The sequence below is a fragment of the Prevotella sp. AM42-24 genome, from assembly GCF_003461825.1.
Lineage (GTDB): Bacteria > Bacteroidota > Bacteroidia > Bacteroidales > Bacteroidaceae > Prevotella > Prevotella hominis.
On the sequence record NZ_QTXV01000027.1, the window covers coordinates 1 to 45,583 of the forward strand.

Annotated in this window: 48 protein-coding genes; 44 read left to right on the plus strand and 4 right to left on the minus strand. The window is 44.3% G+C overall.

Annotation, left to right across the window (positions count from 1 at the left end; all coding sequences use genetic code 11):
- Nucleotides 1–672: 672 nt before the first annotated feature.
- Nucleotides 673–1,338, plus strand: coding sequence for a hypothetical protein (locus tag DW917_RS09320; RefSeq protein ID WP_118118085.1), 666 nt, complete (start codon nucleotides 673–675; stop codon nucleotides 1,336–1,338).
- 10 nt (nucleotides 1,339–1,348) lie between these two features.
- On the opposite strand, the gene DW917_RS09325 is transcribed toward DW917_RS09320, so the two are convergent.
- A complete protein-coding gene (locus DW917_RS09325; protein WP_118118087.1) occupies nucleotides 1,349–2,686 on the minus strand; it encodes a deoxyguanosinetriphosphate triphosphohydrolase in 1,338 nt (445 codons plus the stop codon).
- Between the two features lie 179 nt (nucleotides 2,687–2,865).
- Here DW917_RS09325 and dut point away from each other — a divergent pair, with 179 nt between their 5' ends.
- From dut to DW917_RS09355, 6 genes are all read left to right on the plus strand, one after another.
- Nucleotides 2,866–3,303: a dUTP diphosphatase gene (dut, locus tag DW917_RS09330; RefSeq protein ID WP_118118089.1), complete on the plus strand. Its 438-nt coding sequence runs from the start codon at nucleotides 2,866–2,868 to the stop codon at nucleotides 3,301–3,303.
- A gap of 54 nt (nucleotides 3,304–3,357) precedes the next feature.
- Nucleotides 3,358–5,238, plus strand: coding sequence for a tetratricopeptide repeat protein (locus DW917_RS09335; protein ID WP_233524690.1), 1,881 nt, complete (start codon nucleotides 3,358–3,360; stop codon nucleotides 5,236–5,238).
- Nucleotides 5,222–6,133 (plus strand): DUF4292 domain-containing protein, encoded by a 912-nt coding sequence (locus DW917_RS09340; protein ID WP_118118090.1) that lies wholly within the window; start codon nucleotides 5,222–5,224, stop codon nucleotides 6,131–6,133. The genes DW917_RS09335 and DW917_RS09340 overlap by 17 nt, the downstream gene beginning before the upstream one ends.
- Nucleotides 6,133–7,905 (plus strand): murein hydrolase activator EnvC, encoded by a 1,773-nt coding sequence (locus tag DW917_RS09345; RefSeq protein WP_118118092.1) that lies wholly within the window; start codon nucleotides 6,133–6,135, stop codon nucleotides 7,903–7,905. Before DW917_RS09340 ends, DW917_RS09345 begins: the two co-directional genes overlap by 1 nt.
- Before the next feature lie 291 nt (nucleotides 7,906–8,196).
- Nucleotides 8,197–8,967, plus strand: a complete 771-nt coding sequence (locus DW917_RS09350) for a starch-binding protein (protein ID WP_158570106.1) — start codon at nucleotides 8,197–8,199, stop codon at nucleotides 8,965–8,967.
- Nucleotides 8,968–8,979: 12 nt separating this feature from the next.
- Entirely contained in the window at nucleotides 8,980–11,181 is a 2,202-nt protein-coding gene (locus DW917_RS09355) for an alpha-amylase family glycosyl hydrolase (RefSeq protein WP_118118096.1), read from the plus strand.
- 43 nt (nucleotides 11,182–11,224) lie between these two features.
- On the opposite strand, the gene DW917_RS09360 is transcribed toward DW917_RS09355, so the two are convergent.
- A complete protein-coding gene (locus DW917_RS09360) occupies nucleotides 11,225–12,289 on the minus strand; it encodes a M20 family metallo-hydrolase (protein WP_118118097.1) in 1,065 nt (354 codons plus the stop codon).
- Between the two features lie 132 nt (nucleotides 12,290–12,421).
- On the opposite strand from DW917_RS09360, the gene DW917_RS09365 reads away from it, so the two are divergent.
- The 6 genes from DW917_RS09365 to DW917_RS09385 all read left to right on the plus strand — a co-directional run bounded on the left by DW917_RS09365 (nucleotide 12,422) and on the right by DW917_RS09385 (nucleotide 19,108).
- Entirely contained in the window at nucleotides 12,422–14,230 is a 1,809-nt protein-coding gene (locus DW917_RS09365) for a long-chain fatty acid--CoA ligase (RefSeq protein ID WP_118118099.1), read from the plus strand.
- 60 nt (nucleotides 14,231–14,290) lie between these two features.
- A complete protein-coding gene (gene prfB, locus DW917_RS09370) occupies nucleotides 14,291–15,412 on the plus strand; it encodes a peptide chain release factor 2 (RefSeq protein WP_022110146.1) in 1,122 nt (373 codons plus the stop codon).
- A 26-nt stretch (nucleotides 15,413–15,438) separates the two neighbouring features.
- Nucleotides 15,439–15,588 (plus strand): hypothetical protein, encoded by a 150-nt coding sequence (locus DW917_RS17530; protein ID WP_167639464.1) that lies wholly within the window; start codon nucleotides 15,439–15,441, stop codon nucleotides 15,586–15,588.
- 62 nt (nucleotides 15,589–15,650) lie between these two features.
- Nucleotides 15,651–16,151 carry a CYTH domain-containing protein gene (locus DW917_RS09375; protein ID WP_118118169.1) on the plus strand — a complete coding sequence of 167 codons (501 nt, stop codon included), beginning with the start codon at nucleotides 15,651–15,653 and terminating at the stop codon, nucleotides 16,149–16,151.
- A 166-nt stretch (nucleotides 16,152–16,317) separates the two neighbouring features.
- Nucleotides 16,318–17,691 (plus strand): sodium-dependent transporter, encoded by a 1,374-nt coding sequence (locus DW917_RS09380; protein ID WP_118118101.1) that lies wholly within the window; start codon nucleotides 16,318–16,320, stop codon nucleotides 17,689–17,691.
- Between the two features lie 61 nt (nucleotides 17,692–17,752).
- Complete coding sequence (locus tag DW917_RS09385; RefSeq protein ID WP_118118103.1) at nucleotides 17,753–19,108, plus strand: sodium-dependent transporter; 1,356 nt, start codon at nucleotides 17,753–17,755, stop codon at nucleotides 19,106–19,108.
- A gap of 46 nt (nucleotides 19,109–19,154) precedes the next feature.
- On the opposite strand, the gene DW917_RS09390 is transcribed toward DW917_RS09385, so the two are convergent.
- Nucleotides 19,155–20,183, minus strand: coding sequence for a helix-hairpin-helix domain-containing protein (locus DW917_RS09390; RefSeq protein WP_118118105.1), 1,029 nt, complete (start codon nucleotides 20,181–20,183; stop codon nucleotides 19,155–19,157).
- A 241-nt stretch (nucleotides 20,184–20,424) separates the two neighbouring features.
- Entirely contained in the window at nucleotides 20,425–20,817 is a 393-nt protein-coding gene (locus DW917_RS09395; protein ID WP_118118107.1) for a hypothetical protein, read from the minus strand.
- A 329-nt stretch (nucleotides 20,818–21,146) separates the two neighbouring features.
- Between DW917_RS09395 and DW917_RS09405 the strand changes: the two genes are divergently transcribed.
- From DW917_RS09405 to DW917_RS09555, 31 genes are all read left to right on the plus strand, one after another.
- Entirely contained in the window at nucleotides 21,147–21,698 is a 552-nt protein-coding gene (locus tag DW917_RS09405; RefSeq protein WP_118118111.1) for a helix-turn-helix transcriptional regulator, read from the plus strand.
- 524 nt (nucleotides 21,699–22,222) lie between these two features.
- Nucleotides 22,223–25,522 (plus strand): DNA primase, encoded by a 3,300-nt coding sequence (locus tag DW917_RS09415; RefSeq protein ID WP_118118115.1) that lies wholly within the window; start codon nucleotides 22,223–22,225, stop codon nucleotides 25,520–25,522.
- Between the two features lie 464 nt (nucleotides 25,523–25,986).
- The gene (locus DW917_RS09420; RefSeq protein WP_118118117.1) at nucleotides 25,987–26,466 is read left to right on the plus strand and encodes a hypothetical protein; all 480 of its coding nucleotides are present in this window, start codon (nucleotides 25,987–25,989) and stop codon (nucleotides 26,464–26,466) included.
- A gap of 94 nt (nucleotides 26,467–26,560) precedes the next feature.
- A complete protein-coding gene (locus tag DW917_RS09425) occupies nucleotides 26,561–26,971 on the plus strand; it encodes a hypothetical protein (protein ID WP_118118119.1) in 411 nt (136 codons plus the stop codon).
- A gap of 57 nt (nucleotides 26,972–27,028) precedes the next feature.
- The gene (locus DW917_RS09430) at nucleotides 27,029–28,099 is read left to right on the plus strand and encodes an ATP-dependent Clp protease proteolytic subunit (RefSeq protein ID WP_118118121.1); all 1,071 of its coding nucleotides are present in this window, start codon (nucleotides 27,029–27,031) and stop codon (nucleotides 28,097–28,099) included.
- 1 nt (nucleotide 28,100) lies between these two features.
- A complete protein-coding gene (locus DW917_RS09435) occupies nucleotides 28,101–29,081 on the plus strand; it encodes a hypothetical protein (protein ID WP_118118123.1) in 981 nt (326 codons plus the stop codon).
- A 40-nt stretch (nucleotides 29,082–29,121) separates the two neighbouring features.
- On the plus strand, nucleotides 29,122–29,742 hold the full coding sequence (locus DW917_RS09440; protein ID WP_118118125.1) for a hypothetical protein: 621 nt from the start codon (nucleotides 29,122–29,124) through the stop codon (nucleotides 29,740–29,742).
- 86 nt (nucleotides 29,743–29,828) lie between these two features.
- Complete coding sequence (locus DW917_RS09445; RefSeq protein ID WP_118118127.1) at nucleotides 29,829–30,782, plus strand: hypothetical protein; 954 nt, start codon at nucleotides 29,829–29,831, stop codon at nucleotides 30,780–30,782.
- Nucleotides 30,733–31,254, plus strand: a complete 522-nt coding sequence (locus DW917_RS09450; protein ID WP_118118129.1) for a C4-dicarboxylate ABC transporter — start codon at nucleotides 30,733–30,735, stop codon at nucleotides 31,252–31,254. Before DW917_RS09445 ends, DW917_RS09450 begins: the two co-directional genes overlap by 50 nt.
- The gene (locus tag DW917_RS09455; protein ID WP_147344155.1) at nucleotides 31,193–31,504 is read left to right on the plus strand and encodes a hypothetical protein; all 312 of its coding nucleotides are present in this window, start codon (nucleotides 31,193–31,195) and stop codon (nucleotides 31,502–31,504) included. Before DW917_RS09450 ends, DW917_RS09455 begins: the two co-directional genes overlap by 62 nt.
- Nucleotides 31,505–31,506: 2 nt before the next feature.
- A complete protein-coding gene (locus tag DW917_RS09460; protein WP_118118132.1) occupies nucleotides 31,507–32,091 on the plus strand; it encodes a hypothetical protein in 585 nt (194 codons plus the stop codon).
- Nucleotides 32,075–33,703 carry a hypothetical protein gene (locus tag DW917_RS09465; protein WP_118118134.1) on the plus strand — a complete coding sequence of 543 codons (1,629 nt, stop codon included), beginning with the start codon at nucleotides 32,075–32,077 and terminating at the stop codon, nucleotides 33,701–33,703. The genes DW917_RS09460 and DW917_RS09465 overlap by 17 nt, the downstream gene beginning before the upstream one ends.
- A 504-nt stretch (nucleotides 33,704–34,207) precedes the next feature.
- Nucleotides 34,208–34,861, plus strand: coding sequence for a phosphoribosyltransferase (locus DW917_RS09470; RefSeq protein ID WP_118118137.1), 654 nt, complete (start codon nucleotides 34,208–34,210; stop codon nucleotides 34,859–34,861).
- Nucleotides 34,862–34,865: 4 nt separating this feature from the next.
- On the plus strand, nucleotides 34,866–35,546 hold the full coding sequence (gene radC / locus DW917_RS09475) for a DNA repair protein RadC (protein WP_118118139.1): 681 nt from the start codon (nucleotides 34,866–34,868) through the stop codon (nucleotides 35,544–35,546).
- 489 nt (nucleotides 35,547–36,035) lie between these two features.
- Entirely contained in the window at nucleotides 36,036–36,194 is a 159-nt protein-coding gene (locus tag DW917_RS09480) for an ArsR family transcriptional regulator (protein WP_117727633.1), read from the plus strand.
- A gap of 44 nt (nucleotides 36,195–36,238) precedes the next feature.
- On the plus strand, nucleotides 36,239–36,499 hold the full coding sequence (locus DW917_RS09485; protein ID WP_118118141.1) for a DUF5053 domain-containing protein: 261 nt from the start codon (nucleotides 36,239–36,241) through the stop codon (nucleotides 36,497–36,499).
- A 219-nt stretch (nucleotides 36,500–36,718) separates the two neighbouring features.
- On the plus strand, nucleotides 36,719–36,871 hold the full coding sequence (locus DW917_RS17535) for a hypothetical protein (protein ID WP_194253077.1): 153 nt from the start codon (nucleotides 36,719–36,721) through the stop codon (nucleotides 36,869–36,871).
- Between the two features lie 51 nt (nucleotides 36,872–36,922).
- Nucleotides 36,923–37,327 (plus strand): DUF5053 domain-containing protein, encoded by a 405-nt coding sequence (locus DW917_RS09490; RefSeq protein WP_228113169.1) that lies wholly within the window; start codon nucleotides 36,923–36,925, stop codon nucleotides 37,325–37,327.
- A gap of 64 nt (nucleotides 37,328–37,391) precedes the next feature.
- Nucleotides 37,392–37,838, plus strand: coding sequence for a hypothetical protein (locus tag DW917_RS09495; protein ID WP_118118143.1), 447 nt, complete (start codon nucleotides 37,392–37,394; stop codon nucleotides 37,836–37,838).
- A 428-nt stretch (nucleotides 37,839–38,266) separates the two neighbouring features.
- A complete protein-coding gene (locus DW917_RS09500; RefSeq protein ID WP_118118145.1) occupies nucleotides 38,267–38,509 on the plus strand; it encodes a hypothetical protein in 243 nt (80 codons plus the stop codon).
- Nucleotides 38,506–38,799: a hypothetical protein gene (locus tag DW917_RS09505; RefSeq protein WP_147344156.1), complete on the plus strand. Its 294-nt coding sequence runs from the start codon at nucleotides 38,506–38,508 to the stop codon at nucleotides 38,797–38,799. Before DW917_RS09500 ends, DW917_RS09505 begins: the two co-directional genes overlap by 4 nt.
- On the plus strand, nucleotides 38,796–39,173 hold the full coding sequence (locus DW917_RS09510; protein WP_118118150.1) for a hypothetical protein: 378 nt from the start codon (nucleotides 38,796–38,798) through the stop codon (nucleotides 39,171–39,173). The genes DW917_RS09505 and DW917_RS09510 overlap by 4 nt, the downstream gene beginning before the upstream one ends.
- 2 nt (nucleotides 39,174–39,175) lie before the next feature.
- Nucleotides 39,176–39,445, plus strand: coding sequence for a hypothetical protein (locus DW917_RS09515; RefSeq protein ID WP_118118152.1), 270 nt, complete (start codon nucleotides 39,176–39,178; stop codon nucleotides 39,443–39,445).
- 153 nt (nucleotides 39,446–39,598) lie between these two features.
- A complete protein-coding gene (locus DW917_RS09520; protein ID WP_118118154.1) occupies nucleotides 39,599–40,660 on the plus strand; it encodes a hypothetical protein in 1,062 nt (353 codons plus the stop codon).
- Nucleotides 40,660–40,908 (plus strand): maintenance system killer protein, encoded by a 249-nt coding sequence (locus DW917_RS09525; RefSeq protein WP_118118156.1) that lies wholly within the window; start codon nucleotides 40,660–40,662, stop codon nucleotides 40,906–40,908. The genes DW917_RS09520 and DW917_RS09525 overlap by 1 nt, the downstream gene beginning before the upstream one ends.
- Nucleotides 40,905–42,368: a hypothetical protein gene (locus DW917_RS09530; protein ID WP_118118158.1), complete on the plus strand. Its 1,464-nt coding sequence runs from the start codon at nucleotides 40,905–40,907 to the stop codon at nucleotides 42,366–42,368. Before DW917_RS09525 ends, DW917_RS09530 begins: the two co-directional genes overlap by 4 nt.
- Nucleotides 42,349–43,188 carry a DUF6712 family protein gene (locus tag DW917_RS09535; RefSeq protein ID WP_118118159.1) on the plus strand — a complete coding sequence of 280 codons (840 nt, stop codon included), beginning with the start codon at nucleotides 42,349–42,351 and terminating at the stop codon, nucleotides 43,186–43,188. The genes DW917_RS09530 and DW917_RS09535 overlap by 20 nt, the downstream gene beginning before the upstream one ends.
- Entirely contained in the window at nucleotides 43,145–43,957 is an 813-nt protein-coding gene (locus DW917_RS09540; protein ID WP_147344157.1) for a hypothetical protein, read from the plus strand. Before DW917_RS09535 ends, DW917_RS09540 begins: the two co-directional genes overlap by 44 nt.
- Nucleotides 43,954–44,460, plus strand: coding sequence for a hypothetical protein (locus DW917_RS09545; protein ID WP_118118163.1), 507 nt, complete (start codon nucleotides 43,954–43,956; stop codon nucleotides 44,458–44,460). The genes DW917_RS09540 and DW917_RS09545 overlap by 4 nt, the downstream gene beginning before the upstream one ends.
- Nucleotides 44,445–44,981, plus strand: a complete 537-nt coding sequence (locus tag DW917_RS09550; protein ID WP_118118165.1) for a hypothetical protein — start codon at nucleotides 44,445–44,447, stop codon at nucleotides 44,979–44,981. The genes DW917_RS09545 and DW917_RS09550 overlap by 16 nt, the downstream gene beginning before the upstream one ends.
- A 53-nt stretch (nucleotides 44,982–45,034) precedes the next feature.
- On the plus strand, nucleotides 45,035–45,583 hold a 549-nt coding region (locus DW917_RS09555), incomplete at its 3' end, for a hypothetical protein (RefSeq protein WP_370453526.1).

Genomic DNA, 45,583 nt, shown 5'->3' on the forward strand with positions numbered 1-45,583 from the left:
ACGAGAAAGCTACAATGGTATAAACGCGGAGCCGCTTACTTTTTTGTCGTTTTTTGCCCTTTTTTAGCTTGAATTGACGGGTTCTTCGTTTTATTTGAAATATGCTAATAGTGAAAAATGAAGACATTTAATTTTTGAATTTAGCCTCCTCTTATGAGTCTGTTCTGTCGTCTATTAAGACCGGAGTTTGCCTTAATAGACGACCACTCTTGGTCTTAATAAACGACTAACTTTAGCCTTCATAGAAGGTTTTTAGGCTAAATGCATTTTTTAGATTGAGATGAAGGGTGGTGAAGGGTGATTTTAAGTTATTTTCCTTGTAACCGCTTGGGTGTCCGGTGCTTATAATGCGCTGGTGAAGGGTGATGGGTTTCTCTCGTTTCGCTCTTCAAATTTTCGATTATTTTCCCTCAATCCGCAATCTATAGGGTTTAGTGGAATTTTGCTTGCAAAGCGACATTTCTTTTTGTACATATTTCTTAAAGAACAGAGTGCGTGAAATCGCACTATATTGATTACCAAACAATGTGCATCTCTATCCCAAGATGAAATCTATTGTTGATTGGAGCTAAAAGAGCATCAAAATGCACAATAATCGAAAAAAAAACAAAAAGTATAGAGTTTTTCAGATTTTATTTGTACTTTTGTCTTTGCAGAAAATAATAAGAGTAGATGAAACGTGTGTATTTGATTTTCTTGGTGCTTATGGTTATTATTAGTGCCAAGGCAGAGGAAATTTATAAAAATGAAGTTGGTGTCTCTGTAGGATTGGATACTAACGATGCTTATGAGTTGGAGGCTTCTTATCGTTACTTCTTGACACAGAATGTTGCGATAGGAGCAGGTGTTGGTTTCTATCAGCAATATTTTTGTGATGAGGTGCCGTCGGGGGATTTGAATGATGGTAAATGGACGAGTTGGCGAATGGCGGATGATGATGTTAAGATAAAGAAATTTTTCTTGGAACCAACTGTTACGTTGAGAACTCCTGCTTTATTGATCATTGGAAAGGCAAGGTTATGCTTGGAGGGAGAGGCAGGATTGAAAATGCAAATCCCTACGGATATGGTAAGTGTAGATTACTATAATTCTCAAACAAATGATGCAAAAAGTTCTGTGAAGTTTACTGGAAGAGGAAGATGGTGTTTTTGGGAAACTAAAGCACTGTTTAGGCTTGGCTTCCCAAAAATCTCGCTTTCTTTGGGGTACGCTTTTTCCAATTTAGATATTTATACGAATTATAGACGAATGACAGTGGAGCATGTCTCTTTCGCCTCTTTTTATCCAAAGAAGAAACAAACCCAAACTTTTTTCCTGAAACTTTCGTTCCCGATGTGATGAAAACGGATTACACAATCGGCAAACTGATACCATTGATTTTCTGATAGATGTCTAATGCGTAGATATCTGTCATGCCGCTGATGTAATCTATCACGGCCATGATGCGCTCTTCCAAATCGGGATTGTTGATGTCGTATTGGCTGCTTACACGGCGGATGAGTTGCTGGGAATAGAAACGGGTCGGGTTGATGGCGGCATCAATAAACACCTCCATCAGCGTAGCCATAATTTTATAACCAGACAGTTCTATGTCAAGTACTGGTTTGCTGTGGTAAATCTTGGCAAAGGAAATCTTTTCGCATTGCTTGTAGGCATTGCGTTGTTGCTCTGCAATATGGTCGATGAGGCTCCCCTGGAAAGTACCGGCAAGTATTTCGTCCTCATGCTCAATGAAGGTCTTGACGCATTCGTTCTCCAGTCTGCCGATAACGCTGGCTCGCATATAAACCACCTTTTCGTTTTCATCAGTTACCCCTTCGTCGATTATGCGCTGTCGAATCCTGCGCTGGGTGTCCTCATCAAAGAAAGCTAAAAGCAACTCTTCTGTTTCCTTGAATGATAGGATTTTCAACTTGTGGGAATCCTCAATATCCATGATTTCGTAGCAGATGTCGTCTGCAGCCTCTACCATATATACTAAGGGATGACGGGCATACTTGAGTGGTTCGCCAGGTTGGGAAAAACAGGTAATGCCCAATTCTTCCGCGATTCTCTGATACGATTCTGTCTCGGAAGTGAAAAAACCGAACTTGCCGTGACTTCCAGCCAGACTGCTGGCAAATGGATATTTCACGATGGAAGCAAGCATGGAATAGGTCATCACAAAACCGCCCTGACGTCTTCCCTTAAAACAATGAGTAAGGATGCGGAAGGCGTTGGCATTTCCCTCAAAATGGGTAATGTCGTCCCAAAACTTCTTGCTAACCTTGTCTTTAACAGCAAGTCCTGCTCCTTCAGTAAAAAAGGTCTGGATGGCTTTCTCGCCTGAATGGCCGAATGGAGGATTGCCTAAGTCGTGGGCAAGACAGGCTGCACTCACAATGGTGCCGATTTCTTCGAAAAGAGTGTCTTTTAATTCAGGACGTTTCTCTATGATGCGGCGGGAAATATCGTTGCCAAGCGACATTCCGACACTCGCCACTTCCAGACTATGGGTGAGGCGGTTATGCACGAAGATGCTACCTGGTAGAGGGAATACCTGGGTTTTGTTTTGCAAGCGACGGAAAGCTGAGGAGAAAATAAGGCGATCGTAATCGCGCTTGAATTCAGAGCGATCGTCATGGCGCTCGGCATGCTTATGCTCTTGTCCGAAACGCTTGTTTGATATGAGTTTTTTCCATTCCATGACGCAAAAATACACCTTTATTTGCATAATGCAAAATAAAAAGCACTTATTTTTGTTTAAAATCTTGCATTTTTCTTTCAAAAATTCCTTATTGTGCTCAAAAAGCAGTATTTTTGCACAATCTATGCTGTGCTTTACTTTAAAAAGCCAAGCAACTTGAAATATTTAAAAGTGTAATTATGATTAAAATCCAGATTATCAACAAGGGGCGCCAGCCTCTGCCAACATACGCCACACCTCAGAGTGCGGGCATGGACTTGCGTGCTAACTTTGACGAGCCTATCGTACTCCATCCCATGGAGAGAAGACTTGTGCCTACAGGACTTTATATGGCTTTGCCTGCAGGATTGGAGGCGCAGATTCGCCCTCGCAGCGGTCTTGCTCTGAAGCATGGCATTACCGTGCTCAATACTCCTGGAACAATCGATGCAGACTATCGTGGTGAAATCATGGTATTGCTCATCAATTTCTCTCAGGAAGATTTCGTTATAAATGAGGGGGAGCGTATTGCACAAATGGTTATTGCCAAGCACGAACAAGGGGAATTCGTTGAGGTGGAAAGTCTTGATGAAACTGAACGTGGCGAAGGCGGATATGGACATACTGGAGTCAAATAAGAATATAAGGTATTCTGGTGTTAAATCAATATTTTTTAAGAGGAAACGATTAACGTGAAGATTAGTGCTAAATATATAGCTTTGGGAATGGTGGCTCTGTTGCTCGGAACTGCCACTTTGCCATCTTTGGCGCGTAAGAAAAAGCAAATTAAAGCTGTTGCTGCTGAACAGGATACAATTCCTGCAAATGATAAGAAACGCTTTGATTACTTCTTCCTGGAGGCCATTCGCCAACAAGGTGCAGGCAACTATAGTGCTGCCTTCGACTTGTTGGAGCATGCCCGTGCCATCAATCCCCATGCGGCTGAGGTGTATTATTTCCAGTCGGTGTATTACTCACAAATGAAAAAGGACTCCATCGCTTTAGCCTGTCTGGAAAAGGCTGTTAGTCTTAATCCTGAAAACCAGACCTATCCGGAGCGACTGGCGCAGTACTATATTGGCAATCAACAGTATGACAAAGCGATAGATTCGTATGAGCTGATTTATGCGCATAATCATGATAATACGGATGCTTTGCGCATTCTTCTCCAGCTTTATCAGCAGAAGAATGATTTCCAAAAAATGCTTTCTACGATTGCCCGATTAGAAAAGGAAGAGGGCGAGAGTGAGCAGTTTACCCTGTCTAAAATGCGTGTCTATGAAATGATGGGGGATAGCAAAGCTGCTTATCGGGAATTGGAAAGCCTTTCTGATAAGCACCCTCTTGATATGGTCTATAAGACGATGTTGGGTAACTGGCTGATGCAGCACGACAGACAAAAGGAAGCATATAAGCTCTTTACGGATGTTCTCAAGGAGGAACCTGACAATGCCTATGCGGAGTCTTCGCTATATGATTATTACAATGCTACTGGTCAGAAAGAACAGGCACGACAGATGCTGGACCGTATCTTGCTGGGAAAAAATACGGAATTGGAAACAAAAATCGTGATGATTCGTTCTTTTATTCAGGAGAATGAACGTAATGGCGGTGATTCGACTGAGGTCTTGAATCTCTTCACGAAGATACTCAATGTGCCTAAACCTTCTGGTGAATTGGCAGAACTGAGAGCTGCTTATATGGACTTGAAGAAGATGCCGCAGGATTCTGTAGATGCTGCTTTCCAGAAAGTTCTGACGATTGCTCCCGATCATGCGAGTGCCCGTTTGCAACTGGTACAAAGTCTATGGGAACAAAAGAAATATGATGAGGTTATTGACATGACCAACCAGGCTCAGGCATACAATCCTGATGAGATGGTATTCTATTATTTTGGAGGAATGGCGCATTATATGAAAGGGGATGATGATGCTACTCTCGTGACTTTCCGAAAGGGATTGGCACAGATAAATGAAAAGAGTTCACCTGCCTTGGTATCTGACCTGTATATGATTATGGGAGATATCTTGAACAAGAAAGGCTTGGAAGATGAGTCGTTTGCTGCCTATGATTCCTGTTTGCAATGGAAGGATGATAATGTGGCTGCGCTCAATAACTATGCTTATTATATCAGCTTGAAGGGAAAAGAGTTGCACAAGGCGGAGCAGATGAGTTTTAAGACCATCAAGGCGGAACCGAAAAATGGTACTTATCTGGATACCTATGCCTGGATTCTCTTCATGGAAGAGCGTTATCATGAGGCAAAAATCTATATCGACCAGGCTATTGCCAATCTGGATTCGACTCAGAACAACAATACCGTCATCGAGCATGCTGGGGATATTTATGCTATGAATGGACTAACAGAAGAAGCTCTGAAGTTTTGGAAACAGTCGTATGATGCTGGCAATAAATCGGAAGGTATCATGACGAAAATTAAGAATAAAAGATACATCACGGAGGAAGAAATCAAGAGAATGACAGGTGGTTCGACTGTAACTCCTGATCGCAAATCTCAAAGTCGAAGTGGTGCGAAAAAGAATAATAAATTGAGAAATGGAAAGAAAAAATAAAAACTTCGTCAAAGTGATAGCTCTTTGTCTGCCGCTTTTACTGGGTGCATGTGGTACCAAGAAGGTTGTAGAAGGGAATGGTTCGACTTCTACTTCCCAGTCCCAGAATGCAAATTCCAGTCGCGGACATCAGAGTGAAGCGTTAAAGAAATTGGCCTTCGTGCAGAAAGTTTCTGACAACCAGGTCTATTCTAAGAATATTGTTGGCAATATGTCGTTCAGTCTTCAGATGGGCAGCAAGGACATTTCTGTGCCAGGGGCTCTTCGCATGAGAAAGGACCAGGTGATTCGTATCCAACTTTTTATTCCTATCTTAGGTACAGAGGTTGGCAGACTGGAATTCACTCCAGACTATGTGCTGATTATCGACCGTTTGCACAAGGAATATATCAAGGCGGATTACAATCAAGTGGATTTCCTGAAGAAACAGGGAGTTAATTTCTATTCCTTGCAAGCCTTGTTCTGGAATCAACTCTTGTTGCCTGGTAACCAGAGAGTTTCTGAATCAGACTTGAAGAAATTTGATGCCGACTTGGATGCTGCCGGCGATGTGGTGCCAGTTACTTTCAAACAGGGGAACATGACCTACGCCTGGGGTGCTGACCGTAATACAGGTCGTATCTTACAGTCTGATGTGAAGTATAAGACAGCCAACAGCAATTCGGTGCTTCATATAGACTATAGCAATTTTAAGAATGTAGGAGTAAAACAATTCCCAGCCTCTCTGAAACTGAAGTTTATGACCGATTTGGCGAAATCTGACAAAGAAATGCAGATTTACATTGATATGAATGCGGTAAAGACAGATAGTAATTGGGAGGCAGAGACTAAGGTGTCAGATAAATATAAAAAGGTATCTCCTGAGGATGTCCTCAGTAAAATCATGAATATGTAATGAGACGTATATTATTATTCATATTAGCACTTTCTTTTACGCTTTCTCCTTTTGCGCAACATAAAACTACGAGGAAGAAAGCGACCGTAACTGCTCACAAAAAGGCAGATCGTAAGACTCCTCAAAAGAAAGTTGTAAGAAGAAAGCCGGTTGCCAGGAAAACAACTCATGCTACCCCTTCTCAAGCAGAGAGAAAGGCTGCTACTTATAGCAATGCTTCTATCAGAGGATTGCAGGGGCAGCGTGCCAATATCCAAAAGAAAATCAGGGAGCAGGAACTGGCTCTTCGTAGGAATAAGGAGGATGTGAAGAAACGCTTGCAAGACCTGATGGCTATCAATGGTGAGATAGATCAGCGACAGAAGAATATTGAAGGCATCCAGAAGGATATTCAGCATATTGAGGGCAATATCGGTATTTTGAATGCCCAGCTCAAGACCTTGGAACAGCAGTTGCAGGACCGTAAAAACAAGTATATCCGCTCGATGAGATATATGAGCCGTCATCATTCGGTACAGGAGAAGCTGATGTTTATTTTTAGTGCCAAGAGTTTGTCTCAGATGTATCGCCGCCTGTCTTTCATCCGTCAATATTCTGCTTTCCAAAAAGCTCAGGGTGAAGCTGTTAAGGCGAAACAAAACCAGGTGAATGACAAGCACAGACAACTACAGACGGTCAAGGGTCATAAGAATAATCTGTTGTATAAAGGAAAACAGGAGAAGACTGTACTGGAAGGAAAACAGCAGGAACAGAAAGTGGTAGTTCAGGGACTTCAAAAGCAACAGAAGACTATTCAGGCTGTTATTGCAGACCAGCGCAAGAAGGATGCTGCCATCAATGCTCAGATTGATCGGTTGATAGCACAGGAAGTTGCAAAAGCCCGTGCCCGTGCTGCAGCTGAGGCTAAACGCAAGGCTGCTGCAGCTGCTGCAGCCAAAAAACGAGCTGCAGAATTGGCTCGTAAAAAAGCTGCTGCAGAAGCTGCTGCTCGTGAAAATGCCCGACGAATTGCTGAGGCAAAAGCACGCGAAGCTGCTGCTGAGGCTGCAAGACGTAAGGCTGCTGAAGAAGCAAGATTGGCACAGGAGGCTGCAAAGAAAGCTCAAGAGGAAGCTGCCCGACAAGCTGAGGCTAAAGCAAAGGCAAAGGCTCAGGCTGCTGCTCGTGCTGCTGCAGAAGCTGCTGCCAGAGCTGCTGCCGAACAGGCTGCCAAACAAGCTGCTGCTGAACAGGCTGCCCGTGAGGCTGAGGCTAATCGTAAGGCTGCCGAGTTGAAGGCTAAAGCTGATGCTGAGCGCAGTAAGAAGGAAATTGCTGAGGCTAAACAGGATGCGCAGGAAGCGGCTACCCTGAGTACGGTTGACCGTATGTTGAGTGGTGGTTTCGAGTCTAATCGTGGTCGCTTGCCGATGCCGATTAGCGGCAGTTATCGCATTGTGAGTCATTTCGGACAATATAATGTAGAAGGCTTAAAGGGCGTCACACTGGATAATAAGGGTATCAATATCTTAGGTAAACCTGGTTGTGTGGCTCGTAGCATTTATGATGGTGAGGTTAGTGCTGTCTTCGGATATGGAGGAATGTGGAATGTCCTTGTTCGTCATGGTGCTTATATCTCTGTCTATTGTAACTTGAAATCTGTCAGCGTTCATAAGGGACAGCGAGTTTCGGCTCGTCAGGCTTTAGGTGCTGTAGGATCTGATCATATTCTCCAATTCCAGTTGCGTAAGGAAACGGCAAAACTGAATCCTGAAGCTTGGCTTGGAAGATAGAAAATATAGGGTGGCGGCTAACGAATTGCATAATTTGTTGGCCGCCATCTTTTGTTGTTATATATAAGGATTTTTTTTTGTAAGAAACACTTTCTTGAAAACCTGTTCAAAAGTTCAGATATTTGTGCAAACGTTTGCTCACGAAAAACTTGGGAATTTCTTAATATCTTGCTAATAGTTAGGGAATTTATGGATATTTTTGCAAACGGAATAAATTCGCAACTAAATATCTTAAACTTAATTATGCAAAAGAATTACTTATTATTTAACTTGCTTGTCTTGCTTTTTGGCATGACATTTAATGGCTTAGTTGTTCAGCCTTCTTCGGCTGCCGTAATGGCAAACGACTATACGCCAGCGGTTACTGAAGATGAGGTCTCTGTGTTTTTGGAGACAAGTTATGACAATGCCAAGATTTGGGCCTGGAATGACAAGGTTAAACAGTTTACTACTGCTGCTTGGCCTGGAGATGCCATGACCTTGATGGGAACTAAAGATGGCAAGAATGTCTTTAAATGGACATATACAGCTGGTACTGAAATTCCTACTGGTGTGATTTTTACTCATGATGGTGGGCAGAAGCTGAATGGCGGTGATCAGGAATTCAAGAATCATGGTTATTACGTAGAAGGTAAATATACCAAGACGATTGAAGGTCCTGCTGGCAAGGTGATGGTTTTCTTCGACAATAGTACAGCCAATCTTAAGGATGTTTACTGCTACATTTACAATGGTACTACTGCAGCGCAGGAATGGCCAGGTATGAAAATGTCACTTGACAACGAAACTGAGTATAATGGCAAAAAAGGTTATTATACAGTAGAAGTTCCTCAGGCATTCTTTACTGGTTATTTCGTTATTAATAATGGAGCAGCAGCTTCTAATCTTGCAGGTGAAACCGTTTATGTGAATGGTACTGTAACGGCTATCGAGACTACAACTATGACAGATGTCAAGAAGACAACAAATGATGCTTGGTACACCATCTCTGGTATCCGCATCAAGAAGCCTACTCAGGCTGGTCTCTATATTCACAATGGTAAAAAAGTAATCATCAGATAATAATAGCAGATTATGAAAAAGACAATCAATTATGGTCTTCTGATGTTGGTGATGCTGTTCACCATGGCATCCAACATCTTCGCAGACAACAAATATGGTCTTAAAGACAATATTCAGGATGGTGTCATCCTTCATTGTTTCGACTGGACGTTGGCAGATATCCAGGAAGAAATTCCTAATATCGCCAAGGCAGGCTTTACTGCAGTTCAGACTTCTCCTGTTCACGAAAGAGCAGGTAAAGGATCCGTCTGGTATGATGTTTATCGTCCATACGACTTTAAGATAGGTAATGGTCTTGGTACTGAAGCTGACCTGAAGGCTCTCTGTGCTAAGGCTCATGAGTATGGTGTTAAGGTGATTGTGGATGTTGTTGCCAACCATACCGACCATCCTAACGTGGCTGAACGCTTGAAGGACGAGAGCCTTTATCATGAACGATTTGGTGTGGGTAACTGGAATGACCGCCATCAGGTTACATTTGGTATGATTGGAATGTGGGACCTCGATACCAACAATCCTACTGTGCAAGCCATCATCAGTCAGTACATCCAGGACTTGAAAGCCTGTGGCGTGGATGGTATCCGTTGGGATGCTATCAAGCACATCGGTTTGCCTTCTGAAGGCGATTCTTTTATGAAGAATGTGGTGGATCAGACCATGTACAACTATGGTGAGATCCTTGATGGTACTGGTGGTAATGATAATGTCCTTTTCCCAGAGTATCAGACATACATGAGTATTACTGATAATGGTTATGGTAACGGATTTGCCAATTCCTTTGCCGGTGGTTCTATCAACGAGTCTGAAGGTAATTTCAATCAGAGAAAGGCAAAGACTGAAAAGTTGGTTTATTGGGGTGAAAGCCATGATACTTATGCCAACGATGGTGGTGAGTCAAAGAATAAGAGTCAGAATGTTATCGACCGTGCGTATGCAGTCGTAGCTGGTAATAATGGTGCTACCGCTCTTTATTTCTCCCGTCCTGCTCAGAAGGCAAAGAATGATATCAAATTTGGTGATAAGGGAAGTGTTCACTTCAAAGATGCCGAAGTGGCTCAGGTAAACCACATGCACAATGTTTGTGCCGGCGAGCCTAACTATTATGTAAAAGGTAATGGCGTTTGTGCTCAGGTTCGTAAGAGTGGCGCTATTATCGTATTGGGAAGTGGTTCTGACCGTGACGTGACTGTAGCCAATGGTGCTGGCGACGGCAAGTGGCTCAAGTCTGGTACTTATAAGGATATGGTAGGCGGTGGTGCTTTCACCGTCAATGCTTCTACAATCTCTGGTCATGTTGGCGAGTCAGGTATTGCTGTCATCTATAATGCTGGTCCTATCGTGCTGACTCCTGAGGTTGTTTTCAATCCAGCTGATGGTACAGCCTTCTCTGATGAGTCTCTCACTGTGACTGCTACTCCTTTGAATGCTGTTTCTGCCTGGATTCAGGTGAATGATGGTGCTAAGCAGACTTTTACTGCTGCCAAGCAGTTTACTGTAGGTGCTGATGTTGCTTATGGTAAGAATGTTACTATCACTTGGGGTGCAACCGACAAGGATGGCAAGACCGAAACAGGTTCGGTCACTTACAAGAAGGTGAAGGCTTACGTTCCAGAATTGGGCAAGGCTGATGAAATCTCCTGTTTCTTGGAGACATCTAATGCGGCAGCAGCCGTATATGTATGGAATGACAAGGTTAGTCCTGTAATTGAGCATGCTGGTAAATGGAATGATGCTATCAATAAAAAGTTGCCTCTTGTAGGTAAGAGCGTTTCTGGAAAGAATGTCTTCAAGTGGACTTATGATGGCACCGAGACAAGTGCTCCTACTCAAATCATTTTCTTGGATGGTAATGGAAATAAGATAACTGCTGACGTGGAGTTTGTCAACCACGGCTACTATGTTGACGGAACATACAGCACTACTGTGACCAAGGTACATGAAGATGAGATCGTTGATCCAGAGTATGTTTACTTCGATAACGCTTCCAACTGGGAGAATGTTTATTGCTACTTCTATAATGGTAAAACATCTTCTACCGCATGGCCAGGTGTAAAGATGACTTACGATGCTTCTGCTTCTCATAATGGTAAGACAGGATGGTATAAGGCAATGATTCCTACAGCATACCTCAATGCTAAGTTCTTTATCAACGATGGTACTCCTGGTACTGCTATCAATGGCAAGAATGCCTCTACTGAACAGGTAGTGAAGTAATTCTGCAGGTAAACATATAATATAGATGAATCGAGCAGAGCTCTTAGATGGCAGCGCCATCTAAGAGCTCTTTGTATTTGGCGATAGCTTCAGCTATTTCGCTTATCTTGATAAACTCATCAGCAGAATGGGAGCGGGAAGACTCTCCTGGTCCCAACTTGAAGGAAGGAAATGGCATCAGAGCCTGGTCGCTAAGGGTAGGACTGCCGAAAGGCTTCATCCCCATGGCTATACATTTCTTAATAAGAGGATGCTCAGGATCAATACGGGATGATTTCAAACGGAAACTGTGAGCCTTTACTTCGCTCTTCAAGTGCTGGCAGATAAAATGATAGACCTCCTCATTGTCATAAAATTCATTGGTGCGGATATCTACCAGCATCGTACACTTGTCTGGAATCACATTGTGCTGAGTACCTGCATTCACTACCGTTAATGTCATTTTGGTAGGACCTAAGAACTCGCTTACTTTCTCAAACTTGTAATCACGAATCCAGCGCATATCATCCAGTGCCTCATAGATAGCGTTTACTCCTTCGTTACGGGCAGCATGGCCGCTCTTGCCATGAGCGATGACATCTAAGACCATTAACCCCTTTTCTGCTACAGCTGGATTCATGCCAGTTGGCTCACCAACGATGGCGAGGTCTATCTTAGGCAATAGCGGTAGAGCACGGCTGATACCATCTTTGCCCGATACTTCCTCTTCAGCAGAAGCCAGATAAATAAGGTTATAGCTCTGTGGCTTCTCTGTAAGCATTCTGAATATCTGTAGTAGTGAGCATAGTCCGCCTCCGCAGTCGTTGCTGCCCAAACCATAAAGAAGGTCGCCTTCTATGGTAGGAACATAGGGGTGGCGCTGCCATGAGTCTACAGGTTTTACCGTGTCAATATGTGCATTGAGCAGCAAAGTAGGTTTGCTTTCATCAAAGTGCGGGTCAATCACCCAAATATTGTTGGCTTCCCTCTGAGGTTCAAAACCATAACTGCGGATCGTCTGTTCCATGATATCTGCAGCATCCTTTTCATTACGGCTTACAGATGGGGTGGCGATGAGCTTCTTCAGCAGCTCAACGGCATCATTGGTGAATTGTTCTTGTGTCATCATAATCTCCCTCGTTTTTGAATTCTGTGGCAAAGTTACGAAAAAAAGAGCAGACAAAATGGAAAAAATGCCATTTTTATTTTGTTTTGTCCTCTATTTGCCGTATCTTTGCACCCATATAAATAACAATAGCTTATGCAAATCAATAGTCATCTTTCAGTACTGATTCACGACTTGGCTAAAAAGTACGGTGATAAACCTGCGCTTACTTTTAAGAAGTTTGGCGGTGAACAATGGCAAACTGTTTCGTGGAATCAGTTCTCTCTGAGAGTGAAACAAGTTAGCAACGCATTGCTCAACCTGAACTTGAAGCCTCAGGACAAGATTGCCGTGTTCTCACAGAACTGTGTACATTATCTATATACTGATTTTGGAGCATACGGAGTGAGAGTTTGTGCTATTCCTTTTTACGCTACAAGTAGTGAGCAACAAATTCAATATATGGTCAACGATGCCCAAGTGCGTATCCTCTTCGTAGGTGAACAGGAACAGTATGACAAGGCCCATCGTGTTTTTGCGCTTTGTCCATCTTTGGAACGCATCGTTATCTTTGATTCCAGTGTACGTATCAGTACTCATGATCCCGCAGCTTTATATTTCAAGGATTTCATCAAGTTGGGTGAGAATCTTCCTCGCCAGACTGAAGTGGAGGAACTTTATAAGCAGGCAAATATGGATGATTTGGCTGATATCCTCTATACCAGTGGTACTACTGGTGATAGCAAGGGAGTGATGCTTACATACGGACAGTATCATGCTGCCTTGAAGGCAAATGATGAGTGTGTCCCTGTCACCGAGAAGGACCGTGTCATCGACTTTCTGCCTTTCACACATATCTTTGAACGTGCATGGTCTTACCTCTGCTTGAGTGAAGGTGCACGACTTTTTATCAACACTTACCCTCATGAGATACAGGAAAGCATGCGAGAGGTTCATCCTACTTGTATGTGTAGTGTGCCCCGATTCTGGGAGAAAGTGTATATTGCTGTGAAGGCTAAGATGGATGAGGCTCCTTCGTTCAAAAAGAAACTGTTTAATCACGCTTTGGCTGTTGGCCGCAAGCGTAATGTGGAATATCTTGCCAATGGTAAGCGTCCTCCTTTGACACTTGAACTTGAATATAAGGTAGTCAATAAGACAGTCTTGAGCATGGTGCGCAAGCAGTTGGGCTTGGAGAATCCTAATATTTTCCCTACTGCTGGTGCTTACGTGAGTCCTGAAGTTGAGGAATTCATCCTTTCTGTTGGTATCGGAATGGTGGTAGGTTATGGCTTGACCGAAAGTCTTGCTACGGTTTCCTGTGTTCATCTGGATAAGAAATTCACCATTGGTTCCGTAGGTCGTCCTATCTCTAATATTCAGATTAAGATAGGTGAAGACAATGAGGTCTTGTTGAAAGGTCCTACTATTACCAAGGGCTACTACCATCGTGATACGACAAATGCAAATGCGTTTGACGAGGAAGGTTTCTTCCATACAGGTGATGCCGGCTATATGAAGGACGGAGAGTTGTACTTGACTGAACGAATCAAGGATCTCTTTAAGACTTCGAATGGTAAGTATATTGCTCCTCAACAGGTAGAATCTCTGCTCTTGGTGGATAAATTCATCGATCAGGTAGCCGTGATTGCAGACCAGCGTAAGTTCGTTTCTGCCTTGGTTGTACCTGAGTTCCGATTGGTAGAAGACTGGGCTCGTGAACATCATATTCCTTTCTCTGGAAGAGAAGAACTTTGTGCCAACGAGAAGGTACAGAAGATGTTGATGGAGCGCGTCAAGATCCTTCAGCAGCATTTGGCTTATTATGAGCAGATCAAACGTATCACGCTTTTGCCTCACCATTTCTCTATGGAAGCAGGAGAGTTGACCAATACGCTGAAGATTCGCCGACCAGTTATCAATAAAAACTATAAGGCAGAGATAGACAAGATGTATGAAGAGTAACTTCATGGTGAAGTATCGGAAAAAGAAACAGGAAGTTATTTAAAGGATAAGGTAATAAAAATGATAACAGCTGACCAGTTGAAAGATGTGATGGATCGTGCTGACGCTCTCCATCGTTATCTGAATATAGACCAGAAAAAAGTAGAATTTGAGGAGGAACAGCTCCGCACTCAGGCTCCTGACTTTTGGGAAGATCCTAAATATGCTCAGGAGCAGATGAAGAAAGTAAAAGGCATCCAGAAATGGCTGGATGGCTATAAGCAAGTACGTCTCTATGCTGACGAACTGCAACTTGCATTCGACTTCTATAAAGATGAGATGGTGACCGAAGAGGAAGTGGATACTGACTATGACAAGGCTATCAAGGCGATAGAAGATTTGGAATTGAAGAATATGCTTCGCCAGAAGGAGGACCCTATGGACTGTGTACTCAAGATTAATTCTGGTGCCGGTGGTACGGAGAGTCAGGATTGGGCTTCGATGTTGATGCGTATGTATATGCGCTGGGCTGAGGCTCATGGATATAAGGTGACCATTACCGACATGCAGGAAGGTGATGAGGCTGGTATCAAGAGTGTTACCATGACGATTGAGGGTGGCGAGTTTGCATACGGCTACTTGAAGAGTGAGAATGGTGTGCACCGTCTGGTGCGTGTATCTCCTTTCAATGCTCAGGGTAAGCGTATGACCAGTTTCGCCAGTGTCTTCGTTACCCCATTGGTAGATGATACCATCGAAGTGTTTGTAGATCCAGCCAAGTTGTCTTGGGATACATTCCGTTCCAGTGGAGCGGGTGGACAGAATGTCAACAAGGTAGAGTCTGGTGTCCGATTGAGATATTGGTACACGGATCCTGATACGGGTGAGGAAGAGGAAATCCTCATCGAAAATACTGAGACGCGTGACCAGCCGAAGAACCGTGCCAAGGCATTGTTGCTTTTGAAGAGTCAACTCTACGACCGTGCCATGAAGAAACGTCTCGAAGCTAAGGCTAAGATAGAGGCTGGTAAGAAAAAGATCGAGTGGGGAAGTCAGATTCGAAGCTATGTCTTCGATGACCGTCGTGTGAAAGACCATCGTACCAATTATCAGACATCGGATGTTGATGGTGTAATGGATGGTAAGATCGATGGATTTATCAAGGCATACCTGATGGAATTCCCTTCCGAGAATGAAGAATAGTAATAATAACCTAATATTAAAAGACTATGAGTAGTAATAAAGACTTAAGAAGAGCAAAGCATGCTGCTTATGAGAAGAAGCAGGCTGCGAAAGGTGAGAAAGTCATCAAGTGGATATTTGGCGTGTTGATAGCTTTGGCTATTATCTTCGCTATTTATGCATCTTCTATCGCATAATTTATGAACCAGAAATGGGAAGTTATCTTTATCTGTGATTTCCTGTTTCTAATATGGAAACTATGAGTGGATTAGAAATTGAAAGAAAATTCCTCGTAAAGAAGGGCGACGCATATAAAAGCGCCGCCTTTTCTAATAGCCATATTCAGCAGGGCTATATTCCTGCTGATGGAGCTACGGTGAGGGTACGTACGCGTGATGACAAGGCTTATCTTACGATCAAAGGTAAGTCTGTAAATGGAGGAATGACGCGTTATGAGTTTGAAAAGGAAATCACCATGGATGAGGCTCAACATCTCTTGCAACTTTGCAAGGGCGGTGTCATCGATAAACGTCGCTATCTGGTGAAGAGTGGTAAGCATACTTTTGAAGTGGATGAGTTCTATGGAGACAACCAAGGTCTTGTCATGGCTGAGGTAGAACTTAGTGATGAAAACGAAGCCTACGTGAAACCGGATTTCATCGGAATGGAGGTGACTGGTGATAAGCGCTTCTATAATTCACATTTATTGAATTTCCCTTTTGTGGTTTGGCGCAATACTCTACCAGAAGAATATCGTTAAGGGGTACGGTTTCTGTCGCTTTTTCGGAATAAAAGTAATAAAAAAGTATCTGAAAAGGCATAAAATTGCAAAAAGTGAACAAATTTGAGATATTTACTTTCGATTTATACGTTTAAATGCGAATTATTTTATAATTTTGCACTCGTATAAAGAGAAAGTATTTCAAATGACAGAAAATAGTAGAGGAAGTTTTGGTAGCAAGATTGGTTTGATACTTGCTACAGCTGGTGGTGCTGTTGGACTTGGTAATGTATGGCGTTTCCCTTACATGGCTGGGCAGGAAGGTGGTGCCGCCTTTATTTTGGTATATATTGGTTGTGTACTCCTGTTGGGTATTCCTTGTATGATATCCGAATTTATCATCGGTCGTCATGGAGCATCCAATACGGCTCGCGCTTATACCAAAGTGGCCAATGGTAATTCATGGAAATGGATCGGATATCTGGAGGTGCTTACTGGATTCCTGATCACGGGTTATTATGCAGTTGTATCTGGTTGGTGCTTGCAATATGTCTATGCCAGCGTCATGGGAGAATTGCATGGTGATCCAGCTTTTGTGGCTAATTACTTCAAGGATTTCTCTTCAGATCCAATCCGGCCTGTCATGTGGACGGTGGTAATTTTCCTGATTTGTCATTTCGTGATTATTCATGGAGTGAGAGGCGGTATAGAAAAAGCATCTAAGATCATGATGCCTATCCTGTTTATCCTTTTGCTGATCATCGTGGCAGCTGCTTGTCTGTTGCCAGATGCAGGAAAAGGTGTTGAGTTTCTTTTGAAACCAGACTTTGGAAAGGTAGATAGAGGCGTTTTCTTAGGTGCTTTAGGACAGTCATTCTATTCCTTAAGTATAGGTATGGGCTGTATCTGTACATACGCATCCTATTTTAGCAGACAAACCAATCTCTTCAAATCGGCATTGCAGATCTCGCTCATCGATTTTCTGGTCGCGATTCTTGCCGGTCTGATGATTTTCCCTGCAGCGTTCTCGGTAGGTGTATCTCCAGATAGTGGTCCTTCTTTGATTTTCATCACTTTGCCGAATGTATTCAATGAGGCTTTTGCTTCTATTCCTGTTCTGGGATGGCTTGTTTCCTTGTTGTTCTATATACTTTTGTCATTGGCTGCACTTACTTCGCTGATGTCATTGCATGAGGTGAATACTTCTTTCTTCTATGAAGAACTGAAGATAGACCGCAAGAAAGGAGCAATTATCGTTACGGTTTCCTGTGCAATTATCGGTGCTTTCTGTTCGCTCTCTTTGGGTGCTACAGATTCATTGACCTTCTTGGGTAAAACCTTGTTTGATTGGTTTGACTTTGTTACAGGACAGATCTTCTTGCCTATAGCCGGTTTCCTTACCTGCTTGTTCATCGGATGGCATGTACCGAAGAAGTTAGTGAAGGATGAGTTTACCAATTGGGGAACCTTAAAGGGAAATCTTTTTGGTATTTATCTGTTTTTGGTGCGGTTCGTTTGTCCTATTCTAATTCTCTTGGTGTTCCTGAATCAATTGGGAATCCTGGACGGAATCTTGTAATTAATAACCCATGAGTACTTTACCATGATGAATATGGAGTACTCATTAGAATTTTAGCGAAATGGAAAATAGAGGAAGTTTTGGCTCCAAGCTGGGAGTCATTCTGGCTACTGCTGGTTCTGCAGTAGGTTTGGGAAATGTCTGGCGTTTTCCCTATATGACTGGACAGAATGGAGGTGCTGCTTTCATTCTCATTTACTTGGTATGTATCTTCATGCTGGGTATTCCTGGTATGGTAGGTGAATTTATTATCGGACGTCATTCTGCTGCTAATGCAGCGCGTTCTTATCATAATCTTTCAAATGGAAAACCTTGGGGAATATTAGGTGTCATGGGAGTTGTTACGTCCATGATTATCCTGGGTTTTTATGCGGTAGTGGCAGGATGGTGCCTGCAGTATCTTTATGCTTCGTTGTTGGGAGGTATTCATGGAGATGTCAGTTATGTGAAGCAATATTTTGTAGAATTCTCTTCTGATCCCATCAAACCGACTTTTTGGACGATTGCTTTTATCTTGATTACCCATTGTGTGGTAGTCAAAGGTGTGCGCAATGGTATAGAGAAAGCTTCCAAAATATTGATGCCAATGCTTTTTGTCTTACTGATTGTTTTGGTCATCTCGTCTTGTTCTCTGCCTGGTGCATTCAAGGGTATAGAGTTTCTGTTGAAGCCTGATTTTTCAAAAGTGGATGAGAATGTGATGCTGGAGGCTTTGGGACAGGCTTTCTTCTCCTTGAGCCTCGGTACCGCTTGTCTTTGTACCTATGCTTCTTATTTTAGCAGACAAACCAATCTCTTGAAATCTGCCACTCAGATAGCATTGATAGATACGATTATTGCCATCATGGCGGGACTGATGATTTTCCCAGCAGCATTCTCTGTAGGTGTTAATCCGGATAGTGGTCCTTCACTCATTTTTATCACTTTGCCTAATGTTTTCCAACAGGCATTTGGTTCTATGCCTGTTGTGGGGTATGTTATTTCTGTACTGTTTTACGCATTGTTGGTGTTGGCAGCATTGACTTCCACTATTTCTATGCACGAAATCGGTACTGCCATGTTTTATGAGGAGTTGAAAGTAACTCGCAAGAAGGGTGCCTGGGTAGAGACTATCACCTGTTGTATTATTGGTATCTTCTGTTCTTTATCTTGTGGAGCCATGCCAGAACTGAGTCTCTTTCATTTGAACTTCCTGGATTTCTGCGACCATCTTACTTCTCAGTTGTTTATGCCGCTGGGTTCCTTTGCAACCTGTATTTTCTTAGGTTGGTATGTGCCGAAGAAAGTGGTCAGAGATGAGTTTACGAATTGGGGAACTTTGAAAGGTTCTCTTTTCGGTGTTTATCTCTTTATGGTGCGTATCGTTTGTCCATTATGTATATTAACTATATTCCTGCATCAGTTAGGAGTGTTTTGATTTGAAATCCAAGAGGGTGTGTCATAAGTCTGTGACGCACCCTTTTTTAGAATATGATATAGGGCTTAAGTCTCTCGATTTCTGCTGGTGGAAAGTTCTTGAGGAGTTTTAGTTCCTCCAGACTTTTGAAAGGACCTCTTAACCGTCGATAGTCGCAAATTTCTTTCGCTTGGTAGAAGTTGAGGTAGGGGTGACGTCGAAGTTGATTGAGTGAGAGAGAATTGATATTCAACTTTCTCACTTCTCCAGGAGTAATTTTGATGAAAGACAGAGCTTCTTCTGGCAGTCCATCTATTTCCTTCAGCTGGTTAATGGATGCAAAGCCTCCTAATTGTTCTCTGTATCTTTTGATGCTTTTAGCATAATAACTGCCAATGCCTGGAATTTTCATCAGTTCTGTTGTGTCGGCAGAGTTGACGATGACGTGTTGCCCCGGTCTCAGTTTTTGTGGATAACTGTAGATGTTGTTTCCATTAGCATTTGTAGAATTAGCGCCATTGTTTGCTTGTGAATACGTACTTGTGTTTGCACCATTTTTGTATGGAGAATTTTGATAGCCTCTTTCTTTGCCTCCTCTGCTATTTCCATAGTAGTCGGATGCAGGCCGGTAATCTTCACCTATTATAATATAAGGTGCCAGTACTTCGTATTGTTTCTTGGTAAGTCCGTACAGACGGGCAAAATCAGTTTTTTCTCTGAAGATGCCGCCTTTAGCACGAAACCTATAGATACTTCGTACTTGCCATGATTGTAAACCGAGTTTGAGAAGCTGGGTGCTGTCGGCAGTATTAGGGTCGAAAGGAAACAACTCATGAACTGTTCCCTCTACCTTATAATATAAAGGATGCTTTTCGCTAATGTTTTTATCTGCAGTTGATGATTCTTGGTGATTATCGCCAGTCATGCTTTTGGGGTTATTATCTGCAGAATCGTCGTTTCCCAAACTTGATTCTTTCGTATTGACTTTTCCCACAATGATAATGAGAGTAAGACAAATGATGATGATACCGAGCAGAACCAGAATGGCTTGTCGGTCGTTACGCTGTAGATAAAAGAAATCTTTTAGTTTAAGCATATCGTTTTCGCATTTAAAGTTAAAATATGATCTAATGAAGAGTTTACGGGAAGTAAACTCTTAGTATGGTCGGGATTACTGGATTGAACTTTTGACATTTTATTTTCGTAAAGTCCTGATAATCAATACACCAATGTCTTGATTTTTGATAAATTTTGCCGACTTGTTACCGATAAAACACCTCGCAATACTCTGTTGTAGAATGAGTTGCGAGATGTAGTGTTGATAATTATCCCCATTTTCATGGTTTTGATAAGTTATGAGTCAGACTTTCAAACTGACTGCGAAGCCAGTTTATTTCACTCGCTTGTTGTTCCAGCATCTTCTTTTGATTCTCAATCACACCAAGTAATATCTCCGGGCTTGAGTTGATATTGACCGTCGAATTGGAGATGTGATGAACATTCGTTTGACTCTCTCTATCTTTAAATTCCTCATCAGAGAGAAAGAAATCCTGAATAGGTATATGAAAAAACTCTGATAACTTTTCGAGATAGCGACTGTCAATGAAAGTTCGGTCCTTAAAGTAAGATTTGGAGATGTGTGACTTACCGCCAAACACAAAAGTGATCATTTCACCGACTTGTTTTCTCTGCTCTTTTAGGAGCATTGATATTAAATTTCCATTAAACATAGCTTAAATTCCGTTTATGTGAGTTAAATATCCTACTAAAACAGGAAAAAGTTCCTATTTTTATGGGAAAATTTGATTATTCTTTCTATTTTTGCATACAAATTTAAAACTTATTTTTGAATTATGCAACAAAATGGAGTAAAAAATGAAACAATAAATATCAGTGATTACTACAGATCACTTGATAAATCTGAGAGGGCAAAATTTTCAAACTATCTGCAAAAGGTATATGAATTTAGATATAGCACTCTCAACACTAAGTTGAATGGGCACCGCGAGTTCAACGTTCGTGATGCTGAAGTTATTAACCAAGTTATTAGAAAAGGCTTATGGAAACAAGAAAGATAGAATTCTTCGTGTCACCACTTGGTGTTGTTTACTTCTACACAAACGAGCAAGAGATTAAGCGATACGACATGGAGCAGGCAGAGCTGATTAAGTTCATGGCTCAAATGATAGAGAAGGTGTATCCTGATGCTTATGCTTATCTCTATCATAATTTCATCAAGAGTGAAAAAAATAAGCTATACCACATGTTCCTCATTACAGAGAGATTCATCCGCTGCAACTTCGGATCTAATGACACATTATCCTATGATATCGATGAGGGTATGATGCATCTGGAGAGAGTCTCCTGTCCTTTACGCAAATGCTGCAAGGATGAGAATATTGTATGCAATCCTAAAGTCCATTCTCCATTTTTCCCGAAAGAAACAGAAGTGGCAAAGGTCTTTGCACAAGGCTATGTTGCATCTGAAGTAGCGCAGAAATTGGGCAAATCATTGCATACCGTCACATCGCAGTTGCGCAACATGACCAAGCGACTTAACTTGAGATCATCGCGAGAGATCATTAAAATCGTTCATGAGCTGAATTTATGATATGTGATAGTTGCAGATTCAAGCGAAACTGCATTAATGGCTCCTGGTGCAGCAATAAAAAAGTCTATATGGAGCACAAAAGCATAAAAACATGTGAGAATTATGAAGAAAAAGGAAACAAAGACATTAATCGAGAGTCATAGAACTTGCGCTTGGGCCAAAGGCAACACCTGCATGTATTGGAAGTGCTCACATCGAGAGCTCTACAAAGATATAGAGAGTGAGCATGATTATGAATTCTTCATGTCAAATTCTAAGTGTACTAATTACAAAAGACCTAAGAAATGAGATATACAGATATGAAGTTCCGATACTGGTCAGACAGTCAAATAAGGAGCGCATGGAACAATCGGGGGGGCATATATAAGAATGCCCTAACAAACCTTATACTGGAGCGAAGTATGACTTTTGATAGGAGGCTGAGATATTTCGTTAACCAGGATATAGCCAAAATAATGCGCAGAATAGTATAGTATTTTCTGATTTGGAGATAGCTTTCTATTTTTGCCGAAAAAATTTGTGATATGATCAAACAAGATATAATTGACAGAATTATTAGTGATGTCAGCATACTTGAAGTTGCAGAGAATGCTAACATCAAATTCACCAAAAAGTCGAGGACAAGACATTGGGCTTGTTGTCCATTCCATAATGAGAGTGGACCTTCCTTCTATGTTGACACCGCTACCAATACATGGCGGTGCTTCGGCTGTCATTCTGGTGGTAACGTCATCTCACTTTACCGAAAACTGGAGAATGATCTGCCATTCCCTATTGCTTGCCGCAACTTGGCCAAGAAATACCTCAATGAGGATATTGAGGATGATTACAAGCCAAGCAGTGAGGAGTTGGAGAGACAGAAGGACCAGGATGCCATGCGCATTGTACTCAATTTCGCTCAGTCATATTTCGTGGATTGCATCAACGAAAACACACCAGGAGCGGTGCAAGCGAGGGAAGCGGTCAGAAAACGATGGGGTGAGGATGCAATCGAGACGTTTGGCATCGGATATGCACCACGAGAGGGTTTCATCGCGTGGGCTCAGAAAAAAGGCCTTGACTTCGACCTGTTAGAGCAGGTCGGTCTCATTGGTGAGGGCGAGCGTGGCAGATATGCCATGTTGCGTGACCGATACACAATACCTATCTATGACAAGATGAGCCGGATTATCGGTTTCACCGCTCGCACCATGAGCGATAATAAGGATATCTGCAAATATCTAAATCTCAAAAACAGTCTTGTCTATCACAAGGATACTTCGGTGTTCGGTATCAACCTCGCGCAGAAGCAGGCGCGCATACAGGATAAGTTCTACCTCGTTGAAGGTGGACCTGATGTGATTAAGCTGCAGTCTATAGGCATACTCAATACAGTCGCATCGCTCGGAGGTGCCTGGACACCCAATCAGCTGAAGCAGTTATTCAAGTTAGCGCATAAGGTCATATTCATACCAGACGCAGACACGCTGAAGGATGGCAACAAGTTCCCGGCAGGTACAGTCAATGTGTTTGAGAATGGCCGAGCTGCTCTCGAGGCAGGCTTCACCGTCAACGTGCGCGAGATACCTATTGACTACCCTGCACCCAAAAAAGAGGATCCGGACTCATGGATTGTGGATAAAGGGCACTTTGAACAGATGAGAGATGAGGAATTCATCTTCTGGTATTGTACTCGCAGATATTGGCCAACAGCAGAGAGCATTGATGACTACACTACGGAAGATCGCATGTCAGCTATCGCAGATATCTGCTCACTCCTCATGCTTGTCAGAGACGAAGATACCCAGAGCAGCTACCTCGAAGCTCTTTGCCGGAAATACAATCATAACCGGGAGTGGAAAAATACACTCAAGCGTGCAAAGACTGCAGCTGTGGCCGAAAAGCAGGAGAAGGAGCGCAAGGGTGACATGAGTATGCTGCGTGAATTCGGATTCACAGAGCATGACAATTCCTACTTCGGAACCAATAAAGAGGGTGATGAGGTCCAGTGGAGCAACTTCAAACTGAAGCCACTCTTCCATATTCGAGACGATTTCAATCCTGTTCGACTCTTTGAGATCAACAATAACAATCCGGAGACACAACCGCGTCTCATAGAGTTAAATATGGAGGAGATCACATCGAGCAGTTCGCTCAGAAAGCGACTGTTCGGTATGGGGGACTACATCTGGATGGCCAAGGATGAGCAGCTCATCAAGTTGCTTGGCTACCTCGGAAGAGTCACGGAGACTGCAGATCCTATCAAGCAGTTAGGGTGGCAGCGCGAGGGGTTCTATGCGTTCTGCAATGGAGCCATCGACCAGGGCTCCTGGTTCCCGATTGATGATATGGGCATATTGAGACTGTCTGCAGGCAAGTTCTACCTACCTGCGATGAGCAGACTCAACATCGACAGCCGTGAACTATATGTCAACGAGAAGAAGTTCCGGCATGAGAAAATGACGGATTCACCGACATCACAGAGTGATTTCTTCGCCAAGGTAGTGCAGGTGTTCGGAGACAATGGAAAAGTCGGTCTATGCTTCTATATTGCAACACTCTTCCGAGATATCGTCATACAGAAATCACGAAGTTTTCCACTTCTTAATGCCTTTGGCCCGAAAGGTTGTGGAAAAACAGAATTTGCTGCAACCCTCATGAATTTCTTCTATAAATATGAGACGAAATATGAGCCTCTCTCTATCACCAATGCATCCATGCCTGCTCTGTCTGATTATGTTGGCAGCGTCAATGATGCACTTGTCCATATCGACGAATATCAGAATGCCATCGATAACCGCAAAGTGCAGTGGTTGAAAGACCTCTGGAATGGTATCGGCCGCACCAAGATGAACATGGAAAAAGACAAAAAGCTGGTGCAGGCTAAGGTTGATTCCGGCATCATCCTGACAGGTCAGGAAATGCCTACTGCAGATATTGCGCTCTTCACGCGCATCATCTATCTCACATTCGATAAGGGTGAGCATACCAGAGAGGAGAAACTGCATTTTGCAGAACTGGAGCGATTCCGCCAGATAGGTGCTACACATATCACAATCCAGCTACTGAAGCATAGAGAGCAGTTTCAGGCTGCATTCGGCATGTCATGGAAAAAAGCATCTGAAGATCTTGAAAGTGCACTCGAGAATGACAACATCCTCGACCGCATCATGACCAACTGGACTGTCCTCGTAGCAAGCTATCTCGCCATCAGAGACTACATAGAGTTCCCATACACTTATGATGAGCTGCTCTCTGTCATTGTCGCAGACATCAAACGGCAGAACTCAATGTGTAATTCTACCGATGAGGTGGCTGGGTTCTGGAACATCATCAATGCTGCAGTACAGATGGGAGAGCTTCGCAAGGACCAAGACTTCAAGATCAAATTGGTGGGGAGCCTCTCAACCAACAAGACGAAGTTGGATAACTGGTCACAGCCTAAGAGCATACTCATGATACGCAAGGACATAACCATGGCCATATATCGCAAGTTAGGTCGCTCCATGGATGTCAACCTGTTGCCGAAGGAGTCATTGCTGCATTATTTGCAGATAGGCCCGGAATTCTATGGTACGGCCAAGAATGCAGAGAGGTTCAAAAAGTTTGCACCTAATGGTTTGCCGGAAACGGCAGAGAAATTAGATGAAAATGGGCAGGTGATTGGTCGTCAGACCTTATGGTATAAGGACCGACCGCTCTGTTTTGATTATAAAATGGTATCGGAGAGATACGCCATCGACTTCGAAACCGAAACAGGTGATGAGGAGAAGGCACAAAAAGACCCTTACCTCATGACAGATGATGAGTTGAAAGCGGCAGGGTTGCCGCAAATAGGTTTTTAGTTATTTTGTTTAGATCATATCCTTAGCCCTGGGGAAGAAAGTGTTCTTCCTCGGGGCTTTTTTTGTTTTTAGGGTGAATTTATCTCATATACGTACATACACATTTTTCGATGTGGCATTTGTGGCAATTGTGGCAACGCTGATTTTCAGCGGTTTAGAGGGGTGTGGCATTGTGGCAATTTTGTGGCAATTTGTGGCAACGCATAGGGCAGTCATAAAGGAGTTGTGGCATTGTGGCATTTTATTTATATAATGTGGCATTTATATAAATAAGATAATATCTGATAATCAGATAGTTACGTAAAATGCCACAAATGCCACAACTGAAACGGGCATTTTTGGGTGTCCCAAATATTTTGATGCTTTTCTCCTAAAAATATGGGGGTGAAAATAAGAAAATACCGCAGAGACGGTGTTTTCTCGATTATTTTTCCTAAATTTGCGGAGATTTTAATATTTATTTTATGAGTAAATTCCTTATATACCTCGAAGTCGAGCCATATATGAAACAGTGGCTCACACATTCGTTTGGCGACCCTGTGGTATTTCCCCCTAACAGCAATGAGAATGCTGTCATCCGCAGACTTACCACTAAGCGTCCTTACAACAACACTCCTGAGCAACCAACAGAGAAAACGGTGGCCATCTGCATACCTTCATCGAAGTCGAAGAGCCCGGAGACATACAATTATCTGACAAGTTTCGGCAAGAAGGCGTTGGGTGAGAGTTTAGATGATCTCTTTCGCATCAATATGTGGTGTGACCTTGGAGATTTGCAGGATACATCATGCAAAAAGATGTCTGCATTCCGAGCGTGGTGTCAGACACATGGCATTGACATAGAATATGCCGAGACCATCCGTATGAAATGGTATCGGATGCGCAAATCTTATCAGAATGTGGGTGTCAACCTCTTTAATAACAAAAGATACCATATAACATAATTTAACGCTAAAAAGTTACATACTATATACCCTATTTTTGAACAGATGCGAACAACTGCGAACAGTTGCGAACAGACACGAAATATTTTAAGTTATGAGATATCTAAATCACATTTCAAAAATTCATAGGATACCTTCATCGAAGTTGCCTTTTGAGACACTTCTTGGCAATAAGACATTTTCACTTCCTGAGAGTCTTGATTGGGAGAGAGTGGAGTTCCAGAGACCTGCAAAGTTGGAAATTACTGACAAATTGGATGATGGGGTTCGTGTTTATACACATAAATTGATATATCGCACGTGCGAGAGCGATATTGATGGTTCGGTCAGATACGCATATCTGATAGAGGATATTGAAGGGCGAAAATACCTGATAGGTGAGCCTTCAAGACCATATCCGACAGTAAACGTCTCCTATGTGCATCCTGATTCATATTCCTCAAGCACGTTGACGGAGGTCACTGTGCAGTGGGTCGCAACTCGTAAAGCACCGAGAATAGAGTGATTTTCCGTATTTTCTTTTGGCAATTGCCATGCTTATCTTTGCAACAAAAAAAAGCGCATGAAATACGGTATGATGATTTGCGGTACCATAGGTGCAGGATACGACTGGTGGACTGGTACCTACGGCACACGCTCCAAGGATGTCAAGAATTACCTTGACGCACATTCCGATGAGGAGGTCAATATTGCAGTCTCTTCACCGGGTGGATTCGTTGATGAAGGTCTTACAATCTATCAACTTATCAAGGATCATGGCAATGTCAACGTCCATGTGTTGGGCATGACCGCTTCTATTGCAACCGTCCTCTGCATGGGTGCCAAGCACGTTACCATGAGCGTCGGCAGCACCATGCTCATTCATAATGCGTCAACAGGAGTCACTGTATGGGAGTCTGCAAACAAGGAAAAACTTGACCAGCTGATTGCAAAATTCCAGAAGCAGCGTGATGACCTTGACACAATAGACAAGGTCATTGCATCTGTCTATGCTCAGCGATGCGGCAAGACATCTGATGAAATCGTGACGCAGATGAACAAAGGCAGCTGGATGACACCAGAGATGGCTCTGGAGATGGGGCTCATCGATGAGATAAGAGATCTGGATGAAGAGGACAGCAAGAGACAGAACAATCTTGCCAAGAGGTTCACAAATTCTTATTGTCAGAATTTGGGGCTCCCGCCTATCAAGGGCGATTCGGATGAGAAACCTTCCAAGAACTTCATGACACAAGTCATAGATGGTGTCAGGGAGTTTTTCAATAACAATAAAATTAATGAAATGAAGAAGAAATTCCTCAACCTTCAGAACATCCTTGACCGCAAGGATGATTTTGAAGTGACCGATGAGAAGATTACACTCACCGATGCAGAGATGCAGAAAATCGAGGATGCCATTGCCGAAAAGGAGAAAAAACTGACCGATACGGCAGCTGATCTCACTGCTGCTAATGACAAGGTTAAAAATCTTGAGACCAAATTAGCAGAGAAAGACAAGGCCATCGAAACCAAAGACCAGGAAATTTCCGACCTCAAAAAGGCTCCAGGAGCTAAGACCGAGGACAACCTGAATAACCAGGTTCCGGATATTGACGCAGGTCAGTTGTATAAAGCAATGTCACAGATTAACTAAAATGGCAGTTACTGAAGGAAGCACAATTCAGATTACTCCTGATGCACTCAACACAAGCTATGCCAAGTTTCGCAAGGAATTGATTCTGATGCCAACGCGAGCTTTGGACGAGGTTGCCAAATACATGAGCCGTCGAGTCGGTGTTCGTGGCAAGGAGACCGTTGGTGAGGCGAATGGAGACATGCAGATTGGCCCATACTCTCTTACTCGTGTAGATGAGGATGGGGTTACTATCACTGGTCGTACACTGGAGACATACTTGGGTTCTGGCGTTAAGCCATTTGAGCCTAATGCGGTTCGTGAGTCAATATATGGCTCAAACGTTTTCCAGGGAGATGCACTCAAAAACCAGCCTATCACCAAGCTCATTGGAGCTTACCTCTTTGCCAAGGTGGGTGAGAGTTTCTTCAATACGCTTTTTACAGCTAAGCGAAACCCTGGGGGTAAGAAAACCACAGATCTCTACGATGGCTTCAAGACTATCGCGGATCAGGAGATCAAAAACAAGAGTGTCTCTACAGAGAAGGGCAACCTCTTCAAAACTACGGCAATCACAAATGTCAATGCTGTTGATGCTTTGGAGGCATTTTACGATGCTGCAGACCAGAAGCTCAAGAACACCAAGACATTCATGTTCCTGAACAGCTCTGAGTTGATGCACTACGATCGTGCATACCGCAGCGTCTATGGTAGTGTCAACTACAACAAAGAGTTCGGCAAGTCGAAGCTCGATGGCTGCAACAACTGCACATTGATTGGTCTTGACAACATTCCTGTTGGCTTCAAGATCATCACTCCAGGCAGCAACATGCTCATTGGTCTTGCGACTGAAGGCACCAACTGTAAGTTCGAGTTCGAGAAGTCACTGGTATCTCACTTCTTGATTGACTTCGTAGCTACCATGTACTTTGGTACCCAGTTCGAGTCTATCAGCAAGGAGCGCATCTTGTTCGGTTACGATGAGATTCCTGCAGCAGTATAGGAGTCTCATCATTCAAAAACACATTATTATATAATATAATATGGCAGATCAGCAAAAAAAATCATGCACAGAGTCAGCTGACCTCTACGAGGATCTCCTGAAGTGTCCTGGTGCCAAGAGATTGCCGGGTACAGGTCGCAAGGTCTATATTTCACCACGTCGATGGATCACACAGCTGGCTAAACCTCAGTTGGAGAAGGCTGCATCCATGAAGGATTACCTTGTTATCAAGGAGTCACACAAGATGGCTGCAGACAAGAAGTTCATCGTTGCATACTTGTCAACAGACAAGTCAAACTTCAGTTCTGAGTCACAGGGCGAGAATGGCTCAAAGACCATGCTCAACAAGCTTGCGCTTACATTCCCTGGCACAGAGGAAGAGCAGTCTGCACTTGCATCTATGCTCCTCAATGAGGATATCATTGCTCTGATTCCTCAGCGCAACGGCAAGTGCCGTCAGTTCGGTGATGATAACTTCGAGTGCTCTGTTGCACCTGCACAGTCATCCGGTTCGTCTGTCACAGACGAAACCAACACAACTGTTGAGTTGTCAGTCGGCTGCGAAACACTTCCACCATTCTATTATGGTGACATCCCAACATCTGAGGGCACATACTCCGGTGAAACTGGAGAGTTAAAGGTAACGACTGGTAAAGTTTAGTTCCGTTTTCAGATAAATTCTATTAAACATGTTCCTGGCGAGGCGATGCTGTCGATGGCTCGCCTCGCCTTTTTAATTTTGAGAATATGAATGATGTCAAATTTACACAGAAAATAAAGCAGTGGTTCGATAGCGAACATACTGATGAGAATATTCGTGAGGGAGCCATGCTCCTCCTGCAGATCAACAACAACAGACACCTCTATCAGCAGATCATGCTGAGACCTCAGAGAATGCTTGAGCATCTGAAATATGAGCTGCAAAAGCACTATGACTACCGCATCAATGGGTTGAGCCTTGACGAGGTGCGCAAATTCGATGGTGAAGTGACACCATTACTGCAGAAAGCGGTCGATTCCACCGCAGATGCTGACAAACTTGCTGCTGATGTAGCACCACATTTGCCGTTTGTTGATGCAGAAAACACCGATTCCATCGATGCAACTGCTATCATCGCAAAGGGTAAACGTGCAGATCATGACCAGCTTCCCGATGAAATCAAGGAAATTTGGGATGCAAACATCCAGAGATGGAAGCGCATCAAGGAGCTCTTCGAAGCATGCAAGGCTTATCAGTTGTCGTGCGATCGCTTCGAGGGGCTGAATGCAGCCAACGAGGAATTCCAGAAGATGCTCCTAACTCTTAAGACAGAATATTATGCCTACAAGCAGAGCATGGATCAATATGACCATGCAGTTCCTGGTCAGAAAGAAGAGAATGCTGAGACCAAGACTGAAGTCGTGATATCGGCTAATGCCATCGGCAATGCTCGTTCCTACATCACCAAGAATATTGATAAGTTGATACAGCTGAAGGCTGATGGCAAGACAGAGCAGGCTGAGAAGTTGCAGGCTAATATCGAGCAGCGTGTGAAAACCCTGCTTGATGCCAAGGCAGAGATTAAGCCTGCCACGCTTGATAAAATCAAGGAGGCTGGCATCGTGATTCCTGCTGAAGGTGAGGATGAGAGCATAGCAGAGGAGAAGCCAGATGAGAGCCAAGCAGATCAGACAGGCACTGAAACCGCTCCAGCAGAATAGTTCTCAGGTTTTTCTTGGCCAAGGATTACACACCCTCGGTTTGCTGGGATGGATTTTGGAGCAGACGGGGCTTGCGCAAGTCGCAGTCACCACCTTCTCCACATCTGATGCATTCCTCTGCGGAGTGCTCAATCTACGCAACCGGGGGCTGATTCAGCACTCAACGTTAGTGGCTGATGTCAAGGCTTCAGCCAAGACACTCAAACTGAGTCGGCTGATGACGGAGGCTTTTGACAAAGTGAAGCTCACGCTCAATCACTCCAAAATCATGCTTGTGGCTAACGATGAGTGGTTAGTTACTGTGATTACATCTCAGAACCAGACTTATGGTGACCGTGCGGAATGCACATTCCTCACTACAGATAGAGATGTATATCTCAATGTTCATAATATGCTAAATGATTTGTTAGATGATACGACAACAATTTCCCTTCCTCGAGGAGAGCAAGCTACTCCTGCAGAGCGTGCATGACCTTGGCAGAGCGTTGACACCAGTCGATCAGGTGCCAATCATGATTGATTTGCCAGAGGACGAGTCCTCGGCACTTAAATTAGAGTTGCAGGAGCCTTGCTCTCCTTATCGCAGGCAATATCTGCTCGGTCTGGCTGAGACCGCAAATGAGTTGCGAGCTTCCAATATCGCTCTCGCCAAGGTCGGGTCGCCTGGTGCATACCACGCTGTCATGTCGGAACTCTCGCAGATCATTGCTAATCTCACATAAATATGAGCCTACCGGTCAATGTCGATGACTACATGAAGTACATGCCTCTCAATGAGGATGAGCTTCAAGACCTGCATCTCTCTGCCATTGTCAAGGCGAGAGTGGAGAGACTTCGAGGGTGCTATGCCTTTTGGCTTCGATATCCTCGATACACCGTTAGAGAGATGGTGGATCAGGACAAGGCTATGTTCCATGTCAGCGAGAGCCAGGCATACGATGACATTCATCTCTGCCAGCTCATGCTCGGCAATCTCAATGCAGCATCCAAGGAGTTCTGGCGCTGGAAGGTCAACCAGGAAATTGATGAGGATCGCAAGGCAGCCAAGGCTGCAGGCGACTTCCGGGCTCTTGCCTCGATGCAGAAAAACCGCATAAAGAATAATCGGACAGACTCACCTGATGAGCCTGATCTTGCTTTCGACAAGATTGTGCCTGTTGAGTTCACCATGACAGATGATCCTACGGTCATCGGTTTGCAGAAGATTCCTAATCTTCGAGCAAAAATCAAGAAAATGGAGAAGCGATACTCTATGCCTGACATAGAGGACGCTGATTTTGAGGAGTTGCCAAATGACGGGTCAACCTAAGAGACTATTCTTCAATGATGTGCAGTCCAGAGTCTTGCAGCTCATGCCTAAAGACCTGGTCTGCGAGTGGGGGCGAGGTACAGGAAAGGGTGTGGTCGAAGCTGGACGCATACTCTATGCAGTCCAGCACATGCCTGGTTCATGTCTGGCCATGGTTGCACCATCTGTCAAAAGATGCCAGACCAACATCCTTCCATCAGCACTTGTGCACCTCGAGGAGTGGGGCTACAAGCGAGACGTCCACTACATCGTGGGCAAGAAACCATGGAAGGCTTTACACTGGAAAGACCCGCACTTTCAGCCGATGAACTGGGAGAATACTGTTGCTTTCTACAACGGATCATATCTCAATATCATCTCGCAGGACCGCAGCGGTACATCTAACTCACTCTCACTTGACCACGTCTTTATAGACGAGGCGAAATTCATAGATTGGGAGCAGCTCAACAATGAGACGCTCCCGGCTAACCGTGGTAACAAGCAACTTTTCGGTGACTGTTGCTTGCACCATGGTCTTACGATAACATCAGATACCTCTGCAACCAAGAAAGGTTCCTGGTTCATGCAGTGGGAGAAAAAACAAGATAAGGAACTGGTCGCTACGCTCGAGTCTGTCATCGTGCAGCTGCATAGCATACGTAATAAGTTGGCAGCGCATCCAGAGCGATACGACTATTATATGTCGCAGGTGCAGAAATACCAGAAGATTCTCCACTCTCTGCGTTCCTACTGCCTCGTATATTCCAGATGCTCCAGCATCCAGAACCTGGCAGTTCTGGGTGAGGACTTCATCAGACAGATGAAGCGAGACCTCCCGAAGATGACCTTCATGACAAGCATCATGTGCCAGCATGTTGGTATTGCACAGGATGGCTTCTATAGCGGTCTTGATGAGGATCTGAACTTCTACACGGCTCCGAACTTCACTTTTCTCGATGACCTGCAGTATTCATTCAATCCCAAGAGAGATGCTCAGGACTGCCGCATGGATTCGGACTTAGAGGACGGTTTACCGCTGATAATCGGCTCAGATGCCAACGCCAACATCAACTGTCTCGTTGTCGGGCAGGTGGGTTCTGATACGAAGCTGCGCATCGTCAACTCATTCTATGTGAAGTATGAGCGCAAACTTCCGGAGCTGGCTCAGGACTTCTGTGATTATTATAGATATCTCAAGGATAAGCGAGTCATATTCTATTATGATGCCACATTCGTGGGCAATGACTACGCTACACACAATGAGAAATTCTACCAAATCATCGCTGGTGTACTGCGTCGCAATGGATGGCTTGTGTCAGAGATCTATATCGGTAAGCCGATGAACCATCTGCAAAAACAATTGCTCATCAATCGAATGTTCAAGGGACATGCTCTGCATATGATCCTGATAAACCAGGACAACAATGAGGACCTCATCATCTCTATCGAGAGTGCTGGTGTCTATAACAATGGCAAGGATAAGAGAGGCGAGAAGCTCATCGAGACTGATGAAGATCAGCTGCAGAACCGCACCGACTTCTCTGATGCCTTCGATACCGTATGCATTGGGGCAGAGAAATTCCCGCAGACTGCAGTATATATGGGTGGCTTGTCATGTTATCGTGGTTCGTGATTACTCATTTTTTGTTATTTTATATAGGTTTTTAAGTTATTAGTTGTTTTAAGTTTATTTTATGCCAGAGGCTGTTGCTCGTGAGAGTAGCAGCCTTTTTTCATTCCTGCTGCAGAAGCGGTATCGCCCTTGAAGGTCGATGGATTGTCTGATTCGCTGTTCCGTACTTTTTTTTAATGCATTCTCAATGCCCGTCATGTGTCCCCATTCGAATTTTCCTGTGCAAAGGTAGCTAATGGCGATTCAAACTGCCGCATGAACCTGAACTAACAAAAGCCAAAAAATCTACACGCGAAGCTAATTTTTTACCTTTTGTTACCACAGAACCCCACGTCTGTTTGCCTCTGCCATCGCAGTGTTGAAGCACAGGAAAAATCGAAAGGGCACACCGGGCTTTGTACGGAATGCAGTTCAAAAAAAAATACTCCACAGCTGGAGGCTGGGAAAAATCGGGGCTCCCGATCATTACCGGAATACGTTTTTAATCATTCAAATTTTCCAAACATGAGACAGAGTTATTTCATCGAGTACGTTCCAAATTCGTACATGAACCTTTGCACAGACAAAGAGCAGCAGATGGCAAACAATCAGTTTGTCTATGATTTCAAGGCAGGCAACAAGGCAGCCTCACGCTATTGTGGCGAGTTGTTGATTAAGTATCTTTCACAGAGATATGGCAATTTGCTGAAAGATTTCGTGGTGGTTTTCGCTCCATGCTCAAGCCAAGCAAAGTACAACAAGCGTTTTTCCTATATCGCTGCAATGCTGAGAAACGTCTTGCATGTCACAACCGCAAATGAGCATGTCCACATTTGGGGCACTCGCACACCTTTGCACAACGGAGGCAGCCACGTAGTTAGCGAGGAGTTTTTCAAAGTTTGCGTGGACGCTGATTTTTTCAAAGGCAAGAACGTCATTCTTTTCGATGACCTTTTGACAAGTGGCAAGACCATCGAGGAGTTTAAAAACAAAATCGAAGCCGCAGGCGCTTACGTGGAGGAGGAAATCTTTTTAGGGCGAACAATCCACCATGACCCTATTTCTATGCGAGGTTGCTTGCAAGAGATGGCAGAAGGATTCTACGAAAGTGTAGCACGCTCAAAGAGATGTTTCCCTAATGGAGTTAAAATAAATAAGTCAAACCGAAAAATAGCATAAGACAATGAAAAGTTACAATACAATGTTAGCAGACGAAAGACCGGAATACAAGGCGGCAAACTATGGATTCGATAACCTCAGTAATACAGAACTTTTGGCGATGGTGATAAACCGAGGCGCAGGAACAACGGAAAGCATGAGACAAGCACGCCAGCTGATGAATATGGTAGATAACTCACTTTACAAATTGGCAAAGCTATCTATGTACGATATGCAAGTGGTGCCAGGGATAGGAGACTGCAAGGCACTTGCCATACAAGCAGCGCTTGAACTTGCCAAGCGCAGGGCGATGGAGAAGAGCAGCTCACGCCCAGACATCAGTAGCAGTTTGGCAATCTATAACTATCTGCAACCGCTGATAGGCGATTTACAGGTGGAACAGGCACACGTCATGTTGATGAACCAAAACTTTAAATTACTCAAGCACGTGAAAATAAGCGAGGGCGGTCTTACTGAGACAGCCGTAGATGTTAGGGTAATCATCAAAGAAGCCGTACAATGCAATGCCACCATCGTGGCACTCGCACACAACCACCCAAGCGGCAACGCCACACCATCACGTAATGACGATATGCTTACCAAGCAAGTGGCAGAGGCGTGCAAGTTGATGAGATTGTTCTTTATGGACCATGTGATAGTAACAGATGGAGCATTTTATTCCTACCATGACAAAGGCAAGTTGTAGAAGGTGGGGCAATTGCCACGTAAAAAACTCGTACATATTCCGCTATGGCGAGCCGTGGCAATTGCCTGCAAGCGTAGGGCGGTGTGGGGTAGCATTAAAGCTACGCACGCCCCTTTTTTATCCAACTTTTGAAAAATCCGTGATTTTCAGCAAGTTGGCAAAAATGACCGTGGAAAATTTGTGCAAAATAGCACAAATTGCCAATCGGAATAATCCGATTGCCCCGCGAAAATGGCTACTTATGACAATTTCCAAGTAAATTGCCACAAGAAACGAGCCATTTTCGCGGAAACCCCTACATTGCATTCCGGGGTAAAAGCGGTATTCTGATTTCTTGACATCATTCTATAATGATGAGAAAAAGAGGAAAAACCGTGTCTGATGGGGCTGAAATGTTAAATCTTAGTTAATAATACGATTTTTCGTAGTAAATATTTTGATAATACGAAAATTTGTAGTATCTTTGCATTGTCTTAAAGAAATAATGATATGAAGAAAATTTTAGTAAGCGACAAAGAGGAAGAGCTGATAGCAGCTATCAGAAATTACAAAAAGTCTTTTCCCAGGGGCAACCCACAGTTATTATGGTATGCTCAACAACTATTCGATGAGATGATTGAGCCGCCTGAGTATTACACAAAGTATTAACAACAGACCCTCCCTTCGGGGAGGGCATTAAAAAATATAAGATTATGGAAGTAGCAGTAGCAACAGTTAAGCAGACCAAGGATAGTGCAGTAAAGCAGCGCATCCAGGATATTCAGATGCTCGTGTCGTGGCGAGAGATAGCACATACATATTTCGGCAAGTCGGCATCATGGCTTTATCACAAGCTCGATGGCATCGATGGCAATGGTGGAGTGGGAGGCTTCACCGAAGATGAAAAGAACATGCTCCGTGGCGCACTCTGCGAGGTTTCAAACCGCATACGTGCAGCTGCAGACAGAATATAAAAATGAGGCTGGGGCTTATCATTCCCCATAAGACAAAAGTCGCCATAGCCTTGTGGCGCAGAAATACAAAAGAGTTCGAAGTCATCCGTGCGTGAAGCATAGATGGCTTTTTTCGTGCCCAAATGTTAAATAATACACAAATGTTGAAAATAATCACGAAAATATTTGGTTATTCAACAAATGTTTAGTATCTTTGCATCGTGTTAATAAAGATAGTATATGGCAAGACGAAAATCTAAGGAACTCAAGGAAAATGAAGACGATTTGCTTTTCTACCTGGAGTATTGGCAAGAGTTCCCCGATACCTTCAAGAGGGTAGCAGAAAAAGAAATCGCAGAGTTGGAAAACAAAATTAAAAACAAAAAGAAATGAGAAAGCCCCTTCGGGGGCACTCATTCCTTTAAACTTAAAAAATATAAGATTATGGAATATACAGAGATGATTGATAAGGTGAAGGCTTTGGCTGCACAGAACAGAGCTGCCAAGACCGCAGAGGACAAGGCGGAGGTTCGCCGTCAGATGGATGCACTCAAGGAGTCAGACCCTAAGGCTTTTGCCGTGGCAGTGGGCTACATGGCTAAGACCACAGAGCAGAAGGTCAAGGAACTGACCATGGCTGAGAAGTTTGGTGAGATTACAGATATGGTCTCCATGGCTTACATCGCAAAGGCTTACTTTGGCAAGTCTCGCTCTTGGCTGGCACATAAGATGAACGGAAACATAGTCAACGGAAAGGCATCGCAGTTCACTCCTGATGAGCTTGTTACTCTCAGAGGTGCTTTGCAGGATATGGCTCAGAAATTTGGCTCGCTTAGCCTTGCTATTTAGGCTATCTTTATTTAACACATCGTCCCCGACACTGAGCCGTGTCGGGGGCTTTTACTAATAACTTATGGATGTTCTGAATATTGATGATACCAAGGCTGGAGCAGTCTTTCTGCTTCGCCAATTGGTCAAAGGTGATAAAACGGGTATAGAGCTCAGAAATAGCATGATTCGTGCAGACGTGGATGACAGCTATTTCAAGTTTATCATTGAGGGACTTAGCGAGGGGTGCTACATCGAGGAGTCCTTCAGCATGTGGCGGATAACTACCAAAGGGGTGCGATATCTGCAGGAATATGAGAGGCGACTGAATGTTGGCTCGGATTGGTCGATAGAGGGCAATTCTTCTGCTCAGGAAAAACAAGAGGCTGAGAAGATAGACGACCGAAGGTGGAATAGAAAAATGACAGTTATTGCGATTGTTATTGGCCTATTATCCTTAATAGTAGCTTGCATAAGCCCTTTGGTAGAGAGGGGATGGCAAGCCATATTATCGCTAATCCTTGGAGAATAGATATGATGTAGAGGGTCTTGATACGGCTCTCTATATCTTTTTTGTAAGATTCGTTTCTTTCCATACCTTATTATATTATATAAAACACCTGCAAATATAATAATTTTTAGTGGAAAACAAAACTTTTTCCCAAAAATATTTGGCGGTTCCAAATTTTCTTCTTACCTTTGCCACCGCTAACAAAGATGATAGTAGTCTATCCGGCAGGGCGACCGTTTCGCCTATGGCTTCTTGCCGCAGGCTTTTTTTATGCCCAAGAGTATCATTTTCCCGGCAACGGGAAAAAGGTGTACTTATATGGCGGCTGCATGAACCGTAAAGATTTGTTTTGTCCTCTCGGATAAGTCATCATCTTTGTTAGCAACGGGGAATGCAGCCGCCACCCTTTTATACAATCGGCTGTTTAATGCTAACAAAGATGATGCACTATGCAGAATTCTATTTTATTAAATGATGCTCAGGTGAGACCTGTAGGCATCAACGTAGAGGAGGGCATGAAGGCCCTCAAGTGTGAAATCAAGAAGCTCGCCAAGACCAAGAGCGAAACCTTCAGTTTCCTCTGTAACGAGACGGTCACTTATGGCGACGTCGCCAAGGTCATGTTGGGCATGGTGGCTCTGATGGCCATCGTGGCAGTCAGCGGTTTCTTTTTTGGAGGGGAGGTGATGTGATGAAGCGCAAAGGTAAAAAGCCGTTCCCCTCTCGCAATCAAATTGATGCTTGCCGACTTCTTGCGAAGTGGTGCAAGCATACTAATGCTGCCGAAGCGGAGGTTAAATTCTCTGACAATTCAGATCGGGTAATATTCTCAGTTGTGGCCTGGAAGAGTGTAGATAAGCACGGAAACATCATCAGATGGCATAACAATCGTTTCTTCTACCTTCCATACAAGAGTTTTAAGGCTATGCCATACAAGATGACATTGGCCAAGTATAAATCACATAAACAGAATATAGCATGAACAGGCGCAAGGTTGAGAATATTAGAGATCTCAATGTCAAGCGACGCGTTACCAATGAGCACGTCATGATAAGATACTGGGAACTTGACAAGGAATACACAGAGCTGTGGCGATATATGGAGCGAGTGAAGCTCGAAATCAAACTCTCTCGCACAGAGAAGCTCAGAACGCTGCAGACGAAAATATTGCTGCGTCTTGAAGATGAAGCAGCACGCCTGTCACGTCAGCGAGAGAAGTATTCCAGATGGTCAGCAGATCTCTACTACTGGATGACACTCTACGATTGTGCTTCCAACAGATTGAGATTGGTCAAGAGTTGTAAAGCTGCTGCAGATGATGTGGCAGATGAGTTTCAAACCATTAATTTCGTATAATTATGCCAAAAAATGATAGTTCACAAGCTAAGTGCATGTTAGATGCATATTTCGTTTTTCGCTCAAATCTGCCAAAAACGGACGCTAATGGCCAACCTTACCAGAAGCGTTTCAAGACAACTGAAGAAATCGCCTCAGAGCTGGCAACCATGGTGGCAATAGATTTCTCTGAAATCGTTGACTACATGAGAGAGAGGGATTATGCGGTTGCAACGCTGCCAGATGGCTCAATTGCGTGGGCAATCTGGGAGCGAGTTCAAGGAATATTATAATTTTTCCCATATTATATAAGTTGCTTTCGAAATTTTTTGCTAACTTTGTAGCGGAAAATTTGAATTTAGTCTGCGGGGAGTGGCGCGTGAGCGTCGCTCCCCGTATTTTTATTTCATCCATTTGCATATTATTTTTGCCTTAAAAAAGATAATATGACGATTAAATCAGCACCTTCGGGCACATGTTTCCTTGAAAACATACGTGACCTCGACATTCTCACATCCATGAGCCGAGTGCTCATCACCATCACCATAGGCGATTCTACCGTCTATGATGAATATCTCTATCCTGCAGACGGAGAAATTGTCCTCGCAGATCTCGCAGATATTTTCCGTCCTTATGCACGCCAGCAGCTCATCATAGACGCTGTCATTACAGTCATAGAGCAGAAGGTATCTTCCGGTGATGATTCCGAAGAAACTCAGAGCGACAAGAAGGCATTCAAGTTGAAAGTCCTCTACGCCACGGTGGATATACCGGACATCGACTGCCAGGAGTTTACGGATCATCATTTCCTCACCCTGCTGCAGGATGCCAAGACAACCTCTCTCGGCCGTCTGGAATATCTCCATTATCTCGGTACTGACCAAGCCACCGTCACGGCACATTTCGCTGATGGCTCCAAGCAGCTGTTCACAGCTGAGGTGGTGGGTGGCAATGGCAAATATACCACCATCGATGTCTCTCCTTCCAAATTCGCAGTCAAGGACAAGGTCTTGACCTTCTTCGATGTCACGGCTGGAGAGCGTCTGCAGACATTCATCATCGACCTCGAGCAGCCAGACGTGGCTCCGATTCTTCTATTTTCAAATTCTTTTGGTTGCCAGGAGCTCATTTATTGCACAGGCAAACATGAGGTGGCTCCAGAATATATCCGTGATACTGCAGTCATAGGTGGCAAGACGGTCAACTACCGCATCACAGAGAAGCGCATCTTCAAGGGAGATACTGGACCGCTGACAACCGCCATGGCCAACTGGGCTGATGACCTCTTCCGTTCCGATGAGGTCTATATCGTCAACATCTACGGAGGTGAGGCAGTTGTCGGCAAGCAGGTGACCATATCCGACTCCAAGAGCGACAATGACAACCTGCCTGATACCATGCCGCGTTTCACATTCAGCTATGCTTACTCGCAGCGCCAGCACAATGTCCTGAACATGCACCGTGCAGGCCGCATATTCGATAACACATTTGATAACACATTCAACTGATGAAGAGAGCTGCATTCCATATCAATGAGGTGCTGAAGATGATGGACAAGGCCAACGCTGACCATGCCACCGTCAAGCTTCGGGCGTGGACCACCGATGGCAGAACCGTCAATTATGACGGATGGCTGGTGTCTGGTGGCAGTTGGCGTGGAGGTTTCCACCGCCTCATGCATCCAGCCACAGGCGAGGTTCATACCCTGCCAGACGTTTTTATCTATGAATTTTTAGGATTACCAGTATATCTATGAGCAAAGAAAAATATACCATGCAGCAGGTCGGGGCGCATGGAGACAGTGAGCGATATATGCTCATGCCGACAACTGCGGTTGGTGGGTCAACCACCAACCAGGCTGCCATCGAGCAGCAGTATGGCACAGACACCCATTTCCTCGGATCAGGCGAGGTGGGTGATGCAATCTATTCGCCTATCACCATCAATGGGCGAGATTATGAGTATATCCGCTATGGCGATGACAACGACATGCCTTATGAGCTGCAGCGCCTCCTTCGCATGAATATGATTGCGCAGCGAGCGCAGGCATTCAACGTGCAGTGCTGCTATGGACAGGGAGTCAGATTCGTTGACCGGACAACAGGCAAGGACACCGATGATGCAGAGATTCGTGAGTTCTGTCTGCGCAACAGCGTGCATGAAGTTTTCATGGAGCAGGCGACAGACATGAAGTTCTTCTACTGGAATGTCACCGTCATCATCCTCTCCCGTGACCACTCCAAGATTATACAGATGCGGCACAAGGACGTGTCCTACTGCCGATTCGAGCGTCCGGACGCCAAGACAGGTCTCATCAATCACATATTCTATGGTGATTTCCGCAAGGCGATGTCACCTATTGAGGCAGAGGCGATACCGCTGCTCGACATCAACGATCCGCTGGGCGACCTGATGGCCCGCATGGGCAAGGGACCGGACATCTACACAGGAGAGAGACGTCCTGAACCGAAGATAGGCCGGGACTGCAAGTTCGCCATCGTGTCACGCATACCGACACCAGGATATCAATATTATCCGATACCTTACTATGCCGCCATATTTGATGATGCGTGGTATGATATCTACCGACTCATCGGCATCGGCAAGCGATACATGATCAAGAATACATCTGCACCTCGCATACAGATTGAGATACATAAGGATTATTGGATGAACCTCTGCAACGAGGAGGGCATCATCGACCCTCAGAAGCGTAAGGAACGCATCGATACAGAGAAGCAGTCCATCATCGACTTCGTCTGCGGCACGGAGAATGCAGGCAAGGCACTCATCACAGGATATTACTTCGACCCTAACGGCAAGGAGCAGCGCATGGTGCGCATCATCAATCTCAATGAGAGTGGCAAGAAGGAAGGTGGAGACTGGGCAGATGATATGTCAGAAGCGTCTAATTCGCTCTGTTACTCGTTTGGCGTTCATCCTAATTTGGTGGGTGCGACACCGGGCAAAAGCCAGATGAACAATTCTGGATCTGACAAACGAGAACTCTTCATCCTGAAGCAGTCTCTCGAGAAACCTTGTCATGATATCATGCTCAAGCCTTATCATGTCATCCTACATTATAATAAGTGGAGCGAGCGCAATATTACCGTCGATGTGCCGATGATAGAGTTGACTACGCTCGATAAAAACAAGGACATGCAAAAATCATCAGTTAAAAATAACGGCAAATACAATGAAGATAACAATAACTAAGCAGGATTTTGACGATGCCATCTTGGTGGCAACATCATCAAATCCGGAGGTCTTCAACTTGGTGGAACCTCATTTCTCAGATACATATAATCGCATCAAGCGGAATTATCTCGGTGATATAGGTGCTAATTTCTTCGATAAATTCGATGGTTTTCAGCCATATCTGAAGAAAATGGTCTGTCTTGAGACATTCATCTCGGTGGTCAGGCATCTTGATATTGTGCTCACACCTGCAGGTTTCGGGGTTGTGAGCAATGGTGAGGTCTCACCAGCATCGACCGTGAGAGTGGAAAATCTCATCGAGCAGGTGAAGCAGACCAAGTTTGCAGCAGAGGAGGATATGGTCTCCGTCCTCATGGACAATGCTGAAGGATGGGGACAGACGATGCAGGCTAAGCACTGCATACCAACATTGGTATGGGGATATAGCGACTACATGTTCGAAGCCAACCTCTCCAAACTCAGTTCGCAGGAGTGGGATAACGTGCGCAAGAACATGCGTCTTGCAGATGAGATTCTGCGTCGTCGCTTCTCTAACGAGCAGATGGACGCTCTCCTCGATAAATACCGCAGAGGCGAGTCTTATACAGAGCAGGAGCAGAAAGCAGTCTGCCTGATGAAACAATATCTCGTTCTATACGGCAATCCAAGCAGCTTCAGACCTGATGACATGAAGCAGACGCTTGACAGGATCCAACTGATACTTGACGGAGATGCAGAGACATTCTCTCTATATCAGAATTCATCAGAGTATGAAAGCAATCATTTCAAGCCTTATGAAAACAAGAAATCAGCACCTGCCTTCCTATTCAATGCATGACGGGCAGATTAATCTTAACATCACAGCGCCAAAGTCATGGCGTGAGTTGTCGCAGGATGAGCTTCGCTATACGCTTTTCCTGCTGACCAGATTTCAGGAGCAGTTGACGGTCAAGACATACCTGTTCTGCCGACTGGCTGGCATTGAGATCATCAAGCACACCCGAACCGGTTGGAAGTGTTCAGTTCTGTGCCGAGTGGATGGCAAGTCAAGCCCCAAGCGCAAAGTGATATATCTTGAGACAGAGATAGTCCTATCTTTGCTCTCACAATTCGATTTTATCGATGGATTCGATAATTTTCAGCCTTTGCAGGCCATATCTGGCTTAAAAGCCGTCACTTCCATCCGCAAGATAACATTCCAGGATTACCTGTTTGCAGAGAAATATTATCAGCTGTACCTCATGCATAAGGAGGACAAGTTCCTTCAGCAGTTAGGATATCTTCTGTACAGGGATGAGGATGGCAAGCGTGATGACTCAGTGAATTTCACCGCAGAGGAGTTACTCGGAACTTTTTTATGGTACTCAGATTTCAAGCAAGTAGCTGCTGCCAATTTCCCTCACTTCTTCAAAAATACGAAGGAGGGCGAAGAGCCGACCATGGAGGATATCACCATGGGCATACGTGCGCAGGTAAGAGCGCTCACCGATGGCGACATCACCAAACAGCAGGCAGTCTTTGAGACCGACTGCTGGGCAGCCCTGACAGAGTTGGATGAAAAGGCGCGGGAGGCAGAGGAATACAACGAAAAAATGAAAAGATTATGACAGAGAAACAGTTCGATGCAATCGCATATTTTAAGCAGTTGACAGAGGAAAACAATACCTGCCGACTTTATAATTTTGTCGCAACGACGTGCTCCGGTCCGGATACGGTGCAGGGCGTGCTGCAGCAGTTCCGAACAGCCTCCAATTTCATCATGGTCTCTGATACGGTTGATTCCAACACACACTCCCTGGGTGATGGCTTCTTCGACCGCAACGTTTTCACCGTCTGGATTCTCGCTTCATACAAGCGTGATGATATGGCAGACCGGGAGGAGAAACTGAATATCTGCAGATATATCTTCCGGCAGTTCCTCAGTCGTTTGCTGCATGACAAGGAATACCAGAAGTTCGGTGATCAGCTGGAGTATCTCAATCTCAATCAGGTCTTATCGACAGAATTAGGGCGATACTCGATGAATGGCTGCACTGGCCTGTACTTCATGCTGACCTCAGACGAGCCTACCGATTTACAATATGATGAGAGCTTATGGCAGAAGCAATAGATGAACTCCTCAAATACGAGAAGGGATGGACTGAGAACATGGGCACCTATTGGCGCGAGCGAATGGAGCGCTTGCGCACAATAGATACTGGTGCACTCTATTCATCCATCAAGGGTCACCTCGAGCAAGGCACAGTGACCACCATCGAGCATACTTTCCTGCAATACGGCATCTATGTGGCTGCAGGTGTGGGACCAGCTCACGTCTGGAAAAAGTGGACAGAAGCGCAGGGTGGCGAGAAAATCATGCGCCCAAATGATGGCGACCTTGACTTCCTCAACAAGCAGTACAGAGCCGAGCATGATTTGGATACCCCCAAAAAAGTGGGTCCTGCCTGGGGCGGTCGAGTGGCAGGAGGTGTGCCGATTGGCCGAAGAGACTGGTTTTCGGCTAAATACTATGCCTCTGTCATGAAACTCAATGAACATGAGGCTGATTTCTATGGCGAGACATACAATGGACTCATGGCTTCAGCATTGACAGAGATATTCAAGGGCATAGGCGCAGCTCGCAACCTTTGAGCCGTATTTTTAATGATTTCATCGTGTTTTTATCTTTGCACAAAAAAGAAATTATGGCAGATCAATTGAACAAAGAAAAACTTCAGCAGGAGTTTGAGCAGATTCGTGACGAGCGTCGCAAGTCTGCCAATACAGCGGAGCGCATAGGCAATGCGTTCATCTCTCTGCTGCATTTCAATACAGAGGTTGAGGACAGGCGATATTTGTCCCGTGAGCATGATGATACGGCAGGGGGTCTCATCACCTTTGCCAAGGGTCTTGTCTCAAAGGCTCTCGCCAAACTCGCCTCTCTCTTCGTTTCCGGCAATACTCAGCTGGGCGAGAATGGCACTCAGACAACATTCGGCAGTTACGCACCAGATGCTTCCGGAGCATCCATTTCCGTGTCTGAGAATGGCACGTCAACGGCAGAGTTTGATTTTCTCAACATCAGACGAGCAGCCTACTTCCGTGAGATTACCATCAAGGAGTTGAAACATGTCGGTGGCGAGATGGCGCTGACTGCAGCTGCCATGGTTTGCTCCAAGGTCGAGTGGCTCAATGCTCGCGGGCGTGTCATCACGGCAGGCACACCGACCTTCTACAAGTGCTATTTCGAGACA

Coding starts and splice junctions, on each gene's coding strand:
- DW917_RS09320 (WP_118118085.1), top strand. CDS start 673: ATGAAACGTGTGTATTTGATTTTCTTGGTGCTTATGGTTATTATTAGT.
- DW917_RS09325 (WP_118118087.1), bottom strand. CDS start 2,686: ATGGAATGGAAAAAACTCATATCAAACAAGCGTTTCGGACAAGAGCAT.
- dut (WP_118118089.1), top strand. CDS start 2,866: ATGATTAAAATCCAGATTATCAACAAGGGGCGCCAGCCTCTGCCAACA.
- DW917_RS09340 (WP_118118090.1), top strand. CDS start 5,222: ATGGAAAGAAAAAATAAAAACTTCGTCAAAGTGATAGCTCTTTGTCTG.
- DW917_RS09345 (WP_118118092.1), top strand. CDS start 6,133: ATGAGACGTATATTATTATTCATATTAGCACTTTCTTTTACGCTTTCT.
- DW917_RS09350 (WP_158570106.1), top strand. CDS start 8,197: ATGACATTTAATGGCTTAGTTGTTCAGCCTTCTTCGGCTGCCGTAATG.
- DW917_RS09355 (WP_118118096.1), top strand. CDS start 8,980: ATGAAAAAGACAATCAATTATGGTCTTCTGATGTTGGTGATGCTGTTC.
- DW917_RS09360 (WP_118118097.1), bottom strand. CDS start 12,289: ATGATGACACAAGAACAATTCACCAATGATGCCGTTGAGCTGCTGAAG.
- DW917_RS09365 (WP_118118099.1), top strand. CDS start 12,422: ATGCAAATCAATAGTCATCTTTCAGTACTGATTCACGACTTGGCTAAA.
- prfB (WP_022110146.1), top strand. CDS start 14,291: ATGATAACAGCTGACCAGTTGAAAGATGTGATGGATCGTGCTGACGCT.
- DW917_RS17530 (WP_167639464.1), top strand. CDS start 15,439: ATGAGTAGTAATAAAGACTTAAGAAGAGCAAAGCATGCTGCTTATGAG.
- DW917_RS09375 (WP_118118169.1), top strand. CDS start 15,651: ATGAGTGGATTAGAAATTGAAAGAAAATTCCTCGTAAAGAAGGGCGAC.
- DW917_RS09380 (WP_118118101.1), top strand. CDS start 16,318: ATGACAGAAAATAGTAGAGGAAGTTTTGGTAGCAAGATTGGTTTGATA.
- DW917_RS09385 (WP_118118103.1), top strand. CDS start 17,753: ATGGAAAATAGAGGAAGTTTTGGCTCCAAGCTGGGAGTCATTCTGGCT.
- DW917_RS09390 (WP_118118105.1), bottom strand. CDS start 20,183: ATGCTTAAACTAAAAGATTTCTTTTATCTACAGCGTAACGACCGACAA.
- DW917_RS09395 (WP_118118107.1), bottom strand. CDS start 20,817: ATGTTTAATGGAAATTTAATATCAATGCTCCTAAAAGAGCAGAGAAAA.
- DW917_RS09405 (WP_118118111.1), top strand. CDS start 21,147: ATGGAAACAAGAAAGATAGAATTCTTCGTGTCACCACTTGGTGTTGTT.
- DW917_RS09415 (WP_118118115.1), top strand. CDS start 22,223: ATGATCAAACAAGATATAATTGACAGAATTATTAGTGATGTCAGCATA.
- DW917_RS09420 (WP_118118117.1), top strand. CDS start 25,987: ATGAGTAAATTCCTTATATACCTCGAAGTCGAGCCATATATGAAACAG.
- DW917_RS09425 (WP_118118119.1), top strand. CDS start 26,561: ATGAGATATCTAAATCACATTTCAAAAATTCATAGGATACCTTCATCG.
- DW917_RS09430 (WP_118118121.1), top strand. CDS start 27,029: ATGAAATACGGTATGATGATTTGCGGTACCATAGGTGCAGGATACGAC.
- DW917_RS09435 (WP_118118123.1), top strand. CDS start 28,101: ATGGCAGTTACTGAAGGAAGCACAATTCAGATTACTCCTGATGCACTC.
- DW917_RS09440 (WP_118118125.1), top strand. CDS start 29,122: ATGGCAGATCAGCAAAAAAAATCATGCACAGAGTCAGCTGACCTCTAC.
- DW917_RS09445 (WP_118118127.1), top strand. CDS start 29,829: ATGAATGATGTCAAATTTACACAGAAAATAAAGCAGTGGTTCGATAGC.
- DW917_RS09450 (WP_118118129.1), top strand. CDS start 30,733: ATGAGAGCCAAGCAGATCAGACAGGCACTGAAACCGCTCCAGCAGAAT.
- DW917_RS09455 (WP_147344155.1), top strand. CDS start 31,193: ATGATACGACAACAATTTCCCTTCCTCGAGGAGAGCAAGCTACTCCTG.
- DW917_RS09460 (WP_118118132.1), top strand. CDS start 31,507: ATGAGCCTACCGGTCAATGTCGATGACTACATGAAGTACATGCCTCTC.
- DW917_RS09465 (WP_118118134.1), top strand. CDS start 32,075: ATGACGGGTCAACCTAAGAGACTATTCTTCAATGATGTGCAGTCCAGA.
- DW917_RS09470 (WP_118118137.1), top strand. CDS start 34,208: ATGAGACAGAGTTATTTCATCGAGTACGTTCCAAATTCGTACATGAAC.
- radC (WP_118118139.1), top strand. CDS start 34,866: ATGAAAAGTTACAATACAATGTTAGCAGACGAAAGACCGGAATACAAG.
- DW917_RS09480 (WP_117727633.1), top strand. CDS start 36,036: ATGAAGAAAATTTTAGTAAGCGACAAAGAGGAAGAGCTGATAGCAGCT.
- DW917_RS09485 (WP_118118141.1), top strand. CDS start 36,239: ATGGAAGTAGCAGTAGCAACAGTTAAGCAGACCAAGGATAGTGCAGTA.
- DW917_RS17535 (WP_194253077.1), top strand. CDS start 36,719: ATGGCAAGACGAAAATCTAAGGAACTCAAGGAAAATGAAGACGATTTG.
- DW917_RS09490 (WP_228113169.1), top strand. CDS start 36,923: ATGGAATATACAGAGATGATTGATAAGGTGAAGGCTTTGGCTGCACAG.
- DW917_RS09495 (WP_118118143.1), top strand. CDS start 37,392: ATGGATGTTCTGAATATTGATGATACCAAGGCTGGAGCAGTCTTTCTG.
- DW917_RS09500 (WP_118118145.1), top strand. CDS start 38,267: ATGCAGAATTCTATTTTATTAAATGATGCTCAGGTGAGACCTGTAGGC.
- DW917_RS09510 (WP_118118150.1), top strand. CDS start 38,796: ATGAACAGGCGCAAGGTTGAGAATATTAGAGATCTCAATGTCAAGCGA.
- DW917_RS09515 (WP_118118152.1), top strand. CDS start 39,176: ATGCCAAAAAATGATAGTTCACAAGCTAAGTGCATGTTAGATGCATAT.
- DW917_RS09520 (WP_118118154.1), top strand. CDS start 39,599: ATGACGATTAAATCAGCACCTTCGGGCACATGTTTCCTTGAAAACATA.
- DW917_RS09525 (WP_118118156.1), top strand. CDS start 40,660: ATGAAGAGAGCTGCATTCCATATCAATGAGGTGCTGAAGATGATGGAC.
- DW917_RS09530 (WP_118118158.1), top strand. CDS start 40,905: ATGAGCAAAGAAAAATATACCATGCAGCAGGTCGGGGCGCATGGAGAC.
- DW917_RS09535 (WP_118118159.1), top strand. CDS start 42,349: ATGAAGATAACAATAACTAAGCAGGATTTTGACGATGCCATCTTGGTG.
- DW917_RS09540 (WP_147344157.1), top strand. CDS start 43,145: ATGAAAACAAGAAATCAGCACCTGCCTTCCTATTCAATGCATGACGGG.
- DW917_RS09545 (WP_118118163.1), top strand. CDS start 43,954: ATGACAGAGAAACAGTTCGATGCAATCGCATATTTTAAGCAGTTGACA.
- DW917_RS09550 (WP_118118165.1), top strand. CDS start 44,445: ATGGCAGAAGCAATAGATGAACTCCTCAAATACGAGAAGGGATGGACT.